At 63.8% G+C, this 54560-nt stretch carries 58 protein-coding genes (2 of these 58 only partly in view); 22 read left to right on the top strand and 36 right to left on the bottom strand.

The window, feature by feature from the left end; translation table 11 throughout:
• A protein-coding gene (locus ACCD07_RS04930) for a LysR family transcriptional regulator (protein ID WP_413446683.1) crosses the window boundary here: on the bottom strand, nt 1–471 show its 5' portion. The gene continues 441 nt to the left of window position 1, outside the view; the window shows 471 of its 912 coding nt (coding positions 1–471); its start codon is at nt 469–471; its stop codon lies off the left edge, out of view.
• Nucleotides 472–694: 223 nt separating this feature from the next.
• Here ACCD07_RS04930 and ACCD07_RS04925 point away from each other — a divergent pair, with 223 nt between their 5' ends.
• Together ACCD07_RS04925 and ACCD07_RS04920 are read left to right on the top strand one after the other, a co-directional pair.
• The gene (locus ACCD07_RS04925; protein WP_413446682.1) at nt 695–1687 is read left to right on the top strand and encodes a DUF4105 domain-containing protein; all 993 of its coding nucleotides are present in this window, start codon (nt 695–697) and stop codon (nt 1685–1687) included.
• A gap of 574 nt (nt 1688–2261) precedes the next feature.
• Nucleotides 2262–2636 carry a YajD family HNH nuclease gene (locus ACCD07_RS04920; protein ID WP_176651415.1) on the top strand — a complete coding sequence of 125 codons (375 nt, stop codon included), beginning with the start codon at nt 2262–2264 and terminating at the stop codon, nt 2634–2636.
• A 285-nt stretch (nt 2637–2921) separates the two neighbouring features.
• Here ACCD07_RS04920 and ACCD07_RS04915 read toward each other — a convergent pair whose 3' ends face one another.
• The 11 genes from ACCD07_RS04915 to ACCD07_RS04865 form a co-directional block, all read right to left on the bottom strand.
• On the bottom strand, nt 2922–3704 hold the full coding sequence (locus ACCD07_RS04915; protein WP_413446681.1) for an SDR family oxidoreductase: 783 nt from the start codon (nt 3702–3704) through the stop codon (nt 2922–2924).
• Complete coding sequence (locus ACCD07_RS04910) at nt 3701–4027, bottom strand: nuclear transport factor 2 family protein (RefSeq protein WP_413446680.1); 327 nt, start codon at nt 4025–4027, stop codon at nt 3701–3703. The genes ACCD07_RS04915 and ACCD07_RS04910 overlap by 4 nt, the downstream gene beginning before the upstream one ends.
• A gap of 137 nt (nt 4028–4164) precedes the next feature.
• Nucleotides 4165–5076, bottom strand: a complete 912-nt coding sequence (locus tag ACCD07_RS04905; RefSeq protein WP_413446679.1) for a LysR family transcriptional regulator — start codon at nt 5074–5076, stop codon at nt 4165–4167.
• A gap of 160 nt (nt 5077–5236) precedes the next feature.
• Nucleotides 5237–5938 carry an ABC transporter ATP-binding protein gene (locus ACCD07_RS04900; RefSeq protein WP_413446678.1) on the bottom strand — a complete coding sequence of 234 codons (702 nt, stop codon included), beginning with the start codon at nt 5936–5938 and terminating at the stop codon, nt 5237–5239.
• Nucleotides 5931–6644: an ABC transporter ATP-binding protein gene (locus ACCD07_RS04895; protein WP_413446677.1), complete on the bottom strand. Its 714-nt coding sequence runs from the start codon at nt 6642–6644 to the stop codon at nt 5931–5933. The genes ACCD07_RS04900 and ACCD07_RS04895 overlap by 8 nt, the downstream gene beginning before the upstream one ends.
• On the bottom strand, nt 6628–7614 hold the full coding sequence (locus ACCD07_RS04890) for a branched-chain amino acid ABC transporter permease (protein WP_413446676.1): 987 nt from the start codon (nt 7612–7614) through the stop codon (nt 6628–6630). Before ACCD07_RS04890 ends, ACCD07_RS04895 begins: the two co-directional genes overlap by 17 nt.
• Nucleotides 7611–8483: a branched-chain amino acid ABC transporter permease gene (locus ACCD07_RS04885; protein ID WP_413446675.1), complete on the bottom strand. Its 873-nt coding sequence runs from the start codon at nt 8481–8483 to the stop codon at nt 7611–7613. Before ACCD07_RS04885 ends, ACCD07_RS04890 begins: the two co-directional genes overlap by 4 nt.
• A 6-nt stretch (nt 8484–8489) precedes the next feature.
• On the bottom strand, nt 8490–9638 hold the full coding sequence (locus ACCD07_RS04880; protein WP_413446674.1) for an ABC transporter substrate-binding protein: 1149 nt from the start codon (nt 9636–9638) through the stop codon (nt 8490–8492).
• Between the two features lie 19 nt (nt 9639–9657).
• Nucleotides 9658–11190 (bottom strand): class I adenylate-forming enzyme family protein, encoded by a 1533-nt coding sequence (locus ACCD07_RS04875; RefSeq protein WP_413446673.1) that lies wholly within the window; start codon nt 11188–11190, stop codon nt 9658–9660.
• Nucleotides 11187–12344 carry an acyl-CoA dehydrogenase family protein gene (locus ACCD07_RS04870; protein WP_413446672.1) on the bottom strand — a complete coding sequence of 386 codons (1158 nt, stop codon included), beginning with the start codon at nt 12342–12344 and terminating at the stop codon, nt 11187–11189. Before ACCD07_RS04870 ends, ACCD07_RS04875 begins: the two co-directional genes overlap by 4 nt.
• Nucleotides 12345–12392: 48 nt before the next feature.
• Nucleotides 12393–12719 carry a flagellar basal body rod C-terminal domain-containing protein gene (locus ACCD07_RS04865; RefSeq protein ID WP_176651409.1) on the bottom strand — a complete coding sequence of 109 codons (327 nt, stop codon included), beginning with the start codon at nt 12717–12719 and terminating at the stop codon, nt 12393–12395.
• Between the two features lie 128 nt (nt 12720–12847).
• Between ACCD07_RS04865 and ACCD07_RS04860 the strand changes: the two genes are divergently transcribed.
• The 6 genes from ACCD07_RS04860 (at nt 12848) to trxC (ending at nt 19388) form a co-directional block, all read left to right on the top strand.
• Nucleotides 12848–13726, top strand: coding sequence for a hypothetical protein (locus ACCD07_RS04860; RefSeq protein WP_413446671.1), 879 nt, complete (start codon nt 12848–12850; stop codon nt 13724–13726).
• Nucleotides 13727–13815: 89 nt separating this feature from the next.
• A complete protein-coding gene (locus tag ACCD07_RS04855) occupies nt 13816–15450 on the top strand; it encodes an OFA family MFS transporter (RefSeq protein WP_413446670.1) in 1635 nt (544 codons plus the stop codon).
• An 88-nt stretch (nt 15451–15538) separates the two neighbouring features.
• Nucleotides 15539–16417, top strand: coding sequence for an ABC transporter ATP-binding protein (locus ACCD07_RS04850; RefSeq protein WP_413446669.1), 879 nt, complete (start codon nt 15539–15541; stop codon nt 16415–16417).
• A complete protein-coding gene (locus tag ACCD07_RS04845; RefSeq protein WP_413446668.1) occupies nt 16414–17994 on the top strand; it encodes an ABC transporter permease in 1581 nt (526 codons plus the stop codon). The genes ACCD07_RS04850 and ACCD07_RS04845 overlap by 4 nt, the downstream gene beginning before the upstream one ends.
• Before the next feature lie 186 nt (nt 17995–18180).
• The gene (locus tag ACCD07_RS04840; protein WP_176651405.1) at nt 18181–18813 is read left to right on the top strand and encodes a phasin family protein; all 633 of its coding nucleotides are present in this window, start codon (nt 18181–18183) and stop codon (nt 18811–18813) included.
• A 116-nt stretch (nt 18814–18929) separates the two neighbouring features.
• Nucleotides 18930–19388 carry a thioredoxin TrxC gene (trxC, locus tag ACCD07_RS04835; RefSeq protein WP_176651404.1) on the top strand — a complete coding sequence of 153 codons (459 nt, stop codon included), beginning with the start codon at nt 18930–18932 and terminating at the stop codon, nt 19386–19388.
• On the opposite strand, the gene ACCD07_RS04830 is transcribed toward trxC, so the two are convergent.
• Genes ACCD07_RS04830 through dctP form a run of 10 tightly spaced genes read right to left on the bottom strand, consistent with a single transcriptional unit; the run spans nt 19389 to nt 28448 of the window.
• The gene (locus tag ACCD07_RS04830) at nt 19389–20315 is read right to left on the bottom strand and encodes an ACP S-malonyltransferase (protein ID WP_413446667.1); all 927 of its coding nucleotides are present in this window, start codon (nt 20313–20315) and stop codon (nt 19389–19391) included.
• The gene (gene mdcB, locus ACCD07_RS04825; RefSeq protein ID WP_413446666.1) at nt 20312–21238 is read right to left on the bottom strand and encodes a triphosphoribosyl-dephospho-CoA synthase MdcB; all 927 of its coding nucleotides are present in this window, start codon (nt 21236–21238) and stop codon (nt 20312–20314) included. The genes ACCD07_RS04830 and mdcB overlap by 4 nt, the downstream gene beginning before the upstream one ends.
• Nucleotides 21238–21945, bottom strand: a complete 708-nt coding sequence (mdcG, locus tag ACCD07_RS04820; RefSeq protein WP_413446665.1) for a malonate decarboxylase holo-[acyl-carrier-protein] synthase — start codon at nt 21943–21945, stop codon at nt 21238–21240. The genes mdcB and mdcG overlap by 1 nt, the downstream gene beginning before the upstream one ends.
• On the bottom strand, nt 21929–22645 hold the full coding sequence (gene mdcE, locus ACCD07_RS04815) for a biotin-independent malonate decarboxylase subunit gamma (protein ID WP_176651401.1): 717 nt from the start codon (nt 22643–22645) through the stop codon (nt 21929–21931). Before mdcE ends, mdcG begins: the two co-directional genes overlap by 17 nt.
• Nucleotides 22646–22649: 4 nt before the next feature.
• Nucleotides 22650–23552, bottom strand: coding sequence for a biotin-independent malonate decarboxylase subunit beta (locus ACCD07_RS04810; RefSeq protein ID WP_413446664.1), 903 nt, complete (start codon nt 23550–23552; stop codon nt 22650–22652).
• Nucleotides 23552–23863, bottom strand: a complete 312-nt coding sequence (mdcC, locus tag ACCD07_RS04805) for a malonate decarboxylase acyl carrier protein (RefSeq protein ID WP_176651399.1) — start codon at nt 23861–23863, stop codon at nt 23552–23554. The genes ACCD07_RS04810 and mdcC overlap by 1 nt, the downstream gene beginning before the upstream one ends.
• Nucleotides 23864–23873: 10 nt before the next feature.
• A complete protein-coding gene (gene mdcA, locus ACCD07_RS04800) occupies nt 23874–25526 on the bottom strand; it encodes a malonate decarboxylase subunit alpha (RefSeq protein WP_413446663.1) in 1653 nt (550 codons plus the stop codon).
• Nucleotides 25526–26875 (bottom strand): TRAP transporter large permease, encoded by a 1350-nt coding sequence (locus ACCD07_RS04795; protein ID WP_176651397.1) that lies wholly within the window; start codon nt 26873–26875, stop codon nt 25526–25528. The genes mdcA and ACCD07_RS04795 overlap by 1 nt, the downstream gene beginning before the upstream one ends.
• Complete coding sequence (locus tag ACCD07_RS04790; protein WP_176651396.1) at nt 26872–27435, bottom strand: TRAP transporter small permease; 564 nt, start codon at nt 27433–27435, stop codon at nt 26872–26874. The genes ACCD07_RS04795 and ACCD07_RS04790 overlap by 4 nt, the downstream gene beginning before the upstream one ends.
• Nucleotides 27432–28448, bottom strand: coding sequence for a TRAP transporter substrate-binding protein DctP (dctP, locus tag ACCD07_RS04785; protein WP_176651395.1), 1017 nt, complete (start codon nt 28446–28448; stop codon nt 27432–27434). The genes ACCD07_RS04790 and dctP overlap by 4 nt, the downstream gene beginning before the upstream one ends.
• A gap of 130 nt (nt 28449–28578) precedes the next feature.
• On the opposite strand from dctP, the gene ACCD07_RS04780 reads away from it, so the two are divergent.
• Nucleotides 28579–29241: a GntR family transcriptional regulator gene (locus ACCD07_RS04780; protein ID WP_176651394.1), complete on the top strand. Its 663-nt coding sequence runs from the start codon at nt 28579–28581 to the stop codon at nt 29239–29241.
• Between the two features lie 8 nt (nt 29242–29249).
• On the opposite strand, the gene ACCD07_RS04775 is transcribed toward ACCD07_RS04780, so the two are convergent.
• Entirely contained in the window at nt 29250–29699 is a 450-nt protein-coding gene (locus tag ACCD07_RS04775) for an RrF2 family transcriptional regulator (protein ID WP_353403743.1), read from the bottom strand.
• Between the two features lie 59 nt (nt 29700–29758).
• Complete coding sequence (locus tag ACCD07_RS04770) at nt 29759–31192, bottom strand: PLP-dependent aminotransferase family protein (RefSeq protein ID WP_413446662.1); 1434 nt, start codon at nt 31190–31192, stop codon at nt 29759–29761.
• Nucleotides 31193–31265: 73 nt separating this feature from the next.
• On the opposite strand from ACCD07_RS04770, the gene ACCD07_RS04765 reads away from it, so the two are divergent.
• Nucleotides 31266–31517 (top strand): hypothetical protein, encoded by a 252-nt coding sequence (locus ACCD07_RS04765; RefSeq protein WP_413446661.1) that lies wholly within the window; start codon nt 31266–31268, stop codon nt 31515–31517.
• A gap of 3 nt (nt 31518–31520) precedes the next feature.
• Here ACCD07_RS04765 and ACCD07_RS04760 read toward each other — a convergent pair whose 3' ends face one another.
• Complete coding sequence (locus ACCD07_RS04760; protein WP_413446660.1) at nt 31521–32702, bottom strand: multidrug effflux MFS transporter; 1182 nt, start codon at nt 32700–32702, stop codon at nt 31521–31523.
• Between the two features lie 136 nt (nt 32703–32838).
• On the opposite strand from ACCD07_RS04760, the gene epsC reads away from it, so the two are divergent.
• Both epsC and ACCD07_RS04750 read left to right on the top strand, forming a co-directional pair.
• Entirely contained in the window at nt 32839–33762 is a 924-nt protein-coding gene (gene epsC, locus ACCD07_RS04755; protein ID WP_413446659.1) for a serine O-acetyltransferase EpsC, read from the top strand.
• 76 nt (nt 33763–33838) lie between these two features.
• Nucleotides 33839–34489, top strand: coding sequence for a hypothetical protein (locus ACCD07_RS04750; protein WP_176651388.1), 651 nt, complete (start codon nt 33839–33841; stop codon nt 34487–34489).
• 114 nt (nt 34490–34603) lie between these two features.
• Here ACCD07_RS04750 and ACCD07_RS04745 read toward each other — a convergent pair whose 3' ends face one another.
• The 5 genes from ACCD07_RS04745 to ACCD07_RS04725 are packed head-to-tail and all read right to left on the bottom strand — an operon-like array spanning nt 34604 to nt 39516.
• Nucleotides 34604–35974 (bottom strand): LLM class flavin-dependent oxidoreductase, encoded by a 1371-nt coding sequence (locus ACCD07_RS04745; protein ID WP_413446658.1) that lies wholly within the window; start codon nt 35972–35974, stop codon nt 34604–34606.
• Nucleotides 35974–36816, bottom strand: coding sequence for a MetQ/NlpA family ABC transporter substrate-binding protein (locus ACCD07_RS04740; protein ID WP_413446657.1), 843 nt, complete (start codon nt 36814–36816; stop codon nt 35974–35976). The genes ACCD07_RS04745 and ACCD07_RS04740 overlap by 1 nt, the downstream gene beginning before the upstream one ends.
• A gap of 12 nt (nt 36817–36828) precedes the next feature.
• Entirely contained in the window at nt 36829–37509 is a 681-nt protein-coding gene (locus ACCD07_RS04735) for a methionine ABC transporter permease (RefSeq protein ID WP_413446656.1), read from the bottom strand.
• Entirely contained in the window at nt 37502–38314 is an 813-nt protein-coding gene (locus ACCD07_RS04730) for a methionine ABC transporter ATP-binding protein (protein ID WP_413446655.1), read from the bottom strand. Before ACCD07_RS04730 ends, ACCD07_RS04735 begins: the two co-directional genes overlap by 8 nt.
• Complete coding sequence (locus ACCD07_RS04725; RefSeq protein ID WP_413446654.1) at nt 38314–39516, bottom strand: acyl-CoA dehydrogenase family protein; 1203 nt, start codon at nt 39514–39516, stop codon at nt 38314–38316. The genes ACCD07_RS04730 and ACCD07_RS04725 overlap by 1 nt, the downstream gene beginning before the upstream one ends.
• Before the next feature lie 195 nt (nt 39517–39711).
• Between ACCD07_RS04725 and ssuE the strand changes: the two genes are divergently transcribed.
• The 7 genes from ssuE (at nt 39712) to ACCD07_RS04690 (ending at nt 46638) form a co-directional block, all read left to right on the top strand.
• Entirely contained in the window at nt 39712–40299 is a 588-nt protein-coding gene (gene ssuE / locus ACCD07_RS04720; RefSeq protein ID WP_413446653.1) for an NADPH-dependent FMN reductase, read from the top strand.
• 21 nt (nt 40300–40320) lie between these two features.
• A complete protein-coding gene (locus ACCD07_RS04715; RefSeq protein WP_176651381.1) occupies nt 40321–41280 on the top strand; it encodes a sulfonate ABC transporter substrate-binding protein in 960 nt (319 codons plus the stop codon).
• A gap of 16 nt (nt 41281–41296) precedes the next feature.
• Nucleotides 41297–42439 carry an FMNH2-dependent alkanesulfonate monooxygenase gene (gene ssuD, locus ACCD07_RS04710; protein WP_413446706.1) on the top strand — a complete coding sequence of 381 codons (1143 nt, stop codon included), beginning with the start codon at nt 41297–41299 and terminating at the stop codon, nt 42437–42439.
• Complete coding sequence (gene ssuC, locus ACCD07_RS04705) at nt 42439–43221, top strand: aliphatic sulfonate ABC transporter permease SsuC (RefSeq protein WP_413446652.1); 783 nt, start codon at nt 42439–42441, stop codon at nt 43219–43221. The genes ssuD and ssuC overlap by 1 nt, the downstream gene beginning before the upstream one ends.
• A gap of 14 nt (nt 43222–43235) precedes the next feature.
• Nucleotides 43236–44039: an ATP-binding cassette domain-containing protein gene (locus ACCD07_RS04700; protein WP_413446651.1), complete on the top strand. Its 804-nt coding sequence runs from the start codon at nt 43236–43238 to the stop codon at nt 44037–44039.
• Nucleotides 44040–44206: 167 nt separating this feature from the next.
• The gene (locus ACCD07_RS04695) at nt 44207–44773 is read left to right on the top strand and encodes a YceI family protein (RefSeq protein WP_176651377.1); all 567 of its coding nucleotides are present in this window, start codon (nt 44207–44209) and stop codon (nt 44771–44773) included.
• Nucleotides 44774–44862: 89 nt separating this feature from the next.
• Entirely contained in the window at nt 44863–46638 is a 1776-nt protein-coding gene (locus ACCD07_RS04690) for an amidohydrolase (RefSeq protein ID WP_413446650.1), read from the top strand.
• Between the two features lies 1 nt (nt 46639).
• On the opposite strand, the gene ACCD07_RS04685 is transcribed toward ACCD07_RS04690, so the two are convergent.
• Complete coding sequence (locus ACCD07_RS04685) at nt 46640–47227, bottom strand: chromate transporter (protein WP_413446649.1); 588 nt, start codon at nt 47225–47227, stop codon at nt 46640–46642.
• The gene (locus ACCD07_RS04680) at nt 47224–47814 is read right to left on the bottom strand and encodes a chromate transporter (protein ID WP_413446648.1); all 591 of its coding nucleotides are present in this window, start codon (nt 47812–47814) and stop codon (nt 47224–47226) included. Before ACCD07_RS04680 ends, ACCD07_RS04685 begins: the two co-directional genes overlap by 4 nt.
• 177 nt (nt 47815–47991) lie before the next feature.
• Here ACCD07_RS04680 and ACCD07_RS04675 point away from each other — a divergent pair, with 177 nt between their 5' ends.
• The gene (locus tag ACCD07_RS04675) at nt 47992–48210 is read left to right on the top strand and encodes a hypothetical protein (RefSeq protein WP_413446647.1); all 219 of its coding nucleotides are present in this window, start codon (nt 47992–47994) and stop codon (nt 48208–48210) included.
• 253 nt (nt 48211–48463) lie between these two features.
• On the opposite strand, the gene ACCD07_RS04670 is transcribed toward ACCD07_RS04675, so the two are convergent.
• From ACCD07_RS04670 to ACCD07_RS04660, 3 genes are all read right to left on the bottom strand, one after another.
• Nucleotides 48464–49369 carry a PAS domain S-box protein gene (locus ACCD07_RS04670; RefSeq protein WP_353403761.1) on the bottom strand — a complete coding sequence of 302 codons (906 nt, stop codon included), beginning with the start codon at nt 49367–49369 and terminating at the stop codon, nt 48464–48466.
• 383 nt (nt 49370–49752) lie between these two features.
• Nucleotides 49753–50151 carry a hypothetical protein gene (locus ACCD07_RS04665; RefSeq protein ID WP_176651372.1) on the bottom strand — a complete coding sequence of 133 codons (399 nt, stop codon included), beginning with the start codon at nt 50149–50151 and terminating at the stop codon, nt 49753–49755.
• A 101-nt stretch (nt 50152–50252) separates the two neighbouring features.
• Nucleotides 50253–50894, bottom strand: coding sequence for a phosphohydrolase (locus tag ACCD07_RS04660; protein WP_413446646.1), 642 nt, complete (start codon nt 50892–50894; stop codon nt 50253–50255).
• A 127-nt stretch (nt 50895–51021) separates the two neighbouring features.
• Here ACCD07_RS04660 and ACCD07_RS04655 point away from each other — a divergent pair, with 127 nt between their 5' ends.
• Nucleotides 51022–54147 (top strand): NAD(P)-binding protein, encoded by a 3126-nt coding sequence (locus ACCD07_RS04655; RefSeq protein WP_413446645.1) that lies wholly within the window; start codon nt 51022–51024, stop codon nt 54145–54147.
• Nucleotides 54148–54169: 22 nt separating this feature from the next.
• Here the strand turns inward: ACCD07_RS04655 and ACCD07_RS04650 are convergent, their stop codons facing one another.
• Complete coding sequence (locus tag ACCD07_RS04650; RefSeq protein WP_176651369.1) at nt 54170–54373, bottom strand: hypothetical protein; 204 nt, start codon at nt 54371–54373, stop codon at nt 54170–54172.
• A 143-nt stretch (nt 54374–54516) separates the two neighbouring features.
• Here ACCD07_RS04650 and ACCD07_RS04645 point away from each other — a divergent pair, with 143 nt between their 5' ends.
• Nucleotides 54517–54560: the 5' portion of a flavodoxin family protein gene (locus tag ACCD07_RS04645; protein WP_413446644.1), read on the top strand. 1039 nt of this gene lie beyond the right edge of the window; only the first 44 of its 1083 coding nucleotides appear in the window; the start codon lies at nt 54517–54519; its stop codon lies off the right edge, out of view.

Genomic DNA, 54560 nt, shown 5'->3' with positions numbered 1-54560 from the left:
CGGATGGCGGCGCAAGGTGGGCAGGCGCAACAGGCCGATATCGGCGCGGCCTTCCTCGATTTCCAGCGTCTGGTTTTCCGATGGCAGCATCGAGACGTCCAGCGTCACGCCGGTAAATTCGTCGAGCAGCTGACTCAGCGCGCCGGTGAACTGCGGCGTCAGGATCACCGAGCTGGAATGCTGCAGGCGGATCACGCCCTGCACGCCCTGGCCGACATGGCGGGTCTGTATCACCGTGGCTTCGATGTCGTCCAGGATGCGCTTGGCTCGATCGAAGAATACCTGGCCGGCGGAGGTCAGCTCGAACTGGCGCGAGTCGCGGGTCAGCAGCTGCGTTTGCAGTTCATCTTCCAGCTCCTTGATCTGCCGGCTCAATGCGGACTGCGCTATGTACAGTTTTTCCGCCGCGCGGGAATAGCTGCCGGCCTCGACGATCTCTACAAAATATTTAAACTGCTTAAGTGAAATCACCGTTATGCCGTTTCGAGATGGTTGAGTGCCGTATTTGATATTGGATCGTATCCGGCGACAAGGATAAAGTGAAGCGTCCCCTCTTCATTCACGGAGCCAGCCATGTTGGAATTGATCGGCGTCATCGGCGTCGTGCTGAGTATTGCAGTAAAACTGATATGCGTCCAGATCGGCTGTGCAAGCGGAGTCGACGACAAAGAGGATTAAGCCCCATAATCGGGGCATGAAAAATCGCTACCTGATCCTGGCCGGCATGATCTCCGGTTCGTTGCTGTTTGTGTTGCTGGCGGTCTGGGGCGGCTTCGCGCTGTGGTTCCAGGTGCCGGGCGGGCCGTTGGTGCGGAAGGCCATGCCGGCGCTGTGGGCGGCGTTCAGCCTCATCACGCTGGTGCGCTGGTGGATGACGCGGCGTGCCAAGCCGCTGCTGCCATGGCTGGTAGCGATCTGCGCGCTGATGGCGTGGTGGAGCACGATCAAGCCGTCGCATGAGCGCATTTGGGCCGACGACGTGTCGCGCATGGTGACCGGCAAGGTGGATGGCAGCATCGTCACGCTGGACCAGGTGCGCAACTTCGACTGGCGCAGTGATACCGACTACACGCAGCACTGGGAAGCGCGCAGCTACGATCTGGACAAGCTGCTCTCGGTGGACCTGGCGATGTCGTACTGGATGGGCCCGGTCATCGCGCACACGCTGGTGTCGTTCGGCTTTGCGGACGGGCGCTACCTGACGTTTTCGATTGAGATTCGCAAGGAGCGCGGCGAGAGTTTCGACGGCCTGGCGGGCTTTTTCAAGAAATACGAGACCGTGCTGATCGCCGCCGACGAGCGCGACATCCTGCGCGTGCGCACCAACGTGCGCGGCGAGGACATGTGGTTGTACCGGCTGAGGATGCCGCCGGAGCTGATGCGTTCGCTGTTTATGGCGTATCTCGACGAAGGCGCGCAACTCAAGCGCACGCCGCGCTTCTACAACACCCTGACCGCCAACTGCACCACCATCGTCTTCGAGATGGCGCGGCGCATCGATCCAGGGTTGCCGATGGATTGGCGGTTGCTGGCTTCAGGTTACCTGGACCGCTATTTGTACGATATCGGCGCGCTGGCCGGGCAGGGCGATTTTGAATCGTTGCGGCAGAAAGCGCACATCACCATAAAAGCTCGCGCGGCAGACAAGAGCGAAGAGTTCTCCGGACGGATACGGTTGATTGACTAAAATTTACTAGCTCAGACTTTACCCGACACGAATTGTCAGATAAGTTAGAGTTCTGAAGCGTCGCTACCGGCCATTTCCGGACGTCGACCAGCTCCTCAAAGCACTTTTTTGCACTGTCCGATCATGAACACATTGCATAAAGCAATTATCCTGGCAGTCTTTTTTGCGGTGATAAGCGCTGTCGCAGCGCTATCATATGCAGCACCATGGACGGACGTAACGTGGCGACGCACGTTACTTGGGGCAGGTTCCTTCGGCTGTTTCGGATTCTTACTCGGGGGGATATACGCTTTCGATCCGGAATCCGACTTGAAGATCAAGTCCAGTGCAATCGGTCGGATGTCATTCGGAGTCATAGCCTCGTTAATATTGTCCGCTTTGTGGCGCTGGCCGCTTGAAGGCATTGCGCTCGCAAGCCTTATTGGTGCTGTGCTTGGGTATTTCGGCATGATTTGGGCAAGATTTGCCAACTTTTGACTGTAGGGCTCACTTTCCGCAACGGGGCGCCAGCGGCCGAGCCGGCCGATGGTAGGCGCTGCCGGCCAATATGTACCAGCAAGGGAGGGAAATAAGCATGACCGTTGGAAAAAAACCGGACGCCGCGCGGCTGGACAAAATTGTGGCCGACGCACGGCGCGCGGCCGACCAGCGCGAGTTGGGCTATCGCGAGCGCTCGCTGAAAATGTATCCGTGGGTGTGTGGGCGCTGCATGCGCGAATTCACGCATACCAATGTGTCGCAACTTACAGTGCATCATCGTGACCACAATCACGACAACAATCCGCCTGATGGCAGCAATTGGGAATTGCTGTGCCTTTACTGCCACGATAACGAACACTCGCGTTATCTTGAGGCCGACCGGGGACTTGGTCTGAAATCGGCCGAGGTCGCGCCGGCAACGCATAATCCGTTCGCCTCATTGGCCGGTCTGATGAAAAAGAAAGAATAACGGTAGGGTGGTGCAGACGGCGTGAATAGGTACAATCGGCCAGAAGCCGACGTTCCCGGCGTAGTACAGGAAAGGTACCCAACGTACTGCCTGTGCTGCTCTTCAGGAAACACTGATGGACTGGATGAGGGCATGGCATTCTTCAGATTTCGCGAGAATGATTACCGCTCGTGCAATGGCAACTTGCGCCTGATCAGGCGCAAGTTAAGTGAGTGTGTCGCAGGACATTTGCGCACGGCCTTGTGACACGTCGTACAAGGCATCACGCTACTGCAAAGTTGATGACTATACGGTCGGGACCGTTCCGCCATCGATCACATGTTCCGAGCCTGCTATCGACGCGGCGCGTGGCGACACGAGGAAGGTAATGAAATCCGCCACCTCCTGCGGCTTGGCTGGGCGGCCGATGGCAATTCCGCCGAGCCAGTCCATGATTAGTTTCTTGCCACCCTCGTAGTCCGTGTCGTGTTCGCGCGCCATGCGCTCGGCGAACTCAACCGACGCCTCGGTCTCGATCCAGCCCGGCGAGACGCTCAAGACGCGCACACCCTTCGGCGTCACTTCCTTCGACAGGGCTTTGCTGTAGGTCGAGAGGGCACCCTTGGCCGCAGCGTAAGCGGTCGTCGATGTCCACAGCGGAAGGATGTGCTGGATCGAGATCACGTGCAGTACGACGCCTGCGCCCTTTGCCAGCATGCGCGGCACCAGTGCACGATCCAGGCGCACCGCAGACATGAAGTTGAGGTTCAGTTCATCGAACCAGACGCCATCGTCGAGGACCGCGAAACCACCAACCGGAGCGGTCGAACCTCCGAGGCTGTTGATCAGGATGTCGACGCTGCCCCAGCGCTCCTCGACCGCACGGACCAGCTTGGCCACGCCTTCAGCAGTCGACAAGTCGGTCGTTATGTAGGTCACACCCTGCACCGGCTTTTCCGGGGCGGAGCGTGCCGACGTCATCACCTCCACTCCGGCATCCTGCAAGCTCTTGACGAGGGCGGCGCCCAGACCCTTGGTGCCGCCAGTGACCAGGGCGCGCTTGCCTTTCAATTCGAGGTCGAAGCTCATACGTTGATCTCCAGCGAGTCGATCAGGCCACGATCGAGGCCGAAGCGGTAGGACAGGTTGGCCGGGCTGCCGGGGAAGTTGCCGGTGACCTTGGCGAGCACGACGTGGAAGCCGTCGTCGTCTTTCATGTCGAACGGCACGGTCGTCGCGTTGTACTTGACCGATGCCGCAGCCAGGAAGGCCGTGATGGTCTCGACACCTTCGTAGCTGTGGCCGTCGTCCTTCAGGATGGCATCCGCCTTGAAGCACTGTGCCAACGCTTCAGGGTTGTGTTCGGACGCGAAGTATTTTGCAATGGGTTCGGGAAGCGTCATGGTATGCATGTTGTTGGCTCCAAGTGGTGACTGAAGCTCTATGATGCACGCTGCTGTTTGATTAGAGAATATTCTAGAATTTGTATGGGTTATGTAGAGGTGAATGCATAATACAGCGACCGGCCCGCCGTCGGCGAAGCACTTGGTCAGGGTTGGTCGAAGGGGCTTCGATCCAGCAGGCAGTCGATGAAGGCACTGAGGAGGGCGGGTCGATGCCGCCTGTTCGGGTAATACAGGAAAAGCCCGGGCCGCGTGATCGACCAGTCGGCAAGTACTTGGGCCAGCCGCCCCTGCGCCAGTAGCTCGCCCACGCCATCCTGCTCGAAGTGATAGGCAATCCCAAGTCCATTCAACGCGGCGGCAATGCCGATGTCGGCGTGATTGGTGACGACCGGCCCATCGACCGCGACTTCGATGCTCTGCTCACGCTTCTTGAACTCCCATCGATAATGTCTGCCTTCCATCTGCAGCCGCCAATTGATACAGGCATGCTGGTGCAGATCGGCGGGTGACTTGGGCGTGCCGTGACGCGCGAGGTAATCCGGGGACGCCACCGCGACCATGTTCATGTCCGGCGTCAGGCGGATAGCGACCATGTCCTTCTCGAGCTGCCCACCCACGCGGATGCCTGCATCGAAGCGGCCGGTGACGATATCGGCCAGCGCATCGTCAACCACGATATCGAGCACGACATCAGGGTGGGCTTGATGGAAGCGTGCGAGGCGCGGCGCAATGATCGTCCGGGCGCCGATCCCAAGCGTGTTGATGCGCAGCGTACCACTCATCTGCCCCGCGGCCTCGCTGGCTTCGGCAACTGCCACGTCCATTTCCCGGAACAAAGGGGCCAAACGGTGATACAGCTGCTCGCCGCTTGCCGACGGCGCGACGCTGCGAGTGGTGCGATTGAGAAGGCGGCTGCCAATGCGGCTTTCCAGCTGGCGAATGGTCTGGCTGAGCGCTGAAGGCGACATGCCAAGGTGTTCTGCTGCTCGTGCGAAACTCTGGCGCTCGACGACCGCGACAAATGCTTTTAGTTCGGCAAATTCAGATCCACGCATTCTGTGCTGATTTCTACATGATAAATTCTCATTATAGAGTAGTCCTTAAATCAATGACATTGCACATACGCTCACGCAGTTGCAACGACCGGTTGAATCCGCAGGCGGAAGCTGCCGCCCAACCGGCGCCCTTAGCTAGTACAACTAAAAAAACGAAATTTCAGCGACCAAAATAGAGCGCATGCAGTTCCTCCAGATCGATCTTGGCGGCGGCTTGGGTAAGTGCTACCTTCCCGCTTTGCACGAGATTGACCTGATCCGCGACGCCAATAGCTCGTGCCGTATTTTGTTCAACAAGAACGATAGTGCGGCCGGTACCTTTCAAGCGGACCAGTATTTCGAATAGTTCGTTGACCACCAGCGGGGCCAAACCGAGCGACGGTTCGTCGATAATCAGAAGCCTTGGATTGGACATCAATCCCCGCGCCATCGCCAGCATTTGCGCTTCTCCGCCGGACAGCGATCCAGCCAGTTGCGCACGGCGTTCGCGCAGGCGGGGGAACATCTCATAGGCTTCTTCCAGCCGCCGCTTCACATGCGGGCGGTGCGATTTGTGGAAGGCGCCCATGATCAGGTTTTCTTCCACGCTCATGTCGCGGAAGACCAAGCGGCCTTCGGGGATCATGGCGATGCCGTGGTTCGCCATCTCCCATGTCGGCGTACCGTTCAGGCGTTGGCCGTTCAGGCGGATCTCGCCGGCGGTTACCGGCACCAATCCCATGATCGCGCGCAGCAGTGTGGTCTTGCCGGCGCCGTTTGGCCCGATGATGGTCGTGAGCTTGCCCGCTTCCGCCTTCAGCGACACGTCCCACAGCACGTTGATGGCGCCGTAGCCTGCGCGTACCTGGTCCACTTCAAGCATGCCCCGCTCCCGTGTAGCTGCGGATGACTTCCGGATCGTTGAACACCGCTTCCGGGGTGCCGTCCGCGATCAGTTGGCCGAAGTTGAGCACCACCACGCGCTGGCACAGCGTGTTGATGGTCTCGATGTCGTGCTCGATGATGACGATGCCGACGCCGAAACGCTCATGCATCTCCTTCAGCATGCCCATGAAGCGCCGTTTGCCGTTGGTCTCCAGGCCGGCCAGCACTTCGTCCAGCAACAGCAGCTTGGGCGTGGTGGCCAACGCCTTGGCTACTTCCAGCGCCTTCAGCTCGGTCAGCGCCAGTTCGGTGGCGGCATCGCGATGGGCCTTGTCGGTGAGACTGGTGAATTCCAGGATCTCGGCGATCTTGTCGTCGTCGACCTTGCCGGTGCCGAAGCGCTGCGCGACCACCAGGTTTTCGCGCACCGTCAGTTCGTGCATCGGCTGTGGAATCTGGAAGGTGCGGCCGATGCCGAGCCGCGCGCGGCGGTACATGGGCGTGCGCATGACGTCGCGGCGGTCGAAGTGGATGCTTCCGCCGGTCGGCCGCACCAGGCCGGAGATGGCGTTGAACAGCGTGGTCTTGCCGGCGCCGTTGGGACCGACCAGGCCGACCACGTCGTGCGTGCCGATGGCCAGCGTGACGGCGTTGACCGCCGTCAGCCCGCCGAAGCGGACCGAGAGGTTATTCAACTCCAGCATGATCTTTCCTTCGCAGTAGGGAGAGCAGTCCGCTGGGGCTGAAAACGATCATCGCCACCAGCAGGCCGCCCAGTACCAGTTGATGCCCGGTCGGGATCAGCGATTTGAATACCAGTTGATCGAGCAGGTACACCACCAGCGCGCCGATCACCGGCCCGGTAATGGTGCGGTAGCCGCCGAAGATGGCGGCGACGATGGGAATGGTTACCCACGAGCCGCTGAAGGCGTAGTCCGGTTCGAGGAAGTTGATGTAGTGGGCGTTGAAGGCGCCCGCCACTCCAGCCATGAAGGCGGAGACCAGCAGCATCAGGCCTTTCAGCAGCGTGCTGTTGACGCCGACCACGCGGGTGGCGTCTTCGCTGTCGTGCATGGCGCGCAGGGCCAGGCCGTAGTGGCTGGCGCGGATGGCGCGATAGACGGCGGCGAATATCAGCACGATCAACAGGATCACGGCGTAGGCGCCGGCTTTGCTGCTAAGGTCATAGCCGAGGAGCGTCTGCAGCACGGGGATGTTGGCGATGCCGCCCGAGCCGCCGGTGAGTGTAGTCCATTCGGTGGCGAGGATGCGGAAGATGTGGGCGTAGGCGAGGATGGCCAGTGCGAAGTAGGGGCCGCGCAGGCGGAGCACCGGCAGCATGACGATGGCGGCCAGCAGCGCTCCGAGGCCGCCGAGTGCCATGCCTGCCAATACAGGCACGCCCAGCTTGATGGTGAGAATGGCCGAGGTGTAGGCGCCTATGCCGAAGAAGGCGCTGTGACCGAAACTGACCATGCCGCCCAAGTTGCCCAGCAAGGCCCAGGACATGGCGACGCAGCCGATCACCAGCGCGGCGACGATGAGGCTCATGACGTAGTTGTCGGTGCCGAACAGCAGGGGGATGGCTATGCAGGTCAGGGCGATTGCCAGTGGGGCCAGCCAGCGTTCTATGGGTCCCCGCTTGCGCGAGGACGACGGGGTGGTCGGGTTCATCCGCGCCTCCGGGTTGCGCCCATCAGGCCGTTCGGCATGACGAATAGGACCAGCAGGAACAGCGTCATGCCGGCCAGTTCCTGCAGTGCCGAACTGGCCAGCGTGACGGTCAGCGCTTCGGCCACGCCCAGCAGCACGGCGCCCAGCAGCACGCCCGGTATCGAGCCGACGCCGGCAAGCACCGTGATGATGAAGGCCTTGACCGTCAAGGCGCCGCCGTAGGCCGGCTGGATCACGCCATAACTGTACAGCGCCACGCCGGCGAATCCGGCCAGCATGCCGGCGACAATGAACGACACCAGTTCTGTGCGTCCAGGTGCGATGCCCATCAATTTGGCGGCGTCGCGGTTGCTGGAGACGGCACGCAGCGCCCGCCCGTACCAACTGCGCGACAGCCACCACCACAAGCCGCCCATCAGCAGCAGGCTGACGACGAAGAAAATCAGCTCGCTGCGCATGCTGTACAGCGGCCCGACCACGAAGGCTTCCTGCAGCCAGCTGGAACTGGTCGAACGCACGTCGGCCTTCCAGATCAGCAGGATCAGATTGGTCAGGATGACGCCGATGCCGAAAGTGAGTATCAGCGAATTGATCTCGCGGTCCTTCTTGATCCGGCTGACGATGCCGTACACGCCGGCCGACGTCGCGCTGACCACGACCAGCGCGACCGGTATCGCCCATGCGGGATTCAACCCCAGCTTGGACTCCACCGTGTAGGCGATGTACGCGGCCAGCAGCACCAGCTCGCCGTGCGCGAGGTTGATGACCCGCATGGTGCCGAACACCAGCGCCAGGCCCAGCGCGATCAGCGCGTAGGAACCGCCTTGCAGCAGGCCGGAATACAGCGCCTGCAGTATCAGTTCAGTCATATGCGCCTACCAGGGCAGGCCGGGATACACCATCTTGGCGGTCGCCGATTCCTTGGGCCAGACGATGGCGATGTTCTTGCCCTGGTGCTGGCCCATGCGGTGCACGAAGTTGAGATTGTCGCCGTTGACGGCAAACTGCACGCGGCCGATGAGCGTGTCGCGGTCGGTCTTGCGCAGCTCTTCGGCCACGCCGCCTTTCTTCACCGTGCCCTTGTCGGCCGCGCGGGCGATGGCTTCGAACAGCAGCATCGACTGCACGTAGCCGAACTGGCCCAGGTAGTCGGGCTCTTTCTTGTACAGGGTCTTGTAGGCGTCGGCGAAGGTCTTGCCGTCGGCCGTTTCGAAGGTGGCGGGGAAGGGCAGCAGCGCGGTGCCGTACACGTTCGGCATCAGGTCGGGAAATTCGGTTGCCATCTTCGGCGTCGCCAGCGACCACACGCCGATCATCGCCTTGACCGGCGGCTTCAGCACCCGCGCCGCGCGCAGGATGCCTACGTAGTCGTTCTCGTAGCCGACCATCAGTATCACTTCCGATTTGTCCTGCAGCTTGATCTTGTTGATGATCGGCTTGAAGTCGGTGATGGCGGGGTCGAAGGAATGCGTGGTGGCCTTGACGCCCTTGGACGTCAGCACCTTCTGCACCGAGTTGGCGAGGTCGGACGTGGCTTCCTTGGTGGAGAAGATAATCGACACCGATTTGGCGCCCATGTCCGCCAGCAGCCCTTGTACGGCGCGCTCGTAGCCTGCGGTGTTATTGATGCGGAAGAAGTTCTTGCGGCCGCTGTTGACCAGGCTGTCGTCGACGCCGCCGGAAGTCATGTAGACCAGACCCAGCTTGTTGGCGGCGTCGGAGGCCGGGGAGATATTGTTGGAGCCGTAGCCGCCGGTGATCGCCACCGCGCCCTGGCTGGCCAGTTTTTCCACCGCCGCCACGGCCTTGGCCGGTGCCGATTCGTCATCGACGGTGATGATCCTGATCTTATGCTTATTTGTCTTGTTGAATACCTCGGCGGCGACCATCACGCCTTCCTGCATGCCCGCGCCGACGCGGGCCAGTGTGCCGGTCAGCGGCAGTTCTGCGCCGACCACGAATTCCTCTGCATGCAAATTTGCCAGTGCCACGGCCATCAGTGCGGCCGTCATTATTTTTTTCATGCTTGTCTCCCTTTGGTGGTTATTTTTGTGCCAGTTGCCGCAACTGTCCTTTCAATATTTTTCCGGTTGCCGCTGCGGGCAGGGTTTGCATTTCGATGATCTCGGTCGGACATTTATATGGCGACAGCTGCGTCGCCAGGTACTGTTGCAATTCTTCGGAGGTGACGCGGTGGCGCGGATCGATTTCGACGAAGGCCACCACTTCCTCGTTGCCGTCGGCGGCGTTGCGGCCAACCACCGCCGATTGCGTTACCGCCGGATGGGCGTTCAGCACCGTCTCCACCTCCAGCGGATAGACGTTGAAGCCCGAACGGATAATCAGCTCCTTGGTGCGGCCGACGATGAACAACGCGCCATCGGCGTCCTGGCGGGCGACGTCGCCGGTGTTGAGCCAGCCGCCGGGCCGCATCGCCGCCGCCGTCAGTTCCGGTTCGCGGTAGTAGCCCAGCATGATGTTGGGGCCGCGCACCCACAGTTCTCCGTCCGCGCCGGGCGGCGCGTCGCCACCGCCGGCATCGACCAGGCGCACTTCGACGCCGGGTATCGCCTGGCCCACCGACGTGTCGCTGCGCGGCTGGTCGAGGCGGGTCTGGCTGATCGTGGGCGAGGTTTCGGTCATGCCGTAGCCGTTGTGCAGCGGTAGTCCGAACAGCTGCTCGACCTGTTCCTTCAGCGTCGGCGACAGCGGCGAGCCGCCCGCATATATAAACCGCAGTTGCGACGCCAGGCGCTGCCCGGAGCCGCCCAGCGTTTCCAGCAGGCGCGCGTACATGGCGGGCACGCCTTGCAGGATGGTCAGGCGGTCGTCGCGGATCGCCTTCAATACGGCGTCCGGCGTGAAGCGCGGGCACAGGTACAGGCAGGCGCCCGCGTACAAGGTGCCCAGCATGACCGAGGCCAAGCCGTAGACGTGGCTGATGGGCAGCACGCCATAGGCGCGGTCCGATGGCGTCAGGCCGCGCAACGTGCTGGAGACGGCGGCGATGAACAGCAGGTTGCGGTGCGTGAGCATCACCCCCTTGGGCTGGCCGGTGGTGCCGGTGGTGTAGATCAGCGCCGCGACCTGTTCCGCCGACGCCTCGTGCACGGGCTCCGCGGCGCAGTCCATGTTCAGCCGGCCGACCATCCATTCGCCATATGGCGAGTCGGCGGCCGAGGCACCGTGGCGCACGCCATGTGCGGCCGCCTCGGGGGAAACGGACGAGGTGTAGATCACGCGCCGCGCGCCGCAGTGCTGCATGACCGCGTCGACTTCGCGCGCCGACAGGCGGCCGTTGACGTGGACGATCCACGCATCGAGCGCCGCGGCGGCCAGCGTGAGCACCACTTGCGCGACGCAGTTCTCGCCGACCACCATCAGGCGGTCGCCGGGCCGCAGCTTCAGCGCGCGCAGCAGCACGGCGGTCTCGTCGACCGCGGCCGCCAGCTCCGCATAGGTCCAGTGGCGGCGGCCGTCGTGCAGCGCGTTGGTGTGCGGCGCGCGCTCGGCCCAGCGGCGCGGTATGGCGCTGATGCGTGCCGGCAGCGCCGCCAGTAGCTGGTCGGTGTTCATCGGCTTTCCGCCGCCTTGATCATGTGGCGGGCGATGACCAGCTGCTGGATCTGCGACGTGCCTTCGTAGATGCGGAACAGCCGCACGTCGCGGTAGAAGCGCTCGGCCGCGTAGTCGGACACGTAGCCGGCGCCGCCATGGATCTGCACCGAGCGGTCGGCCACGCGGCCGCACATTTCGGAGGCGAACAGCTTGCAGCAGGAGGCCTCGGTGGTGATGTCCTCGTTGTTGTCGCGGCGGCGGGCGGCGTCCAGCACCATGCTGCGGGCGGCGTAGATTTCGGTCTTGCTGTCGGCCAGCATGGCCTGCACCAGCTGGAACTCGGCGATCGGCTGACCGAACTGCTGGCGCTCCATCGCGTAGCGCAGCGCGTCCTCCAGCATGCGCTCGGCCACGCCGATGCAGACCGCCGAGATATGCAGGCGGCCCTTGTCGAGCACTTTCATCGCGGTCTTGAAACCCATGCCCGGCGTGCCGCCGATGATGCTGCTGGCCGGCACGCGGCAGTTTTCAAAGATCACGTCGCTGGTGTGGGCGCCGCGCTGGCCCATTTTCTTGTCGGTCTTGCCGAGCGAGAGGCCGGGCGTGTCGCGTTCGACGATGAAGGCGGATACGCCGCTGGCGCCTTTGCGGTCGGCCTCGGTGCGCGCCATCACGGTGAACACGCCGGCCTCCGGCGCGTTGGTGATATAGCGCTTGGTGCCGTTGATGATGTAGTGGTCGCCGTCGCGCACGGCGGAGGTGGTCAGCGAGCCGGCGTCGGAGCCGTAGCCCGGTTCGGTCAGCGCGAACGAGCCGATGATTTCGCCCGACGCCATGCGCGGCAGCCAGGCGTTCTTCTGCGCTTCGGTGCCGTCGATCAGGATGCCTTGCGAGCCGATGCCGTTGTTGGTGCCGAACAGCGAGCGGAAGGCGGGCGAGGTGCGGGCGATCTCGAACGCCGCCAGCACTTCTTCTTCCATGGTCAGCCCAAGGCCGCCATATTCTTCGGGGATGGAGAGGCCAAACAGGCCCAGTTCACGCATCTGCGCCACCAGCGCGGGAGGGATTTCATCGGTGTCGGCGACGTGCTGCTCGTGCGGCACCAGTTGTTCGCGCACGAAGCGGCGGATGCTGTCCAGCAGGATGTTCAGCGTTTCCTGGTCTCTTATCATGGTCTCCCTCTCCGGAAGACTTCAATGTGCCGATTCGATCACACCCTGTCAAGCTTTGGTATCGATCAGGGTGCCCAGATTCTGGTCGGCGGCCTGGATTACCTTGGCCGACAGGTCGAATTGGGCCTTGTAGATCAGCGAATTGGTGGTTTCGGTGGCGAGGTTGGTGGCGCTGGGGGCGTCGACTGAAAGCAGTTGCTGCGCCTGGAACGAGATCGACACGCCGGTGCCGGCCGGCGCGTTTTCCTGGAAATTGGCCCGCGAGGGCTGAAAACCCTGGGTGCCGATGTTGGCGATCGCGTGCGCGCTGTTGCCCAATGCGCGCTCGGCGGCATTGAGACCGGTAACTCCTGAACTTAGTGCGGCGATGGCCATGTTATTTCCCTTCGGCAATTAATCGAAGTGTACACCGATGCGCTGCCGAATGCACGTATTTGCTTAAAAATTTAGCACGCTTGACGGCGCGCCCGGCTTGGGTGAGTATTGTTAAAGATAGTATCAGGATGAAAGTGATGCCTCTGCTGCGCCGACTGCTGTTTGCCTGTCTGGCTTGCGTCTGCCTGGCGGCGGCCGCCGAGCCGATCACGGTGCTGTATCCGCGCGCCGAAGCCGACGACGACAAGCGCAGCGAATACGGCGTGGCGCTGCTGCAGCTGGCGCTGGCCAAGGCGGGCGACAAGTACCGGGTCGAGCTGTCGCCCACGCGCATGCAGCAGAACCGGGCGATCGCCGAAATACAGTCGGGCGCCGGCCGCGTCGACATCATTGGCACCATGACGTCGGCCGAGCGCGAAAGCAAGCTGCTGCCGGTGCGGATACCGATGTCGCGCGGCCTGATCGGCTGGCGCATCGGCCTGCTGCGGGCAGACCATAAAGATATGTTGCGCGAGGTGCGCAGCCTGGAAGACCTGAAGCGCTTTTCCGCTGCGCAGGGGCACGACTGGCCGGACCTGCAGATACTGCGGCACAGCGGGCTGACCGTGTATCCGGTGGCGGTCTACAACGGTCTGTTCGGCATGCTGAAAGCGGGTCGCATGGACTGGGTGCCGCGCTCGGTCAACGAGATCTGGGCCGAGGCCGAGCGCCATCCCGGACTGGCGATCGACCCGTACATCGTCTTGCACTATCCGACCGCCGACTACTTCTTCGTCAACCGTAACAATCCGGAGCTGGCCGAGAACGTGCGCCAGGGCCTGGAGGCGGCGCTGGCCGACGGTTCTTTCTCGCAGCTGTTCTATTCGCATTACGGCGCGCTGATCCAGCGCGCCCGACTCGATCAGCGCCTGGTCATCGAATTACCCAATCCGCTGCTGACGCCGCAAACGCCGCTGGAACGCAAGGAATTGTGGCTCTCGGAGGATGATTTGAAACATAGGCGCTAAGACAAATTGCCGGCTGTATGCTAACCTCCGCCCGTAGTTGTTTCAGGGAAACATGTACTTTCGTTACATGAAAACACAGGAGATTTTGCATGGCAATTTTTGATTTTTTGGAAAAGGATCGTACGGTCGCGGGGACCGGCTTTAATCGCTGGCTGGTGCCGCCGGCCGCGCTGGCCATCCACTTGTGCATTGGCATGGCCTACGGCTTTTCCGTGTTCTGGCTGCCGCTGTCGCGCGCCATCGGCATCAAGGAATCGCTGGCCTGTCCGGCCGACATGGACGTGATGGCCAAGATCATGGCGTCCACCTGCGACTGGCAGATCTCGATGCTGGGCTGGATGTACACGATGTTCTTCGTCTTCCTTGGCCTGGCCGCCTGGCTGTTCGGCGGCTGGCTGGAACATGCCGGTCCGCGCAAGGCGGGCGTGGTGTCGGCGCTGTGCTGGTGCGGCGGCCTGGTGATTTCGGCGCTGGGCGTGTACCAGCACCAGATCTGGCTGATGTGGCTGGGCTCCGGCGTGATCGGCGGCATCGGCCTGGGCCTCGGCTATATCTCGCCGGTATCGACGCTGATCAAATGGTTCCCGGACCGGCGCGGCATGGCGACCGGCATGGCCATCATGGGCTTCGGCGGCGGCGCGATGATCGGTGCGCCGCTGGCCGACAAGCTGATGAAATTCTTCGCCACGCCCGACTCGGTCGGCGTGTGGCAAACCTTCCTGGTGATGGCGGCGATCTACTTCGTCTTCATGATGGCCGGCGCGCTGTCGTACCGGGTGCCGCCAAGCGGCTGGACGCCCGCCGGCTGGACGCCGCCGGCCAAGGCCGCGGCCAACACCATGATCACCAACCGCCACGTCCACGCCAGCAAGGTGTGGGGCATTCCGCAATTCTGGCTGGTGTGGCTGGTGCTGTGCCTGAACGTGACGGCCGGCATCGGCATCCTCGGCATGGCTTCGCCGCTGCTGCAGGAGATCTTCGCTGGCCAGCTGCTGGGCGTGAGCGTCGCGTTCAACGATCTGACGCTGGCGCAGAAAGGCCAGATCGCCGCCATCGCGGCCGGCTTTACCGGCTTGCTGTCGCTGTTTAACATCGGCGGCCGTTTCGTCTGGGCTTCGTGCTCGGACTTCCTGGGCCGCAAGGTGACCTACGGCGTCTTCTTCGTGCTGGGCATCACGCTGTACGGCCTGATTCCATCGATGGCGCACGGCGCGCAGCTGGCGCTGTTCGTCGGCTTCTTCTGCATCATCCTGTCGATGTACGGCGGCGGCTTCGCCACCGTGCCGGCCTACCTGGCCGATTTGTTCGGCACCCAGATGGTGGGCGCGATCCACGGCCGCCTGCTGACCGCATGGTCGATGGCCGGCGTGTTCGGTCCCCTGCTGGTGACCTACATCCGCGAATACCAGATCGCCCACGGCGTGCCGAAGGCGCAGGCTTACGACATCACCATGTACGTGCTGGCGAGCCTGCTGGTGCTTGGCCTGCTGTGCAACCTGGTGGTGCGTCCGGTGGCCGACAAGCACTTCATGACCGAGGCCGAACTGGCCGCCGAGAAGAAGCTGGCTCACGAGCGCGACGCGGCCGCGTCGACCGGCGCGGTGGTGGCGTCGAACGGCGTGACCAGCCCGGCGGCGGTGGCTTTCGGCTGGCTGGCCGTTGGCATTCCGCTGGCGATCGGCGTGTCGCTGACGGTGCAAAAAGCGGCAGTGCTATTTAAATAAGACTGTAGAATATTCGCACCGACCCGCGGGGCCGGCTCCAGCATTGCGCTGGGCCGGCCCCGCTTTCATTTTCAGGAGTACCTTGTGCATGCTTGAACTACGCAATGTCGTGAAAACCTATGCGAACAACGTCCGTGCGGTCGACGGCGTCAGTTTGCAGCTGCCCGCCGGCGTGGTCGGTCTGATCGGTCACAACGGCGCCGGCAAGACGTCGCTGATGCAGATGATCGCCACGCTGACCCGGCCGACCAGCGGCCAGATCCTGTTCGACGGCACCGACATCGTGAGCAAGCCCGATGCGATACGCGGGCGCCTCGGCTTCCTGCCGCAGGATTTCGGCGTCTATCCGAACTTGACCGCGCTGGAATTCCTGCAGTACTTCGCGGCGCTGAAGGGCGTGTGCGATCCTGCGCGCTTGCGGCACTTGCTGGAGACGGTCAACCTGCACGAGCACGCGAACCGGCAGGCGTCCGGATTCTCGGGCGGCATGCGGCGCCGGCTAGGCATCGCGCAGGCGCTGCTCAACGATCCCGACGTGCTGATCGTCGACGAGCCGACCGCCGGCCTCGATCCGGAGGAGCGGCTGCGCTTCCGCCACCTGCTGGCGGAAATCGGCTTTCGCAAGCTGGTGATCGTGTCGACGCATATCGTGTCAGACGTGGAGAACATGGCGTCCCATCTGGCCATCATGCGCAAGGGCAGGCTGGTCGCCTACGACACGCCGGACAGCTTCGTGCGGGACGCGCGCAGCCAGGTGTGGTCCGCCACCGTGGCGCAGCGGGACTACGACGCCTTGCGCGCGCGGGTGCAGGTGCTGCAGGCGCAGCGCAGCGCGGACGCGGTCAACCTGCGCATCGCCCATCCGTCGTCGCCGTGCGCCGGCGCGGTGCTGGTCGAGCCGACGCTGGAGGAGGCGCTGATGACGCGGCGCTACGCGATGCAGGAATCCGGGGAACTGGCGGCATGAGGGCGGCGTCCCTGCCGGTGCTGAAGGCGCTGCTGCTGGCCGAAGTCCGCATGCGCATGCGCCGCCCCGGCACCATGGTGGCGGTGCTGGCGCTGATCGGCTTGAGCTGGGCGATGGTCGGCGATCCGTCGCTGGGCTACACGCTGGTCGCCATCGACGAGACGCGCGTGCTGTACACCAGCACCTGCCTGGCGCTGGGCGGCGCGCTGATGGCCGGGTTGCTGTTCGGATTGGCCGGCTTCTACCTGGTGCGCGGACGCGTGAGCGAGGAAATCCGCAGCGGCGTCGCCGCCGTGCTGGCCGCCACGCCGGTCAGCAACACGGTGTTCGTGCTGGGGCGCTGGCTGGGCAGCGTGGTGTATCTGAGCGCGCTGCTGCTGGTCTTCCTGGCGACCATGCTGGTGCTGCATCTGTTGCGCGGCACCGGGCCGATCCAGCTGGGCGTGTATCTGCAGACCTTTGCCTTGCTGTTGCTGCCGGTGGTGTTTCTGACCGCCAGCCTGGCGTCGCTGTTCGAGTCGTGGCCGCCGTTGATGGGCAAGGGCGGCGACGTGCTGTATTTTATTTTCTTCCTCGCGCAGCTTTCCGTGCCGGCCGTCGCCACGGCGGGCCACGCGGGCTGGGCGCCGGCGCTGCTGGTGGACTTCTCCGGCGTCTCCAGCGCGGTGCAGGCTTTTCAAAGCGTGGTCCACAGCCAGCATTTCTCGATCGGCGCCGCCAGCTTTAATCCGGCGCTGGCGCCGGTGGTCTTGCCGGAATCCTTATGGAGCAGGGAGTTGTTGCTGAGCCGTGCCGGTTGCGCGCTGATCGGCATGCTGCCCTTGCTGCTAGCGGTGCCGCTGTTCCATCGTTATTCGCCGGACCGCGTGCGTGTCGCGCCCGGCGGCGGCGCGCGCTGGTCGCCACTGGCGCTGGCCAATCGCTGGCTGCGGCCATTGTCGGCGGCGGTACGTCCCTTGTTCGGATTGGCCGCGCGCCTGCCGGGCGTATGGGGCGAGGCGTTGGCCGTGGTGGCGCTGGCGCTGGTGTCGAATCCCGCGGCCATCGTGGCGGCGGCGGTGTTGCTGGCCGGCGGCTGCGTGGTGGAGGGCGCCGCGCTTGGCGGCTGGCTGACCGCCGGCATCGTCATATGGGGCGTGCTGGTCAGCGAGCTGAGCGTGCGCGACCTGCGCAACGATGTCGACAGCATGAGCGCGGCGGCGCCCGGTGGTGCACAGCGGCGGCTCGCGGCCCAACTGCTGGCCGCTTGCCTGCTGGCGCTGGTGTTCACTGCGCCGGTGCTGTTGCGCTGGCTGATCGCCGAACCGCTGCGCGCCGCCGCGCTGGCGACCGGCGTATTCTCGATGTCATGCGCCGCCAGCTTGCTGGGCCGGCTTAGCGGCGGCGGCAGGACCTTCCTGGCGTTGTTCCTGTTCGGCATATACGTGGCGGTCCAGACCGCCAAGGCGCCGGCACTGGACGTGGTCGGCTTCAACGGCGCCGCGAATGCGCTGTCGGTAATGGGGCAATTGCTGACAGGTACTCTCGTGTTTGTCCTAGCCCTGTGGCATGAAAAGTGGCGCTTCGCGAGGAACTAGGGAAGGGGCAGCTTAGGATTAATCCGGTTTGGGAAGTTCCTCAGGCTGCGTCAGTGTACGTTTGATCTAGATCATATGTCACGGAACGGTCTAACGTAGCCTTGGCATTCGCGCTGCAAAACGCGTCGTCGAAACCGGTTCGACATTCCCCAGGCCACTTTTTTTACTTCTTTTCGAGGCAATCACATGTATCCATTTTCCCAAACTGTCACCCCCGCCGCTAAAAACCATATGGAAGCTCAGTTGTCGTTCTTTAACGACATTTCCAAGTCCCTGTTCCGTACCGTCCAGCAATATAGCGACCTGAACATCCAACTGGCACAAACCCTGCTGGAAGAAGGCACCAACGTCAGCCAGCAAGTGATCACCGCGCATCGTCCGACGGAGGCAATCGCCGCCGTCGCCGCCCACGCCCAGCCTACCGCCGAAAAGCTGCGCGCCTATCAGCAACACCTGTCGCGCATCGCCGCGGACACCCAGGTTGACCTGTCCAAAGTCGCCGAAGAGCGCGTGCAGGAAACCAGCCGTACCGCCAAGGCCCTGGCCGACGAGGTAGCGCGTGTCACGTCCGAGGAAACGGAAAAAACCCTGCGCAGCCATCAGGACGCCGTGCAGAAATTCACCGACCCTTTTACCGATGGCATGCGCCAGTCGCGCGGCAATGAAATGCGCAGCAGCAGCTCGACGCTGCAAAGCGCGGGCCACAACGGCACCGAAGGCCGCGAAGGCAGCATGCAAGGTGGGCAAGCTTCCCAAGCCCAGACTGCCGCTCAAGCTGCTCAATCCAGCAAACAGACCGGCGCCCGCAAGGAAACCTGATGTAGATTCAGATAAGAATTAACCCCTAGCCGCGTACGCGATGCAATGTCGCCGTGCGCGGCATTTTTTTTGCCCATGCTTTATCATGGTCGGCTTGTTGCTGTCTGGAGATGAAGATGACGAATGCCACCGCCGCGCAGCCTGAGTCGCTGCACATAGTTTGCCCCCATTGCGACGCCGTCAACCGCGTGCCCGCCGCCAAGCTGGCGCAGCAGCCGGTCTGCGGAAAATGCCAGAAGGAGCTGTTCACCGGCCAGCCGGTGGAGTTGTCCAGCGCGCGCTTCCTCAAGCATATCGAGCGCAGCGATATTCCTGTGCTGGTGGACTTCTGGGCGCCGTGGTGCGGGCCGTGCCGGACCATGGCGCCGTTTTATGCGCAAGCCACGCAGCGGCTGGAGCCGCAATTCCGCGTGGTAAAGGTGGATACCGAACAGGCGCAGGACCTGGCGGCGCGTTATGCGATCCGCAGCATCCCGACGCTGGCCCTGTTCAAGGGCGGCCGCGAGATGGCGCGCCAGCCGGGGGCAATGGATGCGTCCAACATCGTCGCGTGGGCCACGCAAAACAATCGTTGATCAATCCTCCGCCGCACGTTCCAGCCATTTGCGGATGCCGTCCAGCGTGCGGAAGTCAGCCGCCGAGCGGGTATTGATGTGCGGGTGGCGGTTCTGCATCATGCGCGCGAGCGCGGCACCGGGACCCAGTTCCAGCGCGTAGGTGATGCCGGCTTCGGCGGCGGCATCCATGCAGGCGGCCCAGTGGATGGTTTCGGCCAGCTGGCGCGACAGCTGATCGACGGCTTGCGTCTTGCCGCTGACGGCGGTGGCGCTGACGCCCGCCAATACCGGCGCCGTCATGTCGCCGAATCCGATTTGCCGCAAGGCCTCGGCAAACGGCGCCACCGCCGCCTGCATGTAGGGCGTGTGCGAGGCGACTTCCACTTGCAGGCGGGTGGTGTGTCCGCCCGCTTGTGCTATCGCTTGTTCCAGTTTCTCAGCGGCGGACGCGGGGCCGCCGGCGACGCAGGCGTCATCGCCGTTTTCTATGCTCATGTAAAAGGCGTGTTCGGCAAGGATGGCTTGAATGCGCGGCAGCGCCAGGCCCGAGATCGCCATTAACGCCTGACCGGGCAGGGCCAGCGCGCAGTTGTCCATCAGCCGCGCGCGCTCGGCGGCCAGTCCTGCCGCCGCCTCCGGCGCCAGCGCGCCGGCGACGCCGTATGCCGCCAGTTCGCCGATGCTGTAGCCGGCGATCAGCGCCGGCGGCGGCGTGAATTCACGGATCGCTTCCCACATGGACAGCGTGGCGGCGACGATCAGCGGTTGTGCGTTGCGGTTGGCGTAGATGTCCACGCCGTCCAATGCGCCGGTCGTGGCCAGGCGGTCCAGCAGCGCACTGGCGGCGGGGCTGGTGCGGGCCAGGTCGAACATCGCCGGATGCTGGCCGCCTTGTCCGGGGCACAGCAGCAGCAGCCGGGCTTGAGCGCCGTAGGGCATGGTCATTGCTGACTGGCGTCCAGCGCGGCGATGGCGAGTACCAGGCAGCTGGCGGCCAGCAGGTCGGCCGCGCCGCCCGGCGACAGCCGCTGCTGGACAAACAACCGGTGGCTGGCCAGCGCTTCGTCATGCCAGCCGGGATAGGCGGTGCCGCCCAGGTCGATGAAGCGTTGCGCGCTGGTGCGCACAATGTGCGCGCCCTGCGGTCCGGCGCGGTGGTAGACGTTGCTGTCGCTGATGTGGGCCATTAGCACGAACAGCGTATCGATGCGCGCCATCGTCATGCTGGCGCCACGCGCGCGCGCGGCCAGCATCGCCGGTACGCCGATTTCAAAAACGGAGGGCAGGCCAAGCGCGCCTTCCTCGCGCGCTCCACTCACCGAATACTGCGCGGCGACCCGCAGGCCGTTGCTCAGCGCCGGCGGCGCGGCCGGCGCGGCGTGCATCGCCAGTTCCTCGCCCCAGCGTATCAACATGGCGGCGCGCAGGGCGGCGGGTGTCATCGGCGTGCCTTGCGCCCGGGCGCGGCCGGCGGTGGCGCACAGCATGCCGAGGCTGAAGATCGCGCCGCGATGCGTGTTGACGCCACGCGTCGCCTTCAGCATCGCCGCTTCGGCCGCGATGCCCAACTGCTTTAACTGCGAAAACGGCGCATCGTTCAATCCCGCCAGGCAGATTTTTTTAAAGTAGTGACGCAGCGAGAACAGGCTGCGCATGAAGGTGGAGGCATCCATGTCGTCATGGCTGCCATTGTCTACCAACGACACCAGTCCGGGCTTGGGATAAAGACACAACTCCACGTGCAGACTACCCACCGCCAGCCGCGCGACCTCGCGCGCGAAGCGGACCTGAGCCCTGCGGCCAAGCTGCGTGCTGGCGACAACCGGCGCCGCGGCGCGCGATCCGGAGCGAAGCGAGACGGCGCCCATCACACATCCTCCAGCGTCGCCATCAGCGAAGCGGTGTCCGCCAGGCGGACCGAATGCAGCTGCTTGACCATCACCTTGGCGGGATGCGCCATCGCCATGCTCCATTCCTTCCACGACACCGCTTGCCCTCCGGGGAAAACGATCTCGCCATCCAGCGGCAGGTGCGCGGCGTGCCGCGACAGCAGTGCCACGCCCTCGGTCAATTGCCGTCGGCCGCGCGGATGGAACAATATATCGATATCGGAAGTCGGCGACAGATACAGCAGCCCGGTCAAGGCCTGCATCGCCAGCGAGCCATACACGCGCAGATCCAACGCTTCGGCATCGCGCTCCATCGCCGTCAGCGCTTGCTTCCACGGGCCCGACGAGCGTATCGCCGCCTGCAGCTGTACGGCGGGCGACATCCTGGCGATATGCGCCGCCTGCACGCGCAAGGCTATCCGTACCTTTTCGCCGGTATCTTCATCGGGCGGCAGGGGCAGGCCGAGGCAAACCTCGTCCGGCTGCGCGCCGATGTCCAGCCGCCGCACCACGGCCGGCCAATCCTGGTCCTGCCACAGCTTCAAGGCGATGCGATGTTGCGGCTGCGCCGCGCGCAGCACGTCGCGCCAGCCGTCCTCGCACAGCCAGCACAGCATGTGCCGCTCCAGCCCTTGCGAGGCCGCAGTGGCCAAGGCCAGGCTCTCGGACTCAGGCGGCGCGTACATGGCCGTCGCCCATCACAGCGTCGATCACGGGTTGCGCCAGGCGTCGCCCGCCGCGCTGCAGGCCCAGTGCGCTGCGCTGGTCGCCGCTTGCCGGCTGCGCCAGCGCGGTGCGCAGATGCGCTGCCAGGTCGCCGGCCCAAATCGCTTCCAGGCCGCCCATCCGCAGATAGTTCTCCGGCCCCGGCGCAAACACGGGATTACTTTGCGCCAGTTCCGTCAGCCGCTCCTCCGGCACCTTGGTGATGCGCGCCATCGCCGGCAATCCCATCACGCGGATGGTCGCATCGGGCAGGGCGTAGCAGGCGTCGGCCATCAAGCCGCTGGTGATAAAGCCGCCGGACAGCGCCTGGTCGTACACCAGTCCGATGATCTTGTGTCCCTTGCGTCGTGCCAGATCCACGCATTTGCCCAAGTGCGCCATATAGCTGTTGATGCCTAGCATTTCGTCGCGGTGACGCAGACGCTGGCCCTGCGTATCAATCAGCATCAGTATCGGCATGCCGGGATGTTCGCGAACCGTGCGCAGGATTGCCTGCGCTTGCGCCAGCGCGATCTCCACGCCGATGGGCGTATGGCCGGTGGTGCCGATCACCGCCACCGCTTGTCCGTCCACTTGCGCGCCGCCGCTGAGGAAATCGTTGTGCTCGACGATCGTATGCCCTTGCGGGAACAGCGTGTCCGCCAGTTTTTTCCAGTCCATGTGCTTATGCTCCCATGCGGCGCGGATCGGCCGCGGCGATAAAACTATCCACATCCAGCATCGGAATGTTGGCGGCGTTCGCGATCTGCATCGCGTTCCAGATGTCGACCGGATCGGGCAGGGTGCCGAAGCGGGCGATGCGCTGCTCCAGCATCTGCTGCTCCGCTTCCAGCGCTTCCAGCGTCAACTCCACAGTTGCGCCGGTCAGTGCGGAGACGGCATCAAGCGCGGCGCCACGGAAGGCGGCGATGTCGTCGGCCACGATGCGTTGGCAATCTCCCATCAGGTAGCGGTGCTTGCCGCCAGTGCTGCGCCATACCAGCGCGCGGTCGCGCGAATCGAATTCCTCGACGCCGTTGGCGGTTTCGATGACCTCGGGGCCGGACATCGCCAGCCGTCCTTCCTCCGACATCACCACCACGTTCGCGCAGCGCGTGACGATGCCCATGCCGCCAAAGGCGCCGTTGGAACCGCCGACCAGCGCGATCACCGGGATGCCGGCAGCGCGCGCATCGAGCAGGGCGCGCATCACTTCCGACACGGCGATCAGGCCGGCGTTGGCCTCGTGCAGGCGCACGCCGCCGGACTCCACCAGCAGCACCACGGCGGCCACCTTGTCGTTGACGGCGCGCCGCAGCAGTCCGACCAGCTTGGCGCCATGCACCTCGCCGACCGCGCCGCCCATGAATCCACCTTCCTGCGCCGCCGCATAGACGGCCACGCCGCCCAGCTTCGCCCGGCCGACGGCAACGCCGTCGTCGAACGCCACCGGCGCATTCAACTGCCCCAGGTGCGGGCTGACGACGCGCTCGGACGGCGGCAGGAATTCTTCAAAGCTGTCCGCATCGAACAGCTGCTGCAGCCGTTCGCGGGCGGTCGCTTCCTGGTAGCTTGCGCCGCGGCTCATCACGAACCTCCCAGCATGGTTTGCACCGCCTGGTCCAGCCGCAGGCTGACGACTGCGGGCGTGGCGCCCATGTCGTTGATGGAGATGCGGGTATCGGCCAGCAGCCAGCGCTGGTGGAAGTCGCGCATCACCGCCTCCCAGATCGGGCCGAAGCCGACTGCGGCGGTGGTGATCTCGATGGTGCAGGCGCCATTCAGTTCGGCGGGTTCGATCAGCACTTCCAGGTTGCCGGAGCCGACCACGCCCACCACTTGCGGCGAGGCCTTCAGGTGCTGCGTGCCTTGTTCGAATCGGTAGTTCAGGGTTTCCATGTCAGACTCCTTACCAGTTGCGGAAACGCTTGGGCGGATTGTACAAACCGCCCGATGCGCGCACCAGGTCTTTCATATTGCGGGCGGCCAGCAGGTCGCGCGTGGCCATGCGCTTGTCGATGCCCAGGTCCTCGGCGCGCTGGATGATGCCGCGGTCGCGCAGGTTTTCCACCATCCGGTGATCGCGCGCGAGGCCGACCGGTGTGTACCCGGCCACGCCGCGTATGGCCTGCTCGCGCTCCTCGTCGGTGCGGCACATCAGCAGGTTGGCGATGCCTTCCTCGGTCAGGATGTGGCTGACGTCGTCGCCGTAGATCATCACCGGCGGGATCGCCATCTTCGCCTGTTCCATCAACTCCCACGCGTCGAGCTTCTCGACGAAGGCCGGCTGCATATGCTCGCGGAAGGTCTCCACCATCTGCACCACCAGCTTCTGGCCGCGCGGGATGGTGTTGCGGCCTTCGCGCGCCTGTTGTCCCGCCTTGAGCCACGCCGGGCTGGCGTGACGCCGGCCGCGCGCGTCCGCCCCCATGTTGGAGGCGCCGCCGAAGCCGGCGATGCGGCCGGCGGTGGCGGTCGACGAATTGCCCTGCAAATCGACCTGCAGCGTCGACCCGATGAACATGTCGCAGGCATAGTGCCCGGCCGCCTGGCACATGGCGCGGTTGCTGCGCATGGTGCCGTCCGGGCCGATGGCGAAAACGTCCGGCCGCGCATGGATGTAGTCCTCCATGCCCAATTCAGAGCCGAAGGAGTGGACCGACTGCACGAAGCCCGCCTCGATCGCCGGGATCAGCGCCGGGTGCGGATTGAGCGCCCAGTGCTTGCCGATCTTGCCGCGCAGACCCAGCGACTCGGCATAGGTCGGCAACAGCAGTTCGATGGCGGCGGTGTCGAAGCCGATGCCGTGGTTCAGGCGCTGCACTTCGTATTCCGCGTAGATGCCCTTGATCGCCATCATCGCCATCAGCACCTGGATTTCCGAGATCTGCGCCGGGTCGCGCGTGAACAGCGGCTCGATGTAGTAGGGGCGCGGCGACTGCACGACGAAGTCCACCCAGTCGCCCGGTATGTCCACGCGCGGCACCTTGTCGACGATGCGGTTGACCTGCACGATGACGATGCCCTGCTTGAAGGCCGTGGCTTCGACGATGGCCGGCGTGTCCTCGGTATTCGGGCCGGTGTACAGGTTGCCCTGGCGGTCCGCAGCTTCCGCCGCGACCAGGCAGATGCGCGGCGGCAGGTCGATGAAGTAGCGGCTGAACAGCTCCAGATAGGTGTGGATGGCGCCGATGTTGAGCTTGCCTGCGGCCGCCAGCCGCGCCACGCGCGCCGATTGCGGGCCGGAGAAGGAGAAGTCCAGCTTCGAAGCGACGCCGCGCTCGAACACGTCCAGGTGCTCCGGCAGCGCCAGCACCGACTGCAGCATGTGCAGGTTGTTGACGCGCTCCGGATTCAAATGCGCCAGCGCGTGGCCGAGAAAGTCCGCCTGCTTCTGGTTGTTCCCCTCAAGGCAAACGCGGTCGCCGCATTCGATCACCGCATGCAGCAGGTCGGTAATGCGGGCGGCCGGCAGGCTCTTGCCATCCAGCTCGCTGCCCAGCGCCGCGCCGGCGCGCTGCAATCGCGCGGCGCGGTTCTGTTGAAGGGTATTCCAGTTCATTATTTTGCTCCCATGATCATGTCAGGCAGGCCGGTGGCGATCGACGGCATCACGCACAACAGCAGCACCGCCACGAACATCAGCGCCAGGAACGGGAACACGCCCCACACCACATCCTTGAGCGGGATGTCCGGCGCGATGTTTTTGATGACGAAGATGTTCAATCCCACCGGCGGATGGATCAGGCCCATCTCCATCACCACCGTCATGACGATGCCGAACCAGATCAGATCGAAGCCGGCGGCCTTCAGCGGCGGCAGAATGATGGGCGCCGTCATTAGGATGATCGACACCGGCGGCAGGAAGAAGCCGAATACGATCACCATCAGCAGGATCACCGACAGCAGCAGCCATTTCGACAGGTGCAGGCTGACCACCCACGCGGCGGCCGACTGGCTGATGTGCAGATAGCTCATCACATACGAATAGAACAGCGACATGCCGATGATCAGCAGCAGCATCGTCGATTCCTTGATCGAAGAGCTGAGGATGGGCGACAAGTCCTTCGGCCGCCATACGCCGTAGATAACGGCCAGCAGCACCAGCGCCAGCAGCGCACCCAGGCCCGCCGTTTCCGACGGCGTGGCGAAGCCGCCGTACAGCGCGATCATCACGCCGATCAGCAGCACGACGAAGGGCAGCACGCGCGGCAGCATCTCGACCTTTTGCGCCAGCGTGAAGTGCTCGTCTTCCAGATAGGCCGACTTCTCGCCGCCTTTTTCGTAGATGACCAGTGCGGCCTTGTATTCCTTGTGGGCGCGGTACATCGCGTAGCCGGCAAACAGCACCACCAGCAGCACGCCGGGACCTATCCCGGCCAGGAACAGGCGGCCCAGCGACTGCTCGGCGGCCACAGCGTACAGGATCATCGTGATCGACGGCGGCAGGAGGATGCCCAGCGTGCCACCGGCGGCGATGATGCCGGCCGCGAAACCGGGCGAGTAGCCGCGGCGGCGCATTTCCGGTATGCCGGCCGAACCGATGGCCGAGCAGGTCGCCGGCGAGGAACCCGCCATCGCGGCGAACAGCGCGCAGGCGAATACGTTGGCGATGCCCAGGCCGCCCGGTATCTTGTGCATCCAGGTGTGGATCGCTGAGTACAGGTCCTTGCCGGCGGGTGATTTGCCGATGGCCGCACCCTTCAGGATAAACAGGGGAATCGACAGCAGCGTGATCGACGCCATTTCCTCGTAGACGTTCTGCGTGATTGTGTCGAGCGAGGAGGGCGGCATGCAGAAGTACATGAAGCCGGTGGCCACCACGCCCAGCGCGAAGGCGATCGGCATCCCCGAGAACATCACTACCAGGGTAACGGCGCCGTAAAGGGCGCCAAGGGACAGGTCGCTCATGCTGCGCGCTCCGAGTGGGGTTTGTTGGTCATGCGCGCCAGCGTTTGCAGCACGATTTGCAGCGTCAGGATGGTCATCCCGGCGGCCATCATCGCGTAGGGTATCCACAGCGGCGGCGCGAAGGTCGACGATGTGGTCTGGCCGTCGACATAGGCTTCATGGAACAGCGTCCACGATTTCCACGAGAAGAAGGCGCAGAACAGCGCGGACACAAGGTCGACGAAGAACAGCCGGACCGCGTTCACGCGCGCCGGCAGCAGCCCGGCCAGCGCTTCGATGCCGATATGGCCGCGATGCGACTGCACGTAGGCGGTGCAGAAGAAGGTCACGCCGACCAGCATGAACACGGAGGCTTCGTCCTGCCAGTCGGTGGGCGCCGAGAAGAAGTAGCGCGACACCACCGAGTAGGTCAGGATGCACGCTGTCAGCACCAGCGCCACCATGGACACGGCCATCAGTCCCTGATTGAGCTTGGCCAGCAGCGCCGTGGCGCCGGCTATGACGGCGTTGTCCGGCGGCGCCGCGGCGCGGGCCGGCTCCAGTTCAATTCCATGGCTCATAGCGTCTTCTCCGCCAGTTTCAGCAGTTTGGCGCAGTTTTCGTTCTTCTCGCCGTAGTCCTTCCAGGCGGTGGTGCGGGCGATCGCCTGCCATTTTTTCAGCGCCGCCGGGTTCAGGTCGACCACCTTGGCCTTGGCCTTGGCGTAGACGTTGGCCACCGCCTGGTCGTCGGCCTTGGCGGAGGTCAGCGCGAAGGCTTCCATCTCGGCGCCGACGGCCATGATGGTGGCTTGCTGTTCCTTGGTCAGGCGGTCGAACACGGCCTTGGACATCATCAGCGGTTCGAACATGAACCAGTAGGCGCCCGCGCGGCCGGTGGTCAGCGCCTTCGACACTTCTTCCAGGCGGAACGAAATCAGCGAGGTGGAGGAGGTCAGCGCCGCTTCCATCGCGCCAGTCTGCATGGCGGCGTAGATTTCATTCGACGGCAGAGACACCACGGCGGCACCGGCTGCCTTGAGGATCAGGTCCATCTCGCGCGAGCCGCCGCGTATCTTCATGCCCTTGGCGTCTTCCGGATCGATGATCGGCTTGGTGCGCGAAGCGACGCCGCCAGCCTGCCAGATCCAGCTTACCAGCACGACGCCTTTCTCCAGCAGGATGCGGTTCAATTCCTTGCCCACTTCCGCGTTCTTCCAGCCGTAGGCCTGCTCGTAGGAGGTGACCAGACCGGGCATCAGGCCGATGTTCACTTCCGGGACTTCGCCGCCGGCGTACGACAGCGGCACCAGCGACATGTCCAGGGCGCCCTTGCGCATGGCCGAGAACTGGGCGTTGGTCTTCATCAGCGAGGAGCCGGGATAGATCTCGAACTTGAGGCTGCCCTTGGAACGCTTTTCCACCTCGGCGGCGAACATGCGGGTCAGACGGTCACGGAAGTCGCCCTCGGTGACGGTGCCGCCGGGAAACTGATGCGAAATCTTTAACGTTGTGTTCTGCGCCCAGGCAGGTTGCAACAACAACGGGCTGGCGGCCAGGGCGGCCAAGACGGACCTACGGGTGACTGCGCTCATAATTCCTCCAAGGTGGGCTAAATATGCAACGATCTTTTTTGTGTATACAAGAATATATCGTTCGAATACATTGTCAAGTGAAATTCAGCATTTATAATGAGGCATGTTATACACAGGTTTGAAAGATCCCATGAGCACCCATTCGGCAACGCTGCGTGAAGAAATAGAAGAGATGATCGCCGTCGGCCAGCTGAAGCCCGGCCAGCATCTGGACGAGACCGAACTGGCGACGCGCTTCGGCGTCTCGCGCACGCCGATCCGGGAAACGCTGATCCAGCTGGCGTCGATGGGACTGGTGGTGATACGTCCGCGCCGCGGCGCCATCGTCGCCGAACTGGGGCCGCAGCAGCTGCTGGAGATGTTCGAGGTGATGTCGGAACTGGAGGCGACCTGTGGCCGGCTGGCCGCGCGCCGCATGACGCGCGAAGAGCAGCAGGCCTTGCTGGCGGCGCACCAGGCCTGCCAGGAGGCGCTCGATGCGCAGGAGACGGATGCCTACTATTACAAGAACGAGGTATTCCACGAGGCGATCTACGCCGGCAGCCATAACCAGTTCCTGATCGAGCAGACGCGCAATCTGTACCGGCGCCTGCGGCCTTACCGCCGTTTGCAGCTACGGGTGCGCAACCGCCTGGCCACGTCCTATCACGAGCATGACGGCGTGGTGCAGGCCATCATCGACGGCGATGGCGAGCTGGCCGCGCAGCTGCTGCGCGAGCACGTGATGATACAGGGGCAGCGTTTCTCGGATTTGATGGCGTCGCTGCCGCAGCTGCGCCAGGATGCGGCTTAAAGCATCCCTTAGCGCGCGGCGCCACGCATGATGCGCACAGGCTTGGCGGTGGCCGGGTCGGAGGGCAGCATGTCGGCCAGCGTTTGCTGATCGAGCACCGCCAGGAAGGCCTTGGTGGCATCGTTCAGCGTGTGTTTCAGCTTGCAGTCCGGCGTCAGCGGACAGGTGTCGTTGGCGCGGTCGAAGCACTCGGCCATGAAGAAATCCGTCTCCGTGGCGCGCACCAGGGCGCCGATATTGATGTCCTTGGGCTCTTTGCCCAGGCGTAGCCCGCCGTTGCGGCCGCGTACAGTCTCCACCAGGCCGGACTGGCCCAACTGGTAGACCACCTTCATCAGGTGGTTCTTCGAGATCACATGCAGGTCGGCGATGTCCTGGATGGTAACCAGGCGGTCCCGATTGGCGCTCAGGTAGAGCAGCGTGCGCAGCGAATAGTCGGTAAAAGAGGTCAGGCGCATTATGATGAGTCTTGGTTACGGTTCGTCCCGTATTCTACATGGGCTACATGGGAAAAGGCTTATTCCATCTGCTGCAAAATGTCGCGCACCCGCAGCAGCGCGGTGTCGATGTCGAGCGTCTCGATGCCGCCGTAGCCGAGGAACAGGCCGGCCTTGGGCGGCGTCGTGGCGTAAAAATTCGACAAGGGGTACAGGCCGACATCGGCGCGCCGGGCCAGCCGCAGCAGCAGGTCCAGGTCGATGGGGCGCTTGCACAGCGCCGCGAGGTGGAAGCCGGCGCTGGCCGGCACCAGTTCGAACCATGGCGACAGTTCGGCAGCGAACAGCGATTGCAGCCGCTCGCGCCGGGTGGCGTAGACCGCGCCGCAGCGGCGGATGTGGCGCGACAGGCTGCCGTCGCCGATGAACTTGGCCAGCGCGTGCTGGCTGGCGGTGGCGGTGTGCCAGTCGTTCAGGTGCTTGACGGTGAGGACCGCGTTCAGCACCGCCTCCGGCAGCACCGCGTAGCCCAGCCGCAGTTCCGGCAGCATCACCTTCGAGAAGGTGCCGACGAAGGCCACCACGCCGTGCCTGTCCATGCTTTGCAGCGAATCGGTGGGCCGGCCTTCGTAGCGGAACTCGCTGTCGTAATCGTCCTCGATGATGATGGCGCCGATCTGCAGCGCGCGCGCCAGCAGGGCCTCGCGGCGGGCAACGCTCATCGGCATCCCCAGCGGGAACTGGTGCGCCGGCGTGGTGTAGATCAGGCGCGTGCCGTCGGGGATCCGGTCCACCAGCATGCCCTGGTCATCAACGCCGATGCCGACCACCTGCGCGCCCTGGCTGGCGAACAGCATCCGCGCGGCGGGATAGCCCGGCTCCTCGACCGCGACCACGCAGCCGGGTTCCAGCAGCACGCGGCCCAGCAGGTCCAGCGCCTGCTGGGCGCCGTTGGTGACCACCACGTTGGCCGCGGTGCAGACCACGCCGCGCGCATAGGCCGCGTGGTGGGCGATGGCCGCGCGCAGTTCGGCGATGCCCTCCGCCTGGCGGTACATGCCGCTGCCCTTGATGTCCTGGCGCAGGCCGTGCAGCATGCAGCGGCGCCATTCGTCGTTGGGGAACTGGCCGGTCGTGACGCAGCCGCCGATGAATTCATAGCGCGAGCGGCCTTCGGGGAAGGGGATGCGCAGCGGCGTATGCATCGCATCCCATTTGGCGACGATGGCGGAACTGGCGAGGTTACCGGCGATCTGGCGGCGCGGTTTGGCCTCCGCCGGCGCGTTGACGAAGCTGCCCTTGCCGACCTGGCCGATCACCAGCCGCTCCTGCGTCAGCCGGGTGTAGACGTCCGAGACGGTCTTGCGCGAGAGTCCGAGCTGCTCGGCCAGCAGGCGCGAAGGCGGCAGCTGCTGCTTGTCCGCCAGCCTGCCGCTGCGGATCGAATCGCTGAGCTGGCGGTACAGTTGCCCGCCCAGGTCCTTCCTGCCTTCGATGACGATGTGGAGTTCCATGTTATTTTAGTGCGGCGCCGAACGGACGATAGCGCGAGTTTGCCACATACTGGAGCAGATCACAGGAGGAAGCATGAACAACGAAGACCAGCGCCGCCAGTTCATCAACGAGCTATGGCAGCGCTTCGAGCAGTTGCAGCAGTGGGCGATGGAGAATTGGCCGGATCAGGAGCATCCCTTGTCCAGCGCGGATTTCGTCGAAAGCCGCAAGGAGATACTGGGCCTGCGCGATCCGGCTCAGGCGCCGGCCGGGTTGCCGGCGGGCCGCGAGCCGGAGCAGGGCGGGGCGCAGTATGTCGATATGAATCCCACGCCCTGGCCTTGATCGTTAATGTGTTTTCGGCTTGCCGGTCAACGCCAGCAGCCAGGCGATCATGCTGATCACCAGGCTGGCCAGCACGCCCCAGGCCAGCTTCAGGGCGCTGTCGAATAGCAGCGGCGCCACCAGGCCGGACACCAGCGCGAACAGCAGCATCTGGATGAAGGACTGCATCGACGCCGCCAGCCCGCTGTTGTTCGGGAAGTACTCCAGCGCGATCAGTGACAGCGGCGTCATCGCCAGCGCCAGGCCGAAGGAGTAGATAAACAGCGGCATCACGGCATACGGCACGGCCGCGACGTAGAAAGAATTGTAGGCGACGTTGATGACGCCGGCGGAGATCATGATCGCAAAGCCCATCCACACCTGCGCGTTGCGCGAGTACTTGTGGGCGAATTTGCCCGACAGCGCCGAGCCGATCACCATGCCGCTGATCAGCGGCACGAACATCCAGGCGAACGCCGTCTCCGGCAGGTGCAGGATATTCATCACGAAGTACGCGGCCGAGCCGATATACAGCGCCACGCCGGCGAAACACATGCCCACCGCGATCGCCAGCAGCAGGAAGTGGTGGTGGCACAGCACCTTCCAGTAATTGGCCGCGATGGCGCCGAGGTGGAAGGGATGGCGGTCCTTGACGGCCAGGCTTTCCGGCAGCGAGCGCTGCACGGCGACGAACATCAGGATGCCGAAGCCGCTGAGGAACCAGAAGATCGAGCGCCAGCCGAAACTGACCTGCAGCCAGCCGCCCAGTACCGGCGCGATGGCCGGAGCCAGGCCGAACACCATCATGATATGCGACAGGATCTTCTGCGCCTCGGCGCCGGAGAAGCGGTCCTGCACGATCGCGCGGCCGACCACCGAGCCGGCGCCGGCCGCCAGGCCCTGGACGATGCGGCAAGCCAGCAGCACGCCGATCGACGGCGCCATCGCGCCGACGACGGACGCGGCGATATACAGCACCAGCGACACCAGGATCACCGGACGGCGGCCGAAGGAGTCGGACAGCGTGCCGTAGAACAGCATCATGAAGGCAAAGCAGAACAGGAACATGCTCAGCGTTTGCTGGATCAGCAGCGGGCTGGCGTCGAAGGTCTGGGCGATGGCCGGGAACGACGGCAAATAGGTGTCGATGGCCAGCGGACCGACCATCGTCAGGCCGGCCAGGAGTAGCGTCAGCAGAATATTCATTAAAGTTGTATTGTTCGGTAGACGCGGCATTTTACGCGATATGCGCTGTGCGCATATGCAACGACGAATTCCTTCCTTCGTTTGCGCCGTGAGGGCAATTAAGCTGCTTTGATGGGCGCTTTTTATTCGAGACATTATGACTATCGATACATTTGATGGGACCGGCGTCAAGCCGTCGCACTGGAACCTGGCCAGCGTGATCGAGCAGCTGCGCGTGTCGCGCGAAGCGACGCACAACATCCGTCATCACGGCAAGGTGCGCGAGCTGCCGTCGCGCGAGGCGCTGACGATCATCGTCAACGGCCTGTCGGCGGCGCTGTTCCCGACCCATTACGGCAGGCCCAACCTGACCGACGAGAGCATCGATTATTTCGTCGGCGACACGCTGACCACGACCCTGAACCGCCTGACCGAGCAGGTGCGGCGCGGCCTGCAGTTTTCTTCGGAAGAGGCGACGCCGGACGAGGAGGCGCTGACCGCGCAGGCCAACGCCATCACGCGCGAGTTCGCCGCGGGCTTGCCGGCGATACGCGGGCTGCTGGTGTCCGACGTGCTGGCGGCGTTCTCGGGCGACCCGGCGGCGACCTCGGTGGCCGAGATCATGCTGTGCTATCCGGGCACGATCGCGATCCTGTACTACCGGCTGGCGCACAGCCTGCACCGCCTGGGTTCGCCGTTCCTGGCGCGGCTGATCTCGGACATCGGCCATTCGCTGACCGGCATCGACATCCATCCCGGCGCGCACATCGGCGCCAGCTTCTTCATCGACCACGGCACCGGCGTGGTGATCGGCGAGACCGCCATCATCGGCCAGCGCGTGCGCCTGTACCAGCACGTGACCCTGGGCGCCAAGCGCTTCCCGGCGGATGAAAAAGGCGTGTTGATCAAGGGCGTGCCGCGCCATCCGGTGGTGGAGGATGACGTGGTGATCTACGCCGGCGCGACCATCCTGGGCCGCATCACCATCGGCGCCGGCTCCACCATCGGCGGCAATGTGTGGCTGACGCAGAGCGTGGCGCCGGGCAGCAACGTCTCGCAAGCGCAGATGCGCAACGACTAGGATAGTGACAATTCGCGGAATTTGCCATGGATGTAATATGGTACTCTAGGCAACTTGTTCAACTTGCAACTGTCTGATGCCTTTACTGTACTATCATCCGCCCAAATCTGTGTCCCATGGTCACTCTCCGCGCGTCCAGAACCCTCGCCAGGCATGGGATGCGACGCAGGCATTTTTACGCGACCATACGGTTTCCGAGTTGCGGCCCCAACTGCGCTTGACCGTGCTGGGCGCCACCAAGTTTACCGACCCGGCGGTTGTTGAATCCATACTTCAGCAAGCGCTCGACGCGTTCGGACCGTCAACCTCGGTTTGGGGGATCTTTCACAACTGGGACTTGCCGGGCGACCGATTGAGCGATGCGCTGGAATTTGCGTTGTCGGATGAGCACCGGCCCAGGCAGGAAGTCGATTCCGTGAGTCTGCATCTTTCATATGCCTTTTCGTGGAAGGATCTGCCCAATCCCTCTCCAGATGAGGCTCGTAAAGTCGCCCGCAAAGGGCGTAATTCGCTGGGCCTGTCGGTGGGAGGGCACCGCCTTTTCATGCAACCCACATTTCTTTTTGAAGTGCCTGAACAGACTTCATCTTTCATTACACGCTTGCAAGCGATCGAGGCCGCCACGCCTTTCGTTCCCAGGGACGATTACTACTATCTCACAGAGTCCAGGCAGAGCAAGGATGGCATAAAGCTGACCAGGCTGAAATCGGGATGGAAGAATCAATGAGGTTTCGCGTAGCCCAACCTGCTTTTGCGATTTCGCTGCGCGAGATACTTGCCGGATGTGATGTCTCACAGGTTATCGCCTGACGCACCCCTAAGCAAGGTCCGCCATGGGCGGTCATGGTAGCGGGATTCTTATCTGCCTGCCGGCGTGAAGCGCCGACAGGCAAGGACCCTGCCCGAAGACCTTTTGACGTAGCGTACCCTCGCTGTATTTCACTTGATAGCGCCCGCGTCGCTGCAGTTCGGGCACGATCAGCTCCACCACGTCGCGCATGCTCTCGTGGGCGATGGCGAACGCCAGGTTGAAGCCGTCGATGTCGGTCTCTTCCTGCCAGGCCTCCAGCTGGTCCGCCACTTGTGACGGATCGCCGACCAGCACCGGGCCGCGTCCGCCCAGGCCGATGAATTCGGCCGCTTCGCGCACCGTCCATTTGCGGTTCGGGTCGGCCTGGCTGAACGAGGCCAGTGCTGACCTGCCGGCGTCGGAGTCGATGTACTCGATCGTCGCGTCCAGCGGGAACTTGCCGAAGTCGACGCCGGTCCAGCCGGACAGCAGGGCCAGCGCGGCCTCGATGTCGATGTGGCGGCGGTATTCTTCGTGTTTGGCGCGCGCCTCGGCTTCGGTTGGCGCGGTGATGATCAGCGCTTGCGCATAGATCTTCAAATCGTCGCCATCGCGGCCGGTGGCGCGCACCGCCGAGCGCAAGTCGTCCACATACTTCCTGACGACCTTCTTGCTTGGCCCGCTGACGAAGGTGCACTCGGCGTGCTTGGCCGCGAACGCCGTGCCGCGCGGCGAGGTTCCTGCCTGGTACAGCAGCGGCGTGCGCTGCGGCGACGGTTCGCACAGGTGGAAACCGGGGACCTTGTAGTAGCGGCCTTCGTGATTGATCGGATGCACGCGGGACGGCTCGGCATACACGCCGCGCTCCTTGTCGTTGACTACCGCGTCGTCGTCCCAGCTTTTCTCCCACAGTTTGTAGACCACATCCATGTATTCGTCGGCGAGGTCGTAGCGCTCGTCGTGGCTCAACTGGCGGTCCAGGCCGAGGTTGCGCGCCGCGCTGTCCAGATAACCGGTGACGATATTCCAGCCGATGCGGCCCCGCGTCAGATGATCCAGCGTCGAGATGCGGCGGGCAAAGGTATACGGATGCTCGTACGTCAGCGCGCACGTCACGCCGAAGCCCAGGTGCGTGGTGGCTTGCGCCATCAGCGGCACCAGCGCCAGCGGGTCGTTCAGCGGCGCCTGCACGCCGTGGCGCAGCGCCGCGTCCGCGCTGCCTTGATAGACGTCGTAGACGCCCAGCACATCGGCCAGGAATATCGCGTCGAAGCGGCCGGCCTCCAGCAGCCGCGCCAGTTCGGTCCAGTGGTCGGGATCCTTGTAGCGGTGGCTGTTGTCGCGCGGGTGCGTCCACAATCCCGGGGACTGGTGGCTCACCGTCTGCATCTGGAAGGCGTTGAAGCGTATTTGCTTGGGCATTATTTGGACGCGGTTTTCTTGTCGCTGGCTTCCAGTGCCAGTTGGTCGTCGGTCTTGGCGTAGTCGGCGAAGTGCTTGTTGGTCACGGCCAGGAACTCGCGCGAGCGGTAGGCAGCGGCGATATCCCTGGCGAACTGCTTGTCCTTGTCGGCGGTGCGGACCGCCACCAGGTTGACGTAGTTGGACGAGATTTTCTCGGTGATCAGCGCGTCCTTCAGCTTCAGTCCCGAGGCCAGCGCGTAGTTACCGTTGACGAAGGAGTAGTCGGTGTCCTGCAGGGAGCGCGGCAGCTGCGCGGCCTCCAGCGCGATCAGCTTGATCTTCTTCGTGTTGACGGCGATGTCCTTTTCCGATGCGCGGATCGGATCGATCTTGTCGCGCAGCTTGATCCAGCCCAGTTGATCCAGCAGCACCAGCGCGCGCGCCTGGTTGGTCGGGTCGTTCGGCAGCGCGACGGTGGTGCCTTCCTTGACGTCGTTCAGCGTCGTGTGCTTCTTGCTGTAGATGGCGATCGGCGCGGTGGGGATCTTCACGAGGTCGGTCAGCGCCAGTTTGTGCTCGGTGGCGAATTTGTTCAGGTAGATGATGTGTTGGAAGACGTTGGCGTCCAGCGAGCCTTCGGCCAGCGCGAAGTTGGGCTGGATGTAGTCGTTGAACTCGACCAGCTTGACCTTGTAGCCCTGCTTTTCCAGGATAGGCTTGATGCCCAGCTTGACCTGGTCGGCATACGGCCCGGCGCTGGTGCCGATCACCAGTTCTTTCGGATCCTTGGCGTTGGCCGGGGCGGCGATGCCGAAGGCGATGGTCAATGCTGCCAGCAGCAGGTTACGGCGAGTGTTCATGATTTTTCCTTGTTAGCGTTTGTCGATACGTTTGGCGATGCGGTTGCCGGTGAACTGGATCAGTTGCACCATGGCGATGAGGATGGCGACGGTGGCGACCATGATGTCGGTCTCGAAGCGGTAGTAGCCGTAGCGGATGGCGAGGTCGCCGATACCGCCGCCGCCCACCACGCCGGCCACGGCGGAATAGGAAAGGAAGCTGATCGACAGCACGGTCAGCGCCAGCACCAGGCCGGAGCGCGCTTCCACCAGCAGCACGCGCAGCACGATCTGCAGTTCCGACGCGCCCATCGCGTGCGCCGCTTCGATGACGCCGCGCGGCACTTCGCGCAGGTTCTGTTCGACCATGCGGGCGAAGTAGGGCACGGCGGCGAACGACAGCGGCACGGCGGCGGCCAGCGGGCCGATCGAGGTGCCGGCGACAATGCGGGTGAACGGCACCAGCGCCACCAGCAGGATGATGAACGGGAAGGAACGGACGGTGTTCACCAGCCAGCCGAGCACCAGCGCGGCGGGACGGTTTTGCAGCGATTGTCCGTCGGCGACCAAAAACAGCACGATGCCGAGCGGGCCGCCGATCAGCACCGCGGCGGACAGGCCGATGCCGAGCATCGCCAATGTCTGGCCCAGGGCGGTCCACATTTCCGGCAGCATGGCGATGATGTTGGTCAGCGAGATGGCAAGTTCAGACATAGGCCGCCTCCGGGGTGGCGTCGCTGGCGGCCAGCGAGTTGGCGGTGCGCATGGCGGCCAACTCCCGTCCCAGCGCGGTCTTGCGCGGCGCGGCCAGGTCGGCGGCGTCGTCGAGGACGAATTGTTCGGCGATGGCGCCGTCTTTGATCACGGCAACGCGATTGCAGATTTCTCCCAGCACCGACAGCTCGTGGCTAACGATGACGATGGTCACCGCCAGGCGCTGGTTGATGTCGCGCAGCGTGGCGAGCAGCGCGCGCGTGGTCTCGGCATCCAGCGCGGATGTCGGCTCGTCGCACAGCAGCACGGCCGATCCGCTGGCCAGCGCCCGCGCGATGGCGACGCGCTGCTTCTGGCCGCCCGACAGTTGCGCCGGATAGCTGGCCGTCTTGCCGCTCAGTTCAACCAGCTCCAGGCAATCGTTGACGCGCGCGGCGATCTGCTGCGCCGTCAAGCCGCCGTGGATGCGCAACGGGAAGGCGACGTTGTCGAACACTGTCGCGTTCTGCAGCAGGTTGAACTGCTGGAAGATCATGCCGATATTGCGCCGCGCATCGCGCAGGTCACGCCGCGACAGGGCGGTCAGCTCGCGGCCGTCGACGGCCACGGAGCCGCTGTCAGGCTGCTCCAGCAGGTTAATCAGGCGCAGCAAGGTGGACTTGCCGGCACCGCTCTTGCCGATCAGGCCGAAGATTTCGCCTTCGTGCACGTCCAGCGACACGTCGCGCACGGCGTGGAACTCGCCGCCGTCGGGCAGCGCAAAGGTTTTGCTCGCATGTTCGATGCGGATCAGGGGAGTAGTCATTATGAATATGCGGTTGGTTCAGGCAACGTGCCGTCGAGCGCGTAGCGTCCGAGGTCGCGCAGTTTGTAGTCGACCGGGTCGTGCAGCGTGTGCACGCGGACGTTGCGCCAGAAACGGTCGTAGCCGTATTTGGCGGACGTGGAACGGGCGCCGGTCAGTTCGAAGATCTGGTTGCTGACATCGACGCCGGCCGTGTGGGCCAACACCTTGGCCTCGGCCACCGCAATCGCCAGCTCGCCGCGCTGCCGTGCCGTGACGGCGGCGCCAAGGCGGAACAAGCGCTCCAGTTCCTGCGCGGCGTGGTCGGCCAGTACGGCGGCGGGCCGCAGCTTGAGCCACAACTGTCCGTAGCGATGCTGGATCAGCGGATCGGCAGCGGCGCTGGCCACGCCGGATGCGAACCACGGCCGCGCCTCGTCGACGGTGTAGGCCCGCGCCGCCTCGAACGCACCTTCGCCTATGCCGAGGTAGAGATTGGCCATGATCAGTTGCGCCACTTGCGAGCGCAGCGTGGCCTGCGGTGTTGGCGCATGGCCGGGCGCCTGCAGCACCTGCGTGGACGGCAGCGGCACCTGCGTGAAGTGCACATTGCCGCTGTCGGTCTGGCGCTGGCCGAAGGCGTCCCAGTCGGCCTGTACTTCCACGCCTTGCTGGCGGGTCGGCACAACGCCGATCAGGGCGCTCTGCGATTCCTCATGCCAGGCGGAGATGGTCAGCCAGTCAGAGCCCACCGAGCCGGATGAGAAACTCTTGACGCCGTCAAGCACGAAGCCGTAGTCGGCGTCGGCGGCGATGGTGCGGCGGTCCAGCGGATTGAGCGCATTGCCCCAGAACAGGCGCTGTTCGACGGTCTGCGTCAGGAAGCGGCGCTGCTGTTGCGGCGTGCCGTACAACTGTATGCCGGCGAGCTGCAGATGATGGAAGCCGAAGACGTGGGCCAGAGCGCTGTCGGCGCGGGCCAGTATGCGGATGACGTGGCAGACCGTGGGCCAGTCCGCGCCCTGGCCGCCATATTCGGTGGGGATCGACAGCGTGAGCAGGCCGGAGTCGCGTATCCATTCACGCTCCTGCGCCGCATGGCCGCCGGCCTGGTCGCGGGCATTGGCGGTTTCCGCAAGACGCCCGGCCAGTTCGGCCGCAACGTCCAACGGGTCTGGTACCGCGTCCTGTGCTGAACGCGTTTTGAGTAGTGCTGTAGACATGGTATGTCCGTATGAAGGTATCGGTGTTTTTAGTATTGCATCCGGCTCCTCATGCCGTACACGAAGAAATCCAGCTTTCCATATGCGGAAAAATCATGCGAGGAAAACCGCATATCAAAACGTAAAACTATTCGTTTTGATTTCAGGGGTGCGGACTTATTCTGGCTGCCACCAACAACAATGGGGACCAGCACCATGACCATTCTTCTGATCGGCGGCAGCCCGGCACTACCTTCAAGCACCGGCCGTTTGCTGGACCACGTGGGCGGCAAGCTGGCTGCGCTCGGCCATCGTCACAGCGTGCTGCAGGTACGCGACCTGCCGGCCAGGGCCCTGCTGCATGCGGATACGGCGGACCTGGCGATCAAGCGCGCGCTGGCCGCCGTCGCCGCCGCCGAGGCCATCGTGATCGCCACGCCGGTCTACAAGGCATCCTTCACCGGCATCCTGAAAGCCTTCCTCGACCTGCTGCCGCAGGACGGCCTGGCCGGCAAGCTGGTGCTGCCGATCGCCACCGGCGGCAGCCAGTCGCACATGCTGGCGCTGGACTATGCGCTGCGCCCGGTGCTGCATGCGCTGGAGGCGCGCCATGTGCTGACCAGTATCTACGCCACATCTCAGCAGCTGGCGTGGAGCGAAAGCAGCGGCCTGACGCTGGACCAGACCATCGCATGGCGCGTCGACGCGGGCGTGGCGGCGCTGACGTCCGGCTTGCAGGCCTCGAGCGCGGCCGTCGACGAAATCTACGTGGCGCCGGCGCAGCCTGTGCGCCTGGCCCGCTAACCATATCCATAAGGAGTATCCATGAGCATCGAACAAAGACGCGCGGCGCGCCGTCATACATTGGGATGGCTGTTTGCCGCCGGCGTGTTCGCCGCCGGGGCGCCGGCCACCGTGTCCGCGCAGGCCAAACAGGAGGTCCGCATCGGCTACCAGAAGTACGGCACGCTGACTTTGCTGAAAGGACGCGGCACGCTGGAGCAGCGCCTCGCCGCCCAAAACATCGTCGTCAAATGGACCGAATTCCCGGCTGGTCCGGTACTGCTGGAAGGCCTGAACGTCGGCAGCATCGACTTCGGCACCGTCGGCGAAGCGCCGCCCATCTTTGCGCAGGCCGCCGGGGCCAACCTTGTTTATGTCGGCAATGAGCCGCCGTCGCCGGGCAGCGAGGCGATTGTCGTGCCCAAGGATTCGAAAATCCGCAACCTGGCCGATTTGAAGGGCAAGAAGGTCGTGCTGAACAAAGGCTCGAACGTGCACTACCTGCTGGTGAAGGCGCTGGAGAAGGCCGGCGTCGGCTACAAGGACATCGAGGCGATCTACTTGCCGCCGGCCGATGCGCGCGCGGCGTTCGAACGTGGCAGCGTCGACGCGTGGGTGATCTGGGATCCGTTCCTGGCCGCCGCCGAGAAGCAGCTCGGCGCCCGCGTGCTGGCCGACGGCAAGGGGCTGGTCGCCAATCACCAGTTCTACCTGGCCTCGCGCACCTACGCCGAGAAGAATCAGGAGATCGTGCGCATTGTGCTGGAGGAAATCGCCAAGGTGGACGAATGGGGCGAGAAGAATCCGAAAGAAGTCGCGGCCATATTGTCCGCGCAGACCGGGCTGCCGGTCGACGTGGTGGCGCTGGCCGCGTCGCGCTATGCCTACGGCGTCAAGCCGATCAGCGCGGACGTGCTGGTGCAGCAGCAGAAAGTCGCCGACGCTTTCTCCAACCTGAAGCTGATACCCAAGCCGATCTCGGTCAAACTGGCGGCGCAATAAGGAATTGATCATGTCCCTGAATATTTTCTGGTTTATCCCCACCCATGGCGACAGCCGCTACCTCGGCACCTCCAAGGGCTCGCGCCCGGTCGATGCCGATTATCTGAAACAGTGCGCGGTGGCCGCCGATACGCTGGGCTACGACGGCGTGCTGCTGCCGACCGGCCGTTCCTGCGAGGACGCATGGGTGGTGGCATCGTCGCTGATCAGCGTGACGCAAAAGCTTAAGTTCCTGGTCGCGATCCGTCCTGGCCTGACCACGCCGGGACTGGCGGTGCGCATGGCGTCCACCTTCGACCGCTTGTCCAACGGCCGCCTGTTGATCAACGTCGTCACCGGCGGCGATCAGGGCGAGCTGGAGGCGGACGGCCTGTATGCCGACCACGCCAAGCGCTACGAGATCTCCGATGAATTCATCCGCGTCTGGCGCGCCTCGCTGTCCGGCGAGGGCGGCGACGCGGGCTACGATTTCGAGGGCAAGCATATCAAGGTCAAGGGCGCCAAGACGCTGTACCCGGCGGTGCAGAAGCCGTATCCGCCGCTGTACTTCGGCGGATCGTCCGAACCGGCGCATGCGCTGGCGGCCGAGCAGATGGACGTGTACCTGACCTGGGGCGAGCCGCCGGCCGCCGTGGCCGAGAAGATCGCCGACATCCGCGCGCGCGCCGCCAAGCATGGCCGCACCGTGAGGTTCGGCATACGCCTGCACGTGATCGTCCGCGAGACCAACGAGGCGGCGTGGCGCGCGGCCGATGAATTGATCAGCCACCTGGACGATGACATCATCGCCAAGGCGCAGGCGGCGTTCAGCAAAATGGATTCGGTCGGCCAGCAGCGCATGGCGGCCCTGCACGGCGGCAGCCGCGACAAGCTGGAAGTGTCGCCCAACCTGTGGGCCGGCGTGGGGCTGGTGCGCGGCGGAGCCGGCACGGCGCTGGTGGGCGATCCGGAGACGGTTGTGGCGCGCATCCAGGAGTACGCCGACCTGGGCATCGAGACCTTCATCTTCTCGGGCTACCCGCACCTGGAGGAATCGTACCGCTTCGCCGAACTGGTGTTCCCGTTGCTCGGCAAGGGCAAGGCGGCCGGCGAACAGTCGCTGAGCGGTCCGTTCGGCGAGGTGATGGCCAGCGACATCCTGCCGAAGAAGGCCGCGTAATGGCGACGGCCAAGCATCCCAACGGCCAACGCCAAAGCGCCTGGGCGCCATGGATACTGCCGGTGCTGCTGATCGCCGGCTGGCAGGCGGCGTCGCAGCTGGGTATTCTGTCCAGCCGCATCCTGCCGGAACCTTGGGCGGTGGCCAAAGCCTTCTGGACGCTGGCCGCCTCCGGCGAGCTGTGGGTCCACCTGCGCACCAGCTTGTGGCGCGCGGTGAGCGGCTTCGCCATCGGCGCGGGTCTTGGTCTGCTGCTTGGCCTGTTGACGGGCAGCTTCCGGCGCGCCGAAACGCTGCTCGACACCACGCTGCAAATGGTGCGCAACATCCCGGCGCTGGCGCTGATCCCGCTGGTGATACTTTGGTTCGGCATCGACGAGACGGCGAAACTGTTCCTGCTGGCGGTGGGCGTGTTCTTCCCGGTGTACCTGAACACCTTCCACGGCATCCGCTCGGCCGACCAGGGACTGATCGAGATGGCCCGCAGCTACGGGCTGTCCGGCTGGCCGCTGTACCGCGACGTGATCCTGCCGGCGGCGCTGCCGTCGATACTGGTCGGCCTGCGCTTCTCGCTGGGCCTCGTGTGGGTGCTGCTGATCGTCGCCGAAACCATCTCGGCGCAGGCGGGCATCGGCTATATGACGATGAACGCCCGCGAATTCCTGCAGACCGACGTGGTGTTGGTCGGCATCCTGCTGTACGCCTTGCTGGGCAAGCTGGCCGACCTGCTGTCGCGCGGGATGGAGAAGCACTTCCTGCGCTGGAATCCCGCTTACCGCTGATAGAGGACCTGATCATGCATATTTCGACCGCTTTATTCGATGTGGCGCCGCCGGCGCGGACACCGGAGCCCGCACCGGGGCCGGCCAGGCGGCAGGGCGTTTCGCTTGCGCTGGACGGCGTCAGCAAATCGTTCGGCGCCCGCAAGGTGCTCAGCGACGTGCAGCTGGAATTGCGGGGCGGCGAATTCGTCGCCGTGATCGGCCGCAGCGGCTGCGGTAAAAGCACGCTGCTGCGCGCCATCGCCGGACTGGAGACCACCGACGCCGGCCATATCGCCGTCGGCAAATCCGGCATAGGCGCCAGCATCCGCATCATGTTCCAGGAGGCGCGGCTGCTGCCGTGGAAGACGGTGCTGGAGAACGTGGCGCTGGGCTTGCCTCGCTCGTTGAACGCGGCCGCGGCGACGCTGTCCACCGTCGGCCTGGCCGAACGCGCCGAGGATTGGCCGGCGGAATTGTCCGGCGGCCAGCGGCAGCGGGTGGCGCTGGCGCGCGCGCTGCTGCACGAGCCGCAGTTGCTGCTGCTCGATGAACCGCTGGGTGCGCTCGATGCGCTGACCCGCATCGAGATGCAGCAGCTGATCGAAGCGCTGTGGCAGGCGCGCGGCTTCACCGCCGTGCTGGTGACGCACGACGTGCAGGAGGCGCTGGCCCTGGCCGACCGCGTGGTGCTGATCGAGGACGGCCGCATCACGCTGGACCTGAAAGTCGACCTGCCGCGTCCGCGCGCGCGGGGCAGTGCGGCATTTGCCGCCTTGGAACAGCGCTTGCTGGGCCGCATCCTCCATCATCCCCCGGCCGTCGCGGCCGCCGCGTAAGCGCTTCCCTCCCTATCTTTTGGCAGGTTCCCTTCCAAAGCCACCCGCGTTATCATCGATTTTATCGATAGTAACGCGGTAAATTTTTCGTTTTACAACTTTAGATGTCACGAGCATAATCGGTGCCACTCATTCTTATCAATTGTTCCAAACATCTGGAGTTCTTAATGAAAAAAATCTTCGCACTGCTGATCGCCGCCGGTATCTCCCTGTCCGCCTTCGCTGCACCGGAAACCTTCAACACCGATCCTAACCACACCTTCGCGCGTTTCGAATACAGCCACTTCGGCTACAACACGCAGCAAAGCCGCTTCAACAACACCAGCGCCAAGATCGTGCTGGATCGCGCCGCCAAGACCGGTTCGGTCGACGCCACCATCGACACCAAATCGGTCGATACCGGCTCGAAGCTGTTCGACGGCCACATCCAGGGCGAAGACTTCCTGGACACCGCCAAGTTCCCGACCATCACCTACAAGTCGACCAAGTTCAACTTCGATGGCGACAAGCTGGCATCGATCGACGGCAACCTGACCATCAAGGGCGTCACCAAGCCGGTCAAGCTGGTCATCACCCATTTCCAGTGCATGGATCACCCTATGCTGAAGAAACTGGCTTGCGGCGCCAACGCCACCGCCAGCATCAAGCGTAGCGAATTCAACGCCGGTAAATACGCACCGTACGTCGGCGACGACGTCACCCTGACTTTCGCAGTCGAATCCATCAAAGAGTGATGAACTGAGCCTGGCTCAATTCGTTCGCCTCTGATGTGGGCCGGCGCGGTGCAAGCATCGCGCCGGCCCGTTTATTTTTAGGAGTAGTCATGAAATTGAACCAGCTCGCATTCGCGGCGGCATTGGTCTGCGCCGCCCAGGTCCAGGTGCAGGCTCAAGCCGCACCCGACCTGATCATCACCAACGGCAAGATCGCCACGATGACCAGGGAAGGCGCCTTCGCGCAAGCGCTCGCCATCAAGGACGGCAAGATCGAGGCCGTCGGCGGCAATGCCCAGATCCTCAAACTCAAGTCCGCCAGCACCCAGCTGATCGACGCCGGCGGCAAGACCGTCATCCCCGGCCTCAACGACTCCCACCTGCACGTCATCCGCGAAGGCTTGAACTACAACGCCGAACTGCGCTGGGACGGCGTGACCTCGCTGAAGAAAGCGCTGCAGATGCTCAAGGAGCAGGCCGCGCGCACGCCGGACGGCGCCTGGGTCAAGGTGGTCGGCGGCTGGAACGAATTCCAGTTCGAGGAAAAGCGCCTGCCGACCTTGGCCGAAATCAACGAGGCGGTGCCGGACAAGCCGGTGTTCCTGTTGTACCTGTACGGCCTGGGCTTCCTGAACCAGAAGGGCATCGCCACGCTGGGCTACGACGCCGACACCAAGTTCAAGGACGGCGTGGTCGAACTGGGCGCGGACGGCAAGCCGACCGGCCTGCTGATTGCCAAGCCGAACGCGATGATCCTGTACACCACGCTGGGCAAGACCAACGTGCTGCCGCGCGAGCAGCAACTCAATTCGACGCAGCAGTATTACACCGAGCTGAACCGTCTTGGCCTGACCAGCGCCATCGACGCCGGCGGCGGCGGGCAGGCGTATCCGGACGATTACGCGGTCAGTCTTGAGCTGGCCAAGAGCGGCAAGTTGACGGTGCGCACCTCTTACTACCTGTTCGCGCAAAAGCCGGGCAAGGAACTGGAAGACTACCAGCGCTGGCTCACGCTGACCAAGCCGGACAAGAACGACCACCTGTTCTACGCCAACGGCTACAACACCGAGGGCGGCGGCGAGAACCTGGTGTGGAGCGCGGCCGACTTCGAGAACTTCCTCGAGCCGCGCCCGGACATGCCGCCGCAGATGGAAAGCGAGCTGGAGCCTGTGCTGCGGCTGCTGATCAAGAACCGCTGGCCGTTCCGCATCCACGCGACCTATGACGAGAGCATAGACCGCGACCTGGCTGTGATCGAAAAAGTCAATAAAGACACGCCGCTGAACGGCCTGCGCTGGTTCTTCGACCATGCCGAGACCATCAGCGACGGCCAGCTGGCGCGCGTCAAAGCGCTGGGCGGCGGCATCGCGGTGCAGAACCGCATGTACTTCCAGGGCGAGCTGTACTGGAAGCGCTACGGCGCGCAGACGCGCCAGATGCCGCCGATTAAGAAGATGCTGGAGATGAAGATTCCGGTCGGCCTGGGCACGGACGGCACGCGCGTCAGCAGCTACGGGCCGTGGCCGTCGATCTACTGGGCGGTGACCGGCAAGACGGCCGGCGGCCTGAGCGTGTGGCAGCGCAAGGACGTGCTGAGCCGCTACCAGGCGCTGAAGCTGATGACGCAGGGCAGCGCGTGGATGAGCGGCGAGGAAAAGCTGAAGGGGACGCTGGCCGTGGGCCAGTATGCCGACCTGGCGATACTGCCGCAGGATTATTTCTCGATGGACGTGGAAAAGATCAAGAACCTCGAAAGCAGCCTGACCATCGTCAACGGCAAGGTGGTGTATGCGGCGCAGGAGTTCAAGCAGCTCGCGCCGGCCTTGCCGGAAGTGCAGCCGGACTGGAGCCCCGTGAAATACTACGGCGGCTACCAGAACAAATAAGCTAGACCAGCTGGAACCAGCCCAGCACCGCGCCCGCGGCCAGCAGCAACAGCAGGTGAACGCGGGTGCGCCAGATGATCAGACCGGCCACCACCGACAGGGTCCACAGCGGCCAGTCGGTGGTCCAGTCGCGGTGCGCGCTGCCGAGAATGATGCCGACCGATACCATCAGACCGACCACCACCGGCGCCATGCCTTGCTTGAAGGCCCGCACGCCCAGCAGTTCGCGGTTTTGATGGCCCCAGCGCGCCGCCAGGTAGGTCAGCGTGGTGCTGGGCAGCATGATGCCGATCATCGTCACCAGCACGCCGGCCAGGGCCGCCGCGTAGCTGCCGGCGTTGAGGCCGACGTTCCATCCCATCAACGCGACGAACAGCACGTTCGGGCCCGGCGCCGCCTGGGCGATGGCGATCGAATCGTTGAACTGCGATTGCGTCAGCCAGTGATGTTCCTCGACCAGGAAGCGGTGCATTTCGGACGTGGTGGAAATCGCGCCGCCGATCGACATCAGCGACAGCAGCATGTAATGCGCGAACAGGTTGACCCAGTCGCCCAGGCTCAGCGCCAGGTGCAGCGGAGCGTCGCTCATGGCTGGCTCCCCTTCAGCTTGCGGTAGGTGAGCGCGTAGCCCAGGCCGCCAAGGATCAGCAGCGTGTAGGCCAGCGGCAAGTGCAGCAGCACCACGAACACCACGCACAGCAGCGCCATGGCGCCGGTCAGCCACATCGGCAGCGGATGCCTGGTCAGCGCGGAGGCAAGCTTGAGTCCGGTTGCCGCGATCATGCCGGCCGACACCGCCGCCATGCCGCGCAAGGCGCCGGCCACGCCCGCGTGGTGGGCGAAATGGGAGTGCAGCACGGCCAGCACCAATACCAGCAGCAGCGGCACGGTCAGCATGCCGGCCAGCGCGACCAGGCCGCCGCGCAAGCCGTAGTAGCGGCTGCCGATCATCAGCGACAGGTTGACCACGTTGGGGCCGGGCATGATCTGCGCGACCGCCCATTCCTCGATGAATTCTTCCTGCGTCAGCCAGCGCTTGCGCTCGACCATTTCACGCTGGACGACGGCCAGCACGCCGCCGAATCCCTGCAGCGCCAGAATGGTGAAGGAAAGAAACAGATCGAGCAGGGAGGTGGGGCGGAGGCGTGGCTGGGGCTGGGACGGGGCGGAAGTCATGCGGCATTATCGCGCTGGTGTTGCCGCGTGTCTATGCGTACGACTTCGTAACGGGGCCGGAAACATTTAAATCCTGAAATGATAGGAAGCTGACATTGACTTTGCTTTAGTCTCGCTCATACTCCACTAGCACGTGATTTGATCAGGGTCAAAGCCCTTAACTTCTTGCCAAGGATCATGATGAACGTTTCGCTACTTCAGGCTTCCCCTCAAGCCGGACTTCTTCAGCAACGAAGCAATGAACAATGCAGTGCCGTGGTGGACCGCGGCATCCTGGTGCAGTCCAGTTTCAATACCGTGTGCGCGATCGAATATATGAAGTCGCACAACATCGACCCGCAAGTCATTGAACGGGTGCTATTACACCCCGAACAGCGCCGAAAAATCCATCATTAAGCCTGCTTCCATACGGGATCCACGTATACTTATGCACAAATCATGTTGATAAGAATTCTTTTAAAAAGTTTTCTTGCTACAATGTGAGACACCTTAAGTCCTTGATTTTTAAGGGGTTTGATATTGCCTTTTGCATGAGCAGTTTGTTGAAACCCGCATAGGTACGGGCTTCCTGCCTTGTCAAGAGGGGGTTGTCCACATAGATATCCACAAAGTCTGTGGATATCCGGAAAAACGCTTAACAATCCATTACTTAGAGCGGTTTTTTCAGCGCCTGCAGGACGCTGGCGACGATGATGTAGGAGGCGTGGGTACCCGTGCCGTTACGGGTGGCGGTGGCGCGCAGCCTGACTTCCGTGCCGTCGCGACGCCAGGCGTTGATCACGTCGGTCCACGCTTCACCTTCCTTCAGCGCATTCAGCGCGTCGGCCAACTGGTCGCGCGGGTAGGGCGGCGCGTGCAGCAGGCGCGGATCGGCGCCCTGCAATTCTTCCCGGCTGTACTGGAATACTGCACAGAACTTGTCGTTGACCGAGGTGATCTTGCCGCGCGCGTCGAGCGTCATGATCACCGCGTGCTGGTCGACGGCGGCCAGCAACTGGCGTGCCTCGTCCAGTTCGGCCTGCAGCTTGAGTTCGCGCTTGTGTGCCTCCTCCAGGCCGGAATAGGCGCGCAGCGACGAGATCACCGTGGTGAACAGCTTGCGCGTGGTCAGGTCGGTCTTGCACCAGAAATCATTGATGTCGTAGTCGAGGATGATGCTGTGTTCCAGCGCCTGTCCCGGCTGTCCGGTGCGCAGCACGATGCGCACCAGGTTGTTGTGCAGCGTGTCGCGGATCTGGCGCGCCACGTTCAGGCCGGCGTCGCTGGTTTCCATGATGACGTCCAACAGCACCAGCGCGATGTCCGGCGTATTGCGCAGCGTGGTCAGCGCTTCCTCGCCGCTGTAGGCATGCAGGAAGCTGAGCCGGCGTCCCTGGAAGCAGGCATTGCTGAGAGAGAATTTGGTGACCACGTGAACATCGACGTCATCATCCACGATCAGCACCCGCCATGGCGGCGGCGCCGGTGTTGCGCTGGGGCTGCCGGCCTGGGTCTGGCTCGCCGGCGGCGCCTCGTCTTCTATCATCCAATCGGTGTCGTCGTCGTTCTGGTTCATGCATGGATCCCACGAGAAGTCGAACAAGGGAATTGCGGACCTTCACAGTGACACTATTCCTCGCCAGCACTTTTGTCAAAGGATTCCCTGCTTGGGCGGTGCGAGGTGTCGCCAGTCCTACTTATGCACAAAAAAATATTTTTCAAGGTCTCGAAAAAATGCGCCGGGCTGGAATTTTCCTTGATGTAAGTCTTTGATTTTATTGGGTAAATATTTTGCCTGTGGATTAGGCATTTTGTTCAAACCCGCGCCGTTACAGGCGTTCTCTGCTGTCAAGTGGCAGTTATTCACAACCTTATCCACAGTTGATGTGGATATCTGGAAAAAGCGCTTTAAATCCGGTTGCTTACCGGCTTTTCTTCAGAAACAGGGTTTGTTCGGGTTTATAGCGTCGACAGTAATTTGCGTACCGCAGCATGCACCATGACGATATCCGGTCCGTCGTGCAGCAGCGCGTTGTACTTGGCACGGAACTCGGCGTCGCCGTCTTCGGACGGGCCGATCAGTGCTTCGATGGCTTTGCGGAAGGCGGCGGCATCGGCGGCGGAGATCGGTTCCGGTTCGTCGAGGCGCTCGTCCATCTGCGCCATCAGGCCGGACAGTTTCTGCAGCCAGGCGAAATGCGGATGGTTGGCCACCAGCTGTAAATGCTCCAGCGGGCTGCCGACCGCGCCGAAGTACTGCGTCTCCACATGGATCAGCTGCTTGTGCAAGTCGCGCAGCGCGCGCGCCAGCGCCGTCAGTTTCGCGCGTTCGGACAGGTCGGAATCGGGCAATGCCATGAGTTACTCCAAAGGTTAGCTTGAGCGCCTAGTGTACCCACCAGCGATGCGCTTGCCTACACGCTAAAAGTCCAGTTGGCGTGGTCCGCAGTATCGGACACTCAAGCGCTGAGCGCCTTCAGGCGGTCCAGCTCGGCCAGGAAGCGTTCGCTGGCCAGGGCCGGCGGCCACGGTTCCCAGGGCGTGCCGCCGTACACCGCCTGCAGCGGATCGTCGTTCAGCGGCGGCACCGTGATCTTCAATGTTTGCAGCACTTCCTTCGCCGACCATCCCACCACGTGCACGGCCTCGCTGGCAGCGGCCAGGCGGTCGGCCATCTTGTGGGCGGCATACTCTTTCGGCGTCCAGTGCTGCAGGCCGTAGCGCAGGAAGACGGCGTTTTCCAGCCGCACCGTCAACGCCTTGAAACCTTCGCCCAGGAACGGCTTCAGCGGCGAGACGCAATCGAAGCCCAGCAAGCCTTCCTCCGCATCGTGCAGCAGCTCGCGCAGCGCGGCCAGCGGCGCCAGTTCGACGCCGACCGCCGTGCAGGCGGCCGCGCGCAAATGCATCACCGTCAGCGAATGCTGCGCCACCGACAGCGGACGCGGCCATGCCGAGTGGCCGCCCCAGCGGTAGGTGCGCGCCAGTCCCAGCGCCAGGTCCGAATCTTCCCAGTCAAAGGGCGTGGGGTCGAGCAGGTCCAGCCGGCGCTCCGACGGCATGCGGACCCAGGCGCGGATTTCATGATGATCGCGACCCATGCGTCACTTCCCCTTATCTATGGCTCAGGCTCCATCCTACACCGAAGTCAATCAATTTATTTTTAGCAACTTGGCGCCGATTTCTCATACACTGATAATCCTGTTGAACTCCCGGGACTCACAGCGCATGGCAACCAGACCTTCATACATCTATCAAGGCGGCTCGGTGATGATGCACTCGCCGCTGCAGTTGAAAAACTCCGAAATGTACGGCTTTTTCGTCAAGGGCGATCTGGCCAAATTGCAGGCCACGCTGGACGGCACGCTGAACCAGGTGGCCGGCCAGCGCATGCGCTTCAAAGCGATCTCGCCATATGTGCTGCTGACGTTCACCCGCGTCAACCACGCCGATTCGGCGGCGCCGGTCGACCATGCCAAGGGCTGGATCACCGAGATCGACATCGTCACCTGGATCATGGTCGGCGCCATGGACGACGAGGGCAAGCTGGCCCACCTCTATTACTACCCGGCCCACATCTTCGTCGACGACGCGATGGCGCTGATTAACGGCCGCGAATTGTTCGGCTACCCCAAGTATCTGTGCGAGTACGAGATTCCGCAGGCCGGCACCGAGCCGCTGCGCTGTTCGGTCGCGGCCAAGGGATTCCAGCCGTTTTCGCCGGAAACCAGGATCGCCATGCACCCGCTGCTGGAAGTGAACGCCACGCGCAAGACCGGCATTGAAAGGCCCGTCACCAGCGTGCTCGATCTGATCGAGCAGGCGATCGAGTTGTTCCTGTCGATCCCGGATTTCTTCAACATGGACGTCGCCGGCTGGGACGACATCATCTCGCTGCTGCGCAACCCGCGCATCGACCAGATCTTCCTCAAGCAGTTCCCCGACAGCGCCGGCTTGAAGGCGGTGTACCAGGCCATCCTTGCCGCGCCGGCCACCATCGACCGCATTCACAGCGGCAAACTGCTGGGCTATGAATACGAGTGCGTGCTGCACGGCTTCGACAGCTTCCCGCTCAACGAGACGCTGGGCCTGCAACTGGGACCGCAAACGGCCATCCTGCCGTACAACCTGAACTTCGATTTCACCGCGCAGCCGGGCGAAGAACTGATCGACAATTCCTCCGTGTCGCCGCAGAAGGTCGCGATCCTCGGCGGCGGCGTCGGCTCGATGACGGCCGCCTACTACCTGAGCGACCAGCCGGGCTGGCAGAACAACTACGACATCACCGTCTACCAGCAGGGCTGGCGGCTGGGCGGCAAGGGCGCCAGCGGGCGCAACGCGCAGTACGGCCAGCGCATCGAGGAACACGGCCTGCACATCTGGTTCGGTTTCTACTGCAACGCGTTCAAGATGATCAAGGCCGCCTACGCCAGCCTGGATCGCCCGCCCGGCGCGCCGCTGGCGACATGGCGCGACGCCTTCAAGCAGCAGGACTACGTGGCCTTGTCCGAGCAGGTCGGCGACCAGTGGCACAACTGGTCGATCGTGTTCCCGACGCTGCCGGGCGAGCCGGGCGAGGGCGGCGAGCAGATCACCTTGTGGCAGCTGGCGGTGGCGATGGTCGGCTGGATCGAACAATGGATCAAGAGCCTCGACCACCTGACCAGCGAACTGGAACTGCCGCCGCATCCGCACCATACCGGCATGCTGCCGGACTGGATCTGCCATGTGGCTGAAGGCATCGGCTCATCCGCGCACGAACTGCTGGAAGACCTGTCGCTGCTGGCCAGCGGCTTGTCCGGCATGGTGGCCAACCTGTCGGCCGACGCCGCAACGCATACCGAAGGCCAGCACCTGGCGCTGGCCGGGGTGATGGAGGGCGTGCGCCACAAGCTGCGTTCGCGCTATCGCGGCTTGGTTGAGCAGGCCGACGGCGACGCCAGCGACGATATCCGCCGCCTGTTCATCTGCGTGGACTTGGGCATCACGGTGATGAAGGGCGTGTTCGAGGACGGCGTGATTCGCAACGGCTTCGACGTCATCAACGACATCGATTTCCGCGCCTGGCTGACGAAACACGGCGGCGACCAGGAATACTGCGTCGACTCGGCGCCGGTGCGCGGCTTCTACGACCTGGTGTTCGCCTACGAGGGCGGCGACTTCGACAAGCCGAATATCGAAGCCGGCACGCTGCTGCGGGCGATGGCGCGCATCGGCCTGGCCTACAAGGGCGGCATCATGTTCAAGATGCAGGCGGGCATGGGCGATACCGTGTTCACGCCGCTGTACCAGGCCTTGCTGGCGCGCGGCGTCAAGTTCAAGTTCTTCCACAAGGTCGAGGAGCTGGTGCCGGACGGGCGCCAGATCGGCAGCATCCGCATGACGCAGCAGGTCAAGCTGGCCGGCGCCGGCTACGATCCGCTGGTCGACGTGAAGGACCTGGCGTGCTGGCCGAGCGTTCCCAATTACGAACAGATCGATCCCGCGCAGGCGGCGCTGCTGCAGCAGAAGGACATCAACCTGGAATCGTACTGGAGCGACTGGCCGAAGGTTTACCACGAGGCGTTCGACAAGGAGCTGCCGGTGCTGACCTTGCGGCGCGGCGTCGATTTCGACCAGGTGGTGTTCGGCATTTCGGTCGGTTCGCTGCCGGCCCTGTGTCCGCAGTTGCTGGCGCAAAGCCCGGCGCTGCGCACCACCGCAGAGCAGGTGCGGACGGTGGCCACGCAAGCCTACCAGGTCTGGCTGGACAAGGATCTGGCGCAGATGGGCTGGAGTGATCAGCCCGAAGGCCAGCAACCGGTGCTGAGCGCGTTCACCGAGCCTTACGATACCTGGGCGCCGATGGACCAGCTGCTGTGCCGCGAAGACTGGCCGGTCGGGCTGGAGCCGCGCAACGTGTCCTACTTCTGCAGCGCGCTGCCGGTGGCGAGCTATCCGCCGGCCGGCGACAGCGGTTTCCCGGCGCGCATGGCGGCCGTGGCAAAGGAGGGGGCGGTGCACCAGTTGAGCCAGCAGATCGCGTCGTTGTGGTCGGCGGCGGGGCCGGCCGGCGCGTTCCCGTGGCAGTGGCTGGTCGACGGCAGCGGGGCTACCGGCGTGGCGCGCTTCGACAGCCAGTACTGGCGCGCCAATGTCGATCCGTCCGAGCGCTACGTGATGTCGGTGGTGAACAGCACCAGGTACCGGCTGGCGACGGATCAATCGGGGTTCGCCAACCTGTACCTGACTGGCGACTGGATCAAGACCGGCCTGAACGCCGGCTGCGTCGAGGCGGCGGTCATGGCCGGCATGCAGACCTCGCGCGCGATGAGCGGCCATCCGGCCGTCATCGAAGGTGAGACTGACTTCTGATCCCGTCAGCCTGCCGTCTGCGTTAAGGGCGGCGGTAGCCGCGCGAGGGTTGCTCGGCGCGTGCAGGCATGCGTCCTTGCTGCTGCGGCGGCGCGTCGTTGCCCGGATGGCCGGCGGCGTGATTGCCGCTCTCGCTCATGCCCTCCTGCTCGGGGTCGTAGTCTCCATCAGGCATGTTGGCACCGGGTTTAAAGCCTTTTTCGCTGGATTTGCTTGCTTCGGTCATGATGATTCTCCTTTGATGGCGTTCCGGGCACTGGGAGTGGCCGGAACCTCATGATAGGCTTGCAGGCCGGCGCGTTCCGTATGCCAGCGTACGGAGCGGGTAAAGAATGCATGGCAATCTGGAGCGCTACCATGGAGGCTTTCATGACCGATACCGTGCCACAGATACGAGAAGGGCAGGCGCCGGC

This window comes from Duganella sp. Dugasp56 (assembly GCF_047304105.1).
Lineage (GTDB): Bacteria > Pseudomonadota > Gammaproteobacteria > Burkholderiales > Burkholderiaceae_D > Rugamonas > Rugamonas hordei.
The sequence above is the reverse complement of the archived record's forward strand: the minus strand, read 5'-3'. Positions and strand labels throughout refer to the sequence as shown.

Excerpts from the sequence above, each read along its gene's own strand:
- ACCD07_RS04925 (WP_413446682.1), top strand. The coding sequence starts at position 695 with ATGAAAAATCGCTACCTGATCCTGGCCGGCATGATCTCCGGTTCGTTG.
- ACCD07_RS04920 (WP_176651415.1), top strand. The coding sequence starts at position 2,262 with ATGACCGTTGGAAAAAAACCGGACGCCGCGCGGCTGGACAAAATTGTG.
- ACCD07_RS04915 (WP_413446681.1), bottom strand. The coding sequence starts at position 3,704 with ATGAGCTTCGACCTCGAATTGAAAGGCAAGCGCGCCCTGGTCACTGGC.
- ACCD07_RS04910 (WP_413446680.1), bottom strand. The coding sequence starts at position 4,027 with ATGCATACCATGACGCTTCCCGAACCCATTGCAAAATACTTCGCGTCC.
- ACCD07_RS04905 (WP_413446679.1), bottom strand. The coding sequence starts at position 5,076 with ATGCGTGGATCTGAATTTGCCGAACTAAAAGCATTTGTCGCGGTCGTC.
- ACCD07_RS04900 (WP_413446678.1), bottom strand. The coding sequence starts at position 5,938 with ATGCTTGAAGTGGACCAGGTACGCGCAGGCTACGGCGCCATCAACGTG.
- ACCD07_RS04895 (WP_413446677.1), bottom strand. The coding sequence starts at position 6,644 with ATGCTGGAGTTGAATAACCTCTCGGTCCGCTTCGGCGGGCTGACGGCG.
- ACCD07_RS04890 (WP_413446676.1), bottom strand. The coding sequence starts at position 7,614 with ATGAACCCGACCACCCCGTCGTCCTCGCGCAAGCGGGGACCCATAGAA.
- ACCD07_RS04885 (WP_413446675.1), bottom strand. The coding sequence starts at position 8,483 with ATGACTGAACTGATACTGCAGGCGCTGTATTCCGGCCTGCTGCAAGGC.
- ACCD07_RS04880 (WP_413446674.1), bottom strand. The coding sequence starts at position 9,638 with ATGAAAAAAATAATGACGGCCGCACTGATGGCCGTGGCACTGGCAAAT.
- ACCD07_RS04875 (WP_413446673.1), bottom strand. The coding sequence starts at position 11,190 with ATGAACACCGACCAGCTACTGGCGGCGCTGCCGGCACGCATCAGCGCC.
- ACCD07_RS04870 (WP_413446672.1), bottom strand. The coding sequence starts at position 12,344 with ATGATAAGAGACCAGGAAACGCTGAACATCCTGCTGGACAGCATCCGC.
- ACCD07_RS04865 (WP_176651409.1), bottom strand. The coding sequence starts at position 12,719 with ATGGCCATCGCCGCACTAAGTTCAGGAGTTACCGGTCTCAATGCCGCC.
- ACCD07_RS04860 (WP_413446671.1), top strand. The coding sequence starts at position 12,848 with ATGAAAGTGATGCCTCTGCTGCGCCGACTGCTGTTTGCCTGTCTGGCT.
- ACCD07_RS04855 (WP_413446670.1), top strand. The coding sequence starts at position 13,816 with ATGGCAATTTTTGATTTTTTGGAAAAGGATCGTACGGTCGCGGGGACC.
- ACCD07_RS04850 (WP_413446669.1), top strand. The coding sequence starts at position 15,539 with ATGCTTGAACTACGCAATGTCGTGAAAACCTATGCGAACAACGTCCGT.
- ACCD07_RS04845 (WP_413446668.1), top strand. The coding sequence starts at position 16,414 with ATGAGGGCGGCGTCCCTGCCGGTGCTGAAGGCGCTGCTGCTGGCCGAA.
- ACCD07_RS04840 (WP_176651405.1), top strand. The coding sequence starts at position 18,181 with ATGTATCCATTTTCCCAAACTGTCACCCCCGCCGCTAAAAACCATATG.
- trxC (WP_176651404.1), top strand. The coding sequence starts at position 18,930 with ATGACGAATGCCACCGCCGCGCAGCCTGAGTCGCTGCACATAGTTTGC.
- ACCD07_RS04830 (WP_413446667.1), bottom strand. The coding sequence starts at position 20,315 with ATGACCATGCCCTACGGCGCTCAAGCCCGGCTGCTGCTGCTGTGCCCC.
- mdcB (WP_413446666.1), bottom strand. The coding sequence starts at position 21,238 with ATGGGCGCCGTCTCGCTTCGCTCCGGATCGCGCGCCGCGGCGCCGGTT.
- mdcG (WP_413446665.1), bottom strand. The coding sequence starts at position 21,945 with ATGTACGCGCCGCCTGAGTCCGAGAGCCTGGCCTTGGCCACTGCGGCC.
- mdcE (WP_176651401.1), bottom strand. The coding sequence starts at position 22,645 with ATGGACTGGAAAAAACTGGCGGACACGCTGTTCCCGCAAGGGCATACG.
- ACCD07_RS04810 (WP_413446664.1), bottom strand. The coding sequence starts at position 23,552 with ATGAGCCGCGGCGCAAGCTACCAGGAAGCGACCGCCCGCGAACGGCTG.
- mdcC (WP_176651399.1), bottom strand. The coding sequence starts at position 23,863 with ATGGAAACCCTGAACTACCGATTCGAACAAGGCACGCAGCACCTGAAG.
- mdcA (WP_413446663.1), bottom strand. The coding sequence starts at position 25,526 with ATGAACTGGAATACCCTTCAACAGAACCGCGCCGCGCGATTGCAGCGC.
- ACCD07_RS04795 (WP_176651397.1), bottom strand. The coding sequence starts at position 26,875 with ATGAGCGACCTGTCCCTTGGCGCCCTTTACGGCGCCGTTACCCTGGTA.
- ACCD07_RS04790 (WP_176651396.1), bottom strand. The coding sequence starts at position 27,435 with ATGAGCCATGGAATTGAACTGGAGCCGGCCCGCGCCGCGGCGCCGCCG.
- dctP (WP_176651395.1), bottom strand. The coding sequence starts at position 28,448 with ATGAGCGCAGTCACCCGTAGGTCCGTCTTGGCCGCCCTGGCCGCCAGC.
- ACCD07_RS04780 (WP_176651394.1), top strand. The coding sequence starts at position 28,579 with ATGAGCACCCATTCGGCAACGCTGCGTGAAGAAATAGAAGAGATGATC.
- ACCD07_RS04775 (WP_353403743.1), bottom strand. The coding sequence starts at position 29,699 with ATGCGCCTGACCTCTTTTACCGACTATTCGCTGCGCACGCTGCTCTAC.
- ACCD07_RS04770 (WP_413446662.1), bottom strand. The coding sequence starts at position 31,192 with ATGGAACTCCACATCGTCATCGAAGGCAGGAAGGACCTGGGCGGGCAA.
- ACCD07_RS04765 (WP_413446661.1), top strand. The coding sequence starts at position 31,266 with ATGAACAACGAAGACCAGCGCCGCCAGTTCATCAACGAGCTATGGCAG.
- ACCD07_RS04760 (WP_413446660.1), bottom strand. The coding sequence starts at position 32,702 with ATGAATATTCTGCTGACGCTACTCCTGGCCGGCCTGACGATGGTCGGT.
- epsC (WP_413446659.1), top strand. The coding sequence starts at position 32,839 with ATGACTATCGATACATTTGATGGGACCGGCGTCAAGCCGTCGCACTGG.
- ACCD07_RS04750 (WP_176651388.1), top strand. The coding sequence starts at position 33,839 with ATGCCTTTACTGTACTATCATCCGCCCAAATCTGTGTCCCATGGTCAC.
- ACCD07_RS04745 (WP_413446658.1), bottom strand. The coding sequence starts at position 35,974 with ATGCCCAAGCAAATACGCTTCAACGCCTTCCAGATGCAGACGGTGAGC.
- ACCD07_RS04740 (WP_413446657.1), bottom strand. The coding sequence starts at position 36,816 with ATGAACACTCGCCGTAACCTGCTGCTGGCAGCATTGACCATCGCCTTC.
- ACCD07_RS04735 (WP_413446656.1), bottom strand. The coding sequence starts at position 37,509 with ATGTCTGAACTTGCCATCTCGCTGACCAACATCATCGCCATGCTGCCG.
- ACCD07_RS04730 (WP_413446655.1), bottom strand. The coding sequence starts at position 38,314 with ATGACTACTCCCCTGATCCGCATCGAACATGCGAGCAAAACCTTTGCG.
- ACCD07_RS04725 (WP_413446654.1), bottom strand. The coding sequence starts at position 39,516 with ATGTCTACAGCACTACTCAAAACGCGTTCAGCACAGGACGCGGTACCA.
- ssuE (WP_413446653.1), top strand. The coding sequence starts at position 39,712 with ATGACCATTCTTCTGATCGGCGGCAGCCCGGCACTACCTTCAAGCACC.
- ACCD07_RS04715 (WP_176651381.1), top strand. The coding sequence starts at position 40,321 with ATGAGCATCGAACAAAGACGCGCGGCGCGCCGTCATACATTGGGATGG.
- ssuC (WP_413446652.1), top strand. The coding sequence starts at position 42,439 with ATGGCGACGGCCAAGCATCCCAACGGCCAACGCCAAAGCGCCTGGGCG.
- ACCD07_RS04700 (WP_413446651.1), top strand. The coding sequence starts at position 43,236 with ATGCATATTTCGACCGCTTTATTCGATGTGGCGCCGCCGGCGCGGACA.
- ACCD07_RS04695 (WP_176651377.1), top strand. The coding sequence starts at position 44,207 with ATGAAAAAAATCTTCGCACTGCTGATCGCCGCCGGTATCTCCCTGTCC.
- ACCD07_RS04690 (WP_413446650.1), top strand. The coding sequence starts at position 44,863 with ATGAAATTGAACCAGCTCGCATTCGCGGCGGCATTGGTCTGCGCCGCC.
- ACCD07_RS04685 (WP_413446649.1), bottom strand. The coding sequence starts at position 47,227 with ATGAGCGACGCTCCGCTGCACCTGGCGCTGAGCCTGGGCGACTGGGTC.
- ACCD07_RS04680 (WP_413446648.1), bottom strand. The coding sequence starts at position 47,814 with ATGACTTCCGCCCCGTCCCAGCCCCAGCCACGCCTCCGCCCCACCTCC.
- ACCD07_RS04675 (WP_413446647.1), top strand. The coding sequence starts at position 47,992 with ATGATGAACGTTTCGCTACTTCAGGCTTCCCCTCAAGCCGGACTTCTT.
- ACCD07_RS04670 (WP_353403761.1), bottom strand. The coding sequence starts at position 49,369 with ATGAACCAGAACGACGACGACACCGATTGGATGATAGAAGACGAGGCG.
- ACCD07_RS04665 (WP_176651372.1), bottom strand. The coding sequence starts at position 50,151 with ATGGCATTGCCCGATTCCGACCTGTCCGAACGCGCGAAACTGACGGCG.
- ACCD07_RS04660 (WP_413446646.1), bottom strand. The coding sequence starts at position 50,894 with ATGGGTCGCGATCATCATGAAATCCGCGCCTGGGTCCGCATGCCGTCG.
- ACCD07_RS04655 (WP_413446645.1), top strand. The coding sequence starts at position 51,022 with ATGGCAACCAGACCTTCATACATCTATCAAGGCGGCTCGGTGATGATG.
- ACCD07_RS04650 (WP_176651369.1), bottom strand. The coding sequence starts at position 54,373 with ATGACCGAAGCAAGCAAATCCAGCGAAAAAGGCTTTAAACCCGGTGCC.